This window comes from Streptomyces sp. NPDC007929 (assembly GCF_042959065.1).
Taxonomy (GTDB): domain Bacteria; phylum Actinomycetota; class Actinomycetes; order Streptomycetales; family Streptomycetaceae; genus Streptomyces.
Map to the genome: position 1 here is coordinate 345,232 of NZ_JBIBKD010000007.1, position 57,671 is coordinate 402,902.

At 71.0% G+C, this 57,671-nt stretch carries 44 protein-coding genes and 1 pseudogene (2 of these 45 only partly in view); 22 read left to right on the forward strand and 23 right to left on the reverse strand.

Going from position 1 to position 57,671, the window contains the following annotated elements; genetic code table 11:
* Positions 1 to 221 carry the beginning of an acyl-CoA dehydrogenase family protein gene (locus ACFZDE_RS24950; RefSeq protein ID WP_391203171.1) on the reverse strand. Its footprint begins 1,414 nt before the window's first position, so 221 of the gene's 1,635 nt are visible here — the first part of the coding sequence; it begins with the start codon at positions 219 to 221; its stop codon lies off the left edge, out of view.
* Positions 222 to 331: 110 nt separating this feature from the next.
* Here ACFZDE_RS24950 and ACFZDE_RS24955 point away from each other — a divergent pair, with 110 nt between their 5' ends.
* The gene (locus ACFZDE_RS24955; protein WP_390994063.1) at positions 332 to 1,513 is read left to right on the forward strand and encodes a YhjD/YihY/BrkB family envelope integrity protein; all 1,182 of its coding nucleotides are present in this window, start codon (positions 332 to 334) and stop codon (positions 1,511 to 1,513) included.
* A 471-nt stretch (positions 1,514 to 1,984) separates the two neighbouring features.
* Positions 1,985 to 2,674, forward strand: a complete 690-nt coding sequence (locus ACFZDE_RS24960; protein ID WP_391203173.1) for a DUF6597 domain-containing transcriptional factor — start codon at positions 1,985 to 1,987, stop codon at positions 2,672 to 2,674.
* Here the strand turns inward: ACFZDE_RS24960 and ACFZDE_RS24965 are convergent.
* The 8 genes from ACFZDE_RS24965 to ACFZDE_RS25000 form a co-directional block, all read right to left on the reverse strand.
* Positions 2,654 to 3,058, reverse strand: coding sequence for a VOC family protein (locus tag ACFZDE_RS24965; RefSeq protein ID WP_390994061.1), 405 nt, complete (start codon positions 3,056 to 3,058; stop codon positions 2,654 to 2,656). The two genes, ACFZDE_RS24960 and ACFZDE_RS24965, sit on opposite strands and share 21 nt — an antisense overlap.
* Positions 3,059 to 3,552: 494 nt before the next feature.
* Entirely contained in the window at positions 3,553 to 4,599 is a 1,047-nt protein-coding gene (locus ACFZDE_RS24970) for a substrate-binding domain-containing protein (RefSeq protein ID WP_391203176.1), read from the reverse strand.
* 189 nt (positions 4,600 to 4,788) lie between these two features.
* Positions 4,789 to 6,498 carry a family 43 glycosylhydrolase gene (locus ACFZDE_RS24975; protein ID WP_391203179.1) on the reverse strand — a complete coding sequence of 570 codons (1,710 nt, stop codon included), beginning with the start codon at positions 6,496 to 6,498 and terminating at the stop codon, positions 4,789 to 4,791.
* A 194-nt stretch (positions 6,499 to 6,692) separates the two neighbouring features.
* On the reverse strand, positions 6,693 to 7,607 hold the full coding sequence (locus tag ACFZDE_RS24980) for an ABC transporter permease subunit (RefSeq protein ID WP_390994058.1): 915 nt from the start codon (positions 7,605 to 7,607) through the stop codon (positions 6,693 to 6,695).
* Complete coding sequence (locus ACFZDE_RS24985; RefSeq protein ID WP_390994057.1) at positions 7,607 to 8,491, reverse strand: ABC transporter permease subunit; 885 nt, start codon at positions 8,489 to 8,491, stop codon at positions 7,607 to 7,609. The genes ACFZDE_RS24980 and ACFZDE_RS24985 overlap by 1 nt, the downstream gene beginning before the upstream one ends.
* Positions 8,492 to 8,499: 8 nt before the next feature.
* The gene (locus ACFZDE_RS24990; protein ID WP_391203182.1) at positions 8,500 to 9,837 is read right to left on the reverse strand and encodes an extracellular solute-binding protein; all 1,338 of its coding nucleotides are present in this window, start codon (positions 9,835 to 9,837) and stop codon (positions 8,500 to 8,502) included.
* Positions 9,838 to 10,522: 685 nt separating this feature from the next.
* On the reverse strand, positions 10,523 to 11,614 hold the full coding sequence (locus tag ACFZDE_RS24995) for a substrate-binding domain-containing protein (protein WP_391203185.1): 1,092 nt from the start codon (positions 11,612 to 11,614) through the stop codon (positions 10,523 to 10,525).
* A gap of 321 nt (positions 11,615 to 11,935) precedes the next feature.
* Entirely contained in the window at positions 11,936 to 12,949 is a 1,014-nt protein-coding gene (locus tag ACFZDE_RS25000) for an NAD(P)-dependent oxidoreductase (RefSeq protein WP_390994054.1), read from the reverse strand.
* 418 nt (positions 12,950 to 13,367) lie between these two features.
* Between ACFZDE_RS25000 and ACFZDE_RS25005 the strand changes: the two genes are divergently transcribed.
* The 7 genes from ACFZDE_RS25005 to ACFZDE_RS25035 all read left to right on the forward strand — a co-directional run bounded on the left by ACFZDE_RS25005 (position 13,368) and on the right by ACFZDE_RS25035 (position 24,515).
* Positions 13,368 to 14,738 (forward strand): extracellular solute-binding protein, encoded by a 1,371-nt coding sequence (locus ACFZDE_RS25005; protein WP_391203188.1) that lies wholly within the window; start codon positions 13,368 to 13,370, stop codon positions 14,736 to 14,738.
* The gene (locus tag ACFZDE_RS25010; protein WP_391203191.1) at positions 14,735 to 15,730 is read left to right on the forward strand and encodes an ABC transporter permease subunit; all 996 of its coding nucleotides are present in this window, start codon (positions 14,735 to 14,737) and stop codon (positions 15,728 to 15,730) included. The genes ACFZDE_RS25005 and ACFZDE_RS25010 overlap by 4 nt, the downstream gene beginning before the upstream one ends.
* Positions 15,727 to 16,590, forward strand: a complete 864-nt coding sequence (locus ACFZDE_RS25015; protein ID WP_391203194.1) for an ABC transporter permease subunit — start codon at positions 15,727 to 15,729, stop codon at positions 16,588 to 16,590. The genes ACFZDE_RS25010 and ACFZDE_RS25015 overlap by 4 nt, the downstream gene beginning before the upstream one ends.
* 33 nt (positions 16,591 to 16,623) lie before the next feature.
* On the forward strand, positions 16,624 to 18,147 hold the full coding sequence (locus ACFZDE_RS25020) for a glycosyl hydrolase family 28 protein (RefSeq protein WP_391203197.1): 1,524 nt from the start codon (positions 16,624 to 16,626) through the stop codon (positions 18,145 to 18,147).
* Complete coding sequence (locus tag ACFZDE_RS25025; RefSeq protein ID WP_391203200.1) at positions 18,144 to 21,494, forward strand: alginate lyase family protein; 3,351 nt, start codon at positions 18,144 to 18,146, stop codon at positions 21,492 to 21,494. Before ACFZDE_RS25020 ends, ACFZDE_RS25025 begins: the two co-directional genes overlap by 4 nt.
* Before the next feature lie 26 nt (positions 21,495 to 21,520).
* Complete coding sequence (locus tag ACFZDE_RS25030; protein WP_391203203.1) at positions 21,521 to 22,774, forward strand: alginate lyase family protein; 1,254 nt, start codon at positions 21,521 to 21,523, stop codon at positions 22,772 to 22,774.
* 127 nt (positions 22,775 to 22,901) lie between these two features.
* Positions 22,902 to 24,515 (forward strand): carboxylesterase family protein, encoded by a 1,614-nt coding sequence (locus tag ACFZDE_RS25035; protein ID WP_391203206.1) that lies wholly within the window; start codon positions 22,902 to 22,904, stop codon positions 24,513 to 24,515.
* A gap of 78 nt (positions 24,516 to 24,593) precedes the next feature.
* Here ACFZDE_RS25035 and ACFZDE_RS25040 read toward each other — a convergent pair whose 3' ends face one another.
* Together ACFZDE_RS25040 and mmuM are read right to left on the reverse strand one after the other, a co-directional pair.
* On the reverse strand, positions 24,594 to 25,658 hold the full coding sequence (locus ACFZDE_RS25040) for a substrate-binding domain-containing protein (RefSeq protein WP_391203209.1): 1,065 nt from the start codon (positions 25,656 to 25,658) through the stop codon (positions 24,594 to 24,596).
* A gap of 185 nt (positions 25,659 to 25,843) precedes the next feature.
* On the reverse strand, positions 25,844 to 26,755 hold the full coding sequence (gene mmuM / locus ACFZDE_RS25045; RefSeq protein WP_391203212.1) for a homocysteine S-methyltransferase: 912 nt from the start codon (positions 26,753 to 26,755) through the stop codon (positions 25,844 to 25,846).
* Positions 26,756 to 26,887: 132 nt separating this feature from the next.
* Between mmuM and ACFZDE_RS25050 the strand changes: the two genes are divergently transcribed.
* From ACFZDE_RS25050 to ACFZDE_RS25060, 3 genes are read left to right on the forward strand one after another with little or no spacing between them, the layout of a single operon-like run.
* Positions 26,888 to 28,375, forward strand: a complete 1,488-nt coding sequence (locus tag ACFZDE_RS25050) for an amino acid permease (RefSeq protein WP_391203215.1) — start codon at positions 26,888 to 26,890, stop codon at positions 28,373 to 28,375.
* A 9-nt stretch (positions 28,376 to 28,384) separates the two neighbouring features.
* Positions 28,385 to 29,503 (forward strand): aminoglycoside phosphotransferase, encoded by a 1,119-nt coding sequence (locus ACFZDE_RS25055; RefSeq protein WP_391203217.1) that lies wholly within the window; start codon positions 28,385 to 28,387, stop codon positions 29,501 to 29,503.
* A 46-nt stretch (positions 29,504 to 29,549) separates the two neighbouring features.
* A complete protein-coding gene (locus tag ACFZDE_RS25060; protein ID WP_391203220.1) occupies positions 29,550 to 30,383 on the forward strand; it encodes an MOSC N-terminal beta barrel domain-containing protein in 834 nt (277 codons plus the stop codon).
* A gap of 12 nt (positions 30,384 to 30,395) precedes the next feature.
* Here the strand turns inward: ACFZDE_RS25060 and ACFZDE_RS25065 are convergent, their stop codons facing one another.
* Positions 30,396 to 30,782 carry a hypothetical protein gene (locus ACFZDE_RS25065; protein WP_391203223.1) on the reverse strand — a complete coding sequence of 129 codons (387 nt, stop codon included), beginning with the start codon at positions 30,780 to 30,782 and terminating at the stop codon, positions 30,396 to 30,398.
* Positions 30,783 to 31,093: 311 nt separating this feature from the next.
* Here ACFZDE_RS25065 and ACFZDE_RS25070 point away from each other — a divergent pair, with 311 nt between their 5' ends.
* Together ACFZDE_RS25070 and ACFZDE_RS25075 are read left to right on the forward strand one after the other, a co-directional pair.
* Positions 31,094 to 32,233 carry a family 43 glycosylhydrolase gene (locus tag ACFZDE_RS25070; protein WP_391203225.1) on the forward strand — a complete coding sequence of 380 codons (1,140 nt, stop codon included), beginning with the start codon at positions 31,094 to 31,096 and terminating at the stop codon, positions 32,231 to 32,233.
* Position 32,234: 1 nt separating this feature from the next.
* Complete coding sequence (locus ACFZDE_RS25075) at positions 32,235 to 33,647, forward strand: RICIN domain-containing protein (protein WP_391203228.1); 1,413 nt, start codon at positions 32,235 to 32,237, stop codon at positions 33,645 to 33,647.
* A gap of 24 nt (positions 33,648 to 33,671) precedes the next feature.
* Here ACFZDE_RS25075 and ACFZDE_RS25080 read toward each other — a convergent pair whose 3' ends face one another.
* Positions 33,672 to 35,336 (reverse strand): rhamnogalacturonan lyase B N-terminal domain-containing protein, encoded by a 1,665-nt coding sequence (locus ACFZDE_RS25080; RefSeq protein WP_391203231.1) that lies wholly within the window; start codon positions 35,334 to 35,336, stop codon positions 33,672 to 33,674.
* A gap of 192 nt (positions 35,337 to 35,528) precedes the next feature.
* Here ACFZDE_RS25080 and ACFZDE_RS25085 point away from each other — a divergent pair, with 192 nt between their 5' ends.
* From ACFZDE_RS25085 to ACFZDE_RS25095, 3 genes are all read left to right on the forward strand, one after another.
* Complete coding sequence (locus ACFZDE_RS25085) at positions 35,529 to 36,572, forward strand: GDSL-type esterase/lipase family protein (protein ID WP_391203234.1); 1,044 nt, start codon at positions 35,529 to 35,531, stop codon at positions 36,570 to 36,572.
* A gap of 79 nt (positions 36,573 to 36,651) precedes the next feature.
* A complete protein-coding gene (locus tag ACFZDE_RS25090) occupies positions 36,652 to 38,334 on the forward strand; it encodes a DUF2264 domain-containing protein (RefSeq protein ID WP_391203237.1) in 1,683 nt (560 codons plus the stop codon).
* A 68-nt stretch (positions 38,335 to 38,402) separates the two neighbouring features.
* Positions 38,403 to 39,230 carry an isocitrate lyase/phosphoenolpyruvate mutase family protein gene (locus ACFZDE_RS25095; RefSeq protein WP_391203241.1) on the forward strand — a complete coding sequence of 276 codons (828 nt, stop codon included), beginning with the start codon at positions 38,403 to 38,405 and terminating at the stop codon, positions 39,228 to 39,230.
* A gap of 1 nt (position 39,231) precedes the next feature.
* On the opposite strand, the gene ACFZDE_RS25100 is transcribed toward ACFZDE_RS25095, so the two are convergent.
* The 3 genes and pseudogenes from ACFZDE_RS25100 to ACFZDE_RS25110 form a co-directional block, all read right to left on the reverse strand.
* Positions 39,232 to 39,801 (reverse strand): WHG domain-containing protein, encoded by a 570-nt coding sequence (locus ACFZDE_RS25100; RefSeq protein WP_390994034.1) that lies wholly within the window; start codon positions 39,799 to 39,801, stop codon positions 39,232 to 39,234.
* A 162-nt stretch (positions 39,802 to 39,963) separates the two neighbouring features.
* Positions 39,964 to 41,283, reverse strand: coding sequence for a jacalin-like lectin (locus tag ACFZDE_RS25105; protein WP_391203244.1), 1,320 nt, complete (start codon positions 41,281 to 41,283; stop codon positions 39,964 to 39,966).
* Positions 41,284 to 41,399: 116 nt separating this feature from the next.
* Positions 41,400 to 41,861, reverse strand: a pseudogene (locus ACFZDE_RS25110) (hypothetical protein).
* Between the two features lie 269 nt (positions 41,862 to 42,130).
* On the opposite strand from ACFZDE_RS25110, the gene ACFZDE_RS25115 reads away from it, so the two are divergent.
* A complete protein-coding gene (locus tag ACFZDE_RS25115; protein WP_391203247.1) occupies positions 42,131 to 43,480 on the forward strand; it encodes an MFS transporter in 1,350 nt (449 codons plus the stop codon).
* A gap of 201 nt (positions 43,481 to 43,681) precedes the next feature.
* Here ACFZDE_RS25115 and ACFZDE_RS25120 read toward each other — a convergent pair whose 3' ends face one another.
* The 6 genes from ACFZDE_RS25120 to ACFZDE_RS25145 form a co-directional block, all read right to left on the reverse strand.
* The gene (locus ACFZDE_RS25120) at positions 43,682 to 46,594 is read right to left on the reverse strand and encodes a glycoside hydrolase family 2 TIM barrel-domain containing protein (protein WP_391203250.1); all 2,913 of its coding nucleotides are present in this window, start codon (positions 46,592 to 46,594) and stop codon (positions 43,682 to 43,684) included.
* A 12-nt stretch (positions 46,595 to 46,606) separates the two neighbouring features.
* A complete protein-coding gene (locus tag ACFZDE_RS25125; protein WP_391203253.1) occupies positions 46,607 to 47,503 on the reverse strand; it encodes an ABC transporter permease subunit in 897 nt (298 codons plus the stop codon).
* Positions 47,500 to 48,465, reverse strand: a complete 966-nt coding sequence (locus ACFZDE_RS25130; RefSeq protein WP_391203256.1) for an ABC transporter permease subunit — start codon at positions 48,463 to 48,465, stop codon at positions 47,500 to 47,502. The genes ACFZDE_RS25125 and ACFZDE_RS25130 overlap by 4 nt, the downstream gene beginning before the upstream one ends.
* A 20-nt stretch (positions 48,466 to 48,485) precedes the next feature.
* Positions 48,486 to 49,751 carry an extracellular solute-binding protein gene (locus ACFZDE_RS25135; RefSeq protein WP_391203259.1) on the reverse strand — a complete coding sequence of 422 codons (1,266 nt, stop codon included), beginning with the start codon at positions 49,749 to 49,751 and terminating at the stop codon, positions 48,486 to 48,488.
* Positions 49,752 to 49,971: 220 nt separating this feature from the next.
* The gene (locus ACFZDE_RS25140; RefSeq protein WP_391203262.1) at positions 49,972 to 51,216 is read right to left on the reverse strand and encodes an ROK family protein; all 1,245 of its coding nucleotides are present in this window, start codon (positions 51,214 to 51,216) and stop codon (positions 49,972 to 49,974) included.
* A 185-nt stretch (positions 51,217 to 51,401) separates the two neighbouring features.
* A complete protein-coding gene (locus tag ACFZDE_RS25145) occupies positions 51,402 to 52,103 on the reverse strand; it encodes an ANTAR domain-containing protein (RefSeq protein ID WP_391203265.1) in 702 nt (233 codons plus the stop codon).
* Positions 52,104 to 52,332: 229 nt separating this feature from the next.
* Between ACFZDE_RS25145 and ACFZDE_RS25150 the strand changes: the two genes are divergently transcribed.
* Positions 52,333 to 52,683, forward strand: a complete 351-nt coding sequence (locus ACFZDE_RS25150; RefSeq protein ID WP_390994024.1) for a MarR family transcriptional regulator — start codon at positions 52,333 to 52,335, stop codon at positions 52,681 to 52,683.
* A gap of 105 nt (positions 52,684 to 52,788) precedes the next feature.
* On the opposite strand, the gene ACFZDE_RS25155 is transcribed toward ACFZDE_RS25150, so the two are convergent.
* Positions 52,789 to 54,051: a D-arabinono-1,4-lactone oxidase gene (locus tag ACFZDE_RS25155; protein ID WP_391203268.1), complete on the reverse strand. Its 1,263-nt coding sequence runs from the start codon at positions 54,049 to 54,051 to the stop codon at positions 52,789 to 52,791.
* A gap of 172 nt (positions 54,052 to 54,223) precedes the next feature.
* On the opposite strand from ACFZDE_RS25155, the gene ACFZDE_RS25160 reads away from it, so the two are divergent.
* The 3 genes from ACFZDE_RS25160 to ACFZDE_RS25170 all read left to right on the forward strand — a co-directional run.
* On the forward strand, positions 54,224 to 55,231 hold the full coding sequence (locus tag ACFZDE_RS25160) for an NAD(P)-dependent oxidoreductase (protein ID WP_391203271.1): 1,008 nt from the start codon (positions 54,224 to 54,226) through the stop codon (positions 55,229 to 55,231).
* Positions 55,232 to 55,419: 188 nt separating this feature from the next.
* Entirely contained in the window at positions 55,420 to 56,757 is a 1,338-nt protein-coding gene (locus tag ACFZDE_RS25165) for a radical SAM protein (protein WP_391203274.1), read from the forward strand.
* A 230-nt stretch (positions 56,758 to 56,987) separates the two neighbouring features.
* Positions 56,988 to 57,671, forward strand: the beginning of a protein-coding gene (locus ACFZDE_RS25170) for a cellulose binding domain-containing protein (RefSeq protein ID WP_390994020.1). 810 nt of this gene lie beyond the right edge of the window; the window shows 684 of its 1,494 coding nt (coding positions 1–684); its start codon is at positions 56,988 to 56,990; the stop codon falls past the right edge of the window.

The window sequence follows — 57,671 nt, forward strand, 5'->3', positions numbered from 1 at the left end:
AGCAGCCGCGGCGGGTTCTCGTTCGCCAGCCGCCCCCACTCCTGCACCTGCGCCGAGCCGGAGGTCCGGCCCAGGGCCGCCAGCTCGCCGAGGACCTCCTCGCGCAGGTCCGGTTCCAGATGACGCTCGACCGCGGCGGCCAGGGCCCGGTCGGCGGAGAAGACGTCGTACCCGACCAGCGGCGGGACCTGGTTCGTCACGGTGTGGGTGCTGCCTGCCATGGTGCGAACGTACCCCGGGGCAGCCCCCCGGCACCCGGTGAACCGGTGCCGGTCCGCGAAGACCCGGCCTGTGGGTGAGGGGGGCAGGGCACGACGGATACCGTTAGGGGGTGCAGCCAGCAAGTGAAACCCCCGACACGCCCTCCGGGCGCCTCCACCGGGCGCGGGCCCTCTACCGGAACGTCTCCAAACGCAGGACCGCCTGGCTGTTGGTCAAGGACACCGTCAACTCCTGCATCGAGTACCGCATCCTGGGCCTGGCGGCCGAGGCCGCGTTCTTCACACTGCTGTCGGTGCCGCCCCTGCTGCTGAGCATGATCGGACTGCTCGGCTACGTCGACGCCTGGACCGGCGCCGACACCATCGAGAGCCTCCAGACCAACCTCCTGGAGGCCTCCCGCACGATCCTGTCCGACCAGGGCGTCCGCGAGATCGCCCAGCCGATCCTGCACGACGTGATGAAGGGCGGCCGGCCCGACGTCATCTCCATCGGCTTCCTGTTCGCCCTGTGGTCGGGCTCCCGCGCGGTGAACGTCTTCATCGACACCATCACCGTGATGTACGGCCTCGACGGCGTCCGGGGCATCGTCAAGACCCGGCTGATGGCCTTCCTGCTGTTCATCGTGGCCCTGCTCATCGGCTCGGTCGCGCTGCCGCTGATGGTGGCAGGGCCGGACGCGGTGGTGCGGATCGTGCCGTGGTCGACGACGGTCGTCCAGGTCCTGTACTGGCCCACGGTGATCCTGCTGTCGATCGCCTTCCTGACCACGCTGTACCACGTGTCCGTCCCGGTGCGCTCCCCATGGATCGAGGACGTGCCCGGCGCGCTGGTCGCCCTCGGCATGTGGGTGCTCGGCAGCTTCCTGCTGCGGATCTACCTCACCAGCACGGTCGAGGGCCCCACGATCTACGGCTCCCTCGCCGCGCCCGTCGCCGTGCTGCTGTGGATCGGTGTGGCCGCGTTCGCCGTGCTCGTCGGGGCCGCGGTCAACGCCGCCATCGACCGGGTCTGGCCGGCCGCCGCCACGGCCGCGGCCCGCGAGGCCAACGAGCGGCTGCGGCAGGCGCAGGTCGCCGAGTACGTGGCCCGCGCCGGCGCCGCCGGCGAGGCCGACCCCGACATGCCCTCCGAGTTCCCGGAACGCTGGTCCCGCTTCCTGCCCCCCGAGGACGTCTCGGCCCGGCTGCGCACCCATGTGAAGAGCACGCACGTCAAGAACGCCCACGTCAAGAACCCCCCCACGCAGAGCACCCAGGTCAACGGGGAGGGGCAGCCGCCGGAGGAGAAGTGACGGAGGCTGCGGCATCCCTGCGGCATCCCTGCGGTGGATCACGCCGCCGGACCGGTACACCTGCGCCGCCCCCCGGTACGGCACCCCAGGCGGTGATCCTTCCGCAGAGCGGGAGTGCCGCTGCCTCGACGGACGGCCCTCAACGGCTCCATGGCCTCGGGTGCGCACCCGGCTGCTGGACGCCCTGCTGCCGCTGCTCACCCCTGTCGGCTGACGTATGGGACCGCCCGCTCACGTCTCGTCCGACCTGTGGGACCGCCCGCTCACGCCGTGGCCCTCGCCGCCGACCGCCTGCGCGACGCGGGTGTACGGGTGAGCCCGGTGGAGTACCGGGGGAGGGTGCCGTAGGGGTGGTGGCTTCGGGGCGGGGGGCGGGTGGCGTAGGGGCAGCGGCAGGGGGCTTCGGTGTCTTCGGTCCCGCCGCCTCGCCGGGCCGTGTCTGCCGCCTGCGCGCGGCGTAGCCTGGGCCACGTGTATGAGGAGCGGGCGTCACGGCTGCCCGGGGCGGTCGTGTGGACCAACACCCCGTCCCGGCCCGGGGTGGGGCGCGTCCTGCCCGACGGGTGCATGGATCTGCTCTGGCACGACGGGCGGCTGATGGTCGCCGGGCCGGACACCCGCGCGTACCTCCCGGGCGAGGGGAGCGGCCCCTGGGCCGGGGTCCGCTTCTACCCGGGCACGGCACCGGCGCTCCTCGGCGTACCGGCGCACGAACTGCGCGACCGGCGGGTCGAGCTCACGGACCTGTGGCCCGCCTCGCGGGTGCGGCACCTGGCCGACCGGGTCAACACGGCCCCCGACCCCGCGAGCGGCCTGGAAGAGCTGGCGCTGTGGCGCGCCGCCGGTGCCGAACCCCCCGACCCGCTGCTCCGGCAGGTCGTCACCGCCCTGGACGCGGGCCACCCCGTCGCCGCCACGGCCGATGAACTCGGCCTCGGCGCACGCCAGTTGCACCGCCGCTCGCTGACCGCCTTCGGCTACGGCCCCAAGACCCTGGCCCGCATCCTGCGGCTGCGGCGCGCCCTGGGGCTCGCCCGGGCCGGTGTGCCGTTCGCCCGGACGGCCGCCCGGGCCGGTTACGCCGACCAGGCCCATCTGGCGCGCGACGTCAGGGAGCTGGCCGGACTGCCACTGGGGGAACTACTCGGCCGCGGTGGCTAGCGGGGCGTACAGATCCACTCCGTTGCCGTCCGGGTCGTGGACGACGGCGTACCGCTGCCCCCAGAAGGCGTCCCACGGCTTGAGCTCGCCATGGCACCCCGAGCCGACCAGCTCCTCGTAGAGCGCGTCCACCTCCTCCGGTCCCTCGCAGCGCAGCGCCAGCGAGGTCCGGCCCCCGCCGGTGGGCGGCTGCCACTCGGGCACGAAGGAACGGACGGTCTCCTCGGTGTCGAACATCAGCCGCAGCCCGCCGGGCAGTTCGGCCTCGGCGTGCGGCTGGTCCTCGGCGCCGTCCGGGAAGGCGAACCCGAGCCGGCGGTAGAACGCGACGGAGGCGGCCATGTCGGAGACGACCAGGCCGATGGCATCGAATCGTGCAGTCATGGGGCCACCGTAGGCAGGCGCGCGACGCGCGGTCTTGAACGAATCGGACACCGAGGCGCACACCGGGGCTTCGACCGCGCGAGCCGACGCCCCCGTCCCGGCGGCCCCGTCTTAGCGTCCCCGTCTTAGCGGCCCCGTCTTAGCGTCCCCCGTCCTGGCGCCCCCGTCCCAGCGTCCCCCTTCCTGGCGCCCCCCTTCCCGGCGTCGGCCCGAAAGTTTCGGTCGTCGCCGCGGTCCGGGCGGCCCGTCTCTGGGACGACCCGTCCCCGGGTGATCCGTCCCCCGGGCGACCGGTTCCCGCGTGGGACCCCGCCGCCCCGCGGCTGAACCGTTTCTGGGCGGTCCAGGTCCGTGGGCAGGGCTCGCCGGGAGTGCCGTCGGCTGAGCATGCCCAGTCGGGCCGTGGCGATGCCGGCGACGGCCGTGCTGCCGGGCGCCGGGGGACCGCCGTCGCCCTGGCGCCCGCGGCGAGCGCCGCGCCCGCCTACCGGTTGCTATGCGGTCCGTGGCGGCGCCGTGCTCGCCCGCTCCACCAGCCGCGTCGACAGCTCCGTCCGCGTACTCTCCGGGCGATGGCCGTCCATCAAGCGCAGCAGCGACCGCAGGGCCGTCGCGGCCATCTCGGACAGCGGCTGGCGCACGGTCGTCAGCGCGGGGGAGGCCCAGCGCGCCTCGGGCAGATCGTCGAAGCCGACCACACTGAAATCGTCCGGGACCCTCAACCCCCGTTCGGTCAGGGCCTGGTAGACCCCCAGCGCCATCCGGTCCGAGCAGACGAACACGGCGGTCGGCGGCTCGGGCAGATCGAGGAGTTCCAGCGTGCGGCGGTGGGCCACGCCCTCGTCGAAACCGGCGTGCCGGACATACTCGGCGCGATGGCGGACCCCGGCCGACGCCAGCGCCGAACGGTACCCGGCGACCCGGGCGCTGCTGCACATCGTGCGCCGGTGCCCGGCGATGACGGCGACCCGCTCATGGCCCAGGGACAGCAGATGCTCCGTGGCCGTCAGCCCGCCCTGCCAGTTCGCCGCCCCCACCGACACGACGCCCTCCGGCGGTTCCTGCACCGGGTCGATCATCACGAACGGGATGCGGTGCTGCTCCAGCCACGCGTACTGCGAGTCGCTCAGCTCGGCCAGGTTGAACAGGACCCCGGAGGAACCCCGGGCGACCAGCTTGTCCAGCCAGCCGCGTTCCGGGCGGCCGACCCGGGAGCGGATCAGCGCCGCCGACACCACGACCTCCAGGCCCGCGTCGTGAGCCGCCTCCTCCACACCGTGCAGCACCGCTCCCGACCAGGAACTCTCCAAAGAGTGCACGACCAGGTCGACCAGTCTCGGTGCCTTCGCCGCGTCGAACCGGGGTCTGCGCACGTACCCGAGCCGGTCGAGCGCCTCGGTCACCCGGCGGCGGGTCTCGGGTGCCACGTCCTCACGGCCGTTGACCACCTTCGACGCGGTCGGCACCGACACGCCGGCCTCGCGCGCCACGACCGCCAGTGTCGGACCGGCCGCCACGCTCGCACTCGCCGTACGGACCATCGGGGAACCCACCTCTCCGGCCCGCCCGTGGGCCGTGGAAAGTTTCGACCAGCGCTGCCCGCGGCGGTCACCAGGGTCCGACCGGGCAGAAAGCGCTTCCTACTGTAGGTGCGGCGCAGGACGGCGGGAAGGGAAAGTGAATTCACCGCTTCACACCGGTCAAAACTTTCGAAACCCCGAACGGCGCCTTCAGCCGGGTGTGCGGCCGGGTGCGTGACCGGGCGTGCGGCCCTGCGTGTGGACGGATGTGCGGCCCTGCGTGAGGACGGATGCGCGGCCCTGCGTGTGGCCGGGTGTGCAGGTCAGCCGGAACCCGGTGAAGTCCGCCGTGAACGCCGCGTCCACCAGGTCCCTGGCGTGGATCGCCGCCATCGCCCCGGTGAACCGCAACCGGGAGCCGTGGTCGTCGGACAACCGGCTGAAGTCCAGAACCTGCCCGACCGCCGTACGCACCCCCTCACGCAGGTACCAGAACCGGGCGTCGGCCCCCTCGACCGTCACCCCCAGCGTCACCGGCCCGTCCACCGGCACGTCCACGACAGCGACCTGCCGGGCACCGGCCTCGTCCCGTTCGACGAGGCTGAGCACCGTACGCCCGCCCGCGCCGCCTCCCCACTGCTGTCCGCGCTGCGGCTCACCCTCCGGCTCCGCCCACGTCAGGTCGAGGGCGAGATACGCCTCCGGGTTGTACCAGAGCAGCAGCCCCGCCGCCTGGGTGAAGGTGACCGGCCGCGCCGCCACGGTGACTTCGGCCTCCGCGCGGTGCTCGGTGAGGCGCTGGGCCAGCAGCCCGGCCGCCCAGCGGGACTCCGGCCCGTGCCGCCCACGCAGCCGGATCCACCCGGGCCGGGCGGTCGTATCGACCCAGGACGGGTCGGGCGGCTCGCGCAGGGAGCTCCACGGCCAGGACAGATCCTCTGGCCGGGGGGTGGACGGCAGGGGGTGGGGGTGGAAACCCGTGTCCCGTGGCGTCGGTACGTCGACCTCCACCTCGGGATGCCACCCGCCCTGTCGCAGCCGGGGCCAGCCCTCCGCGTCCCAGACCACCGCCTGGATCGCGGTCTCCCGGCCCAGCGTGCAGCGCCGCCCGTGCGGCGTGTCCAGTGGACGGGCCGTGAGATGACTGAGCAGCCACTGCCCTTCGGGCGTCTCCACCAGCTCGCCGTGCCCGGCTTTCTGCAACGGCACCGCCGGATCGTCCCGGGTCGTCAGCAGCGGCCGCTCGTCGAGTTCGTACGGCCCTGTCAGCTCCTTGGCGCGAGCCACCCGCACCCCGTGCTCCCAGCCCGTGCCGCCCTCCGCGAGCACCAGGTAGTACCAGCCGTCGCGCCGCAACAGTTTCGGCCCCTCGATCAGCCGGTCGTGCCGGAGCAACAGATGCGTGTCGCCGACGCGTTCCAGCGTGTCCCGGTCCAGCTCCGTCATGACGATCCCCGCGAACCGCTCACCCCCGGGCCGGTGGTCGTTCTGCAGGTTCAGCAGCCACAGCCGGCCGTCCTCGTGGAAGAGCGCCGGGTCGAACCCGTGGCCGGCGACCCGGCGCGGCACGCTCCAGCCGCCCTCGACGGAGGCGGCCGTCGCGACGTACGTGTCCAGGTCGAAGTAGGGCGTGCCGACCGAGCGCACGACGGTGTACGTCACCCAGAACCGTTCCCCGTCCCAGCTCAGCGACGGAGCCCAGATGCCGCCCGAATCGGGCACCCCGGCCAGCGAGTTCCCGGGCGCCGCCCCCTGGACGTGACCCGCGTACTCCCAGTGGGCCAGGTCCCGGGAGCGGTGCAGCGGGATCGTCGGGAACCACTCGAAGGAACTGGTCGCCAGGTAGTACCAGTCTCCGACCCGGACCAGCGACGGGTCGGGCGCGAAGCCGCGGAGGACGGGGTTGTTCAGGACGGTCACGCGAGGGCTCCTGGAACATTGGTCACCTGGGAGCCGCGGGGAGGTCAGGTCACCCGCGGCCCCCAGGAGTCAGGGAGTACGGCGAAGGAGGGACACGAGGGCGCCGAACGCCGGCTGCGATGCGCCGAAAGCCGGAGGTGATGCGCCGAGCGTTGGACGAGGGGCGTCGGTCGCCGGATACGAGACGCCGAGCGTCACTTGAGGGCGCCGAGTGTCACGCCGGTCCGCCAGTAGCGGCGCATCGCGACCATCATGATCGCCATCGGGACGATGGACAGCAGGGCTCCGGTCAGTACCAGGCCCGTCAGGTCGATGCCGGACTCCAGCCGCGTGCCGGTCCAGTTGTAGAGGCCCAGGTTGAGCGTCCAGTTCTCCTTGCCGCGCAACACCGTCAGCGGCAGGAAGAAGGCGTTCCAGGTGTTCACGAAAGCCAGCAGAAACACCGTCGCACCCCCCGTCGTCATCATGCGCAGCACGATGCTGAAGAAGATCCGCAGCTCACCGGCGCCGTCGATGCGCGCCGCCTCCAGCAGCTCGTAGGGGACCGTCGCCTCGGTGTACACCTTGGCCAGGTACACGCTGAAGGGGTTGATCAGGCACGGGATCAGCATCGCCCATGGCGTGTCCACCATGCCGATCGCGGAGAACAGCAGATACAGCGGCAGCGTCAGCAACGCGATCGGAATCAGGAACGAGCCCACCACACAGGCGAAGATCGCGTTACGGCCGGGGAAGTCGAACCGGGCCAGTCCGTAACCGGTTGCGAGCGCGATCAGCGTCCCGCCGAGGGAGCCGACGCCGGCGTACAGGAACGAGTTGGCCGTCCACCGCAGGAAAATGCCGTCCTGGTACGTGAACACCTGATGCAGGTTGTCCCACAGGTGCCAGCCCGAGAACCACAGGCCGTTGCTCTGGTACAGCGCCGTACGGTCCTTCGTCGCCGCGACGATCAGCCACCACACCGGAAACAGGCTGTAGGCACTGGCCAGCACCAGCCCCACCAGGAGGAAACGCTGGCCGCCCCGCCCGCGAGAAGCCGCATCAGGTCGGGACAGGCGCCGGACGCCACGGACTTCGGGCCGCTCCGTGGCCCGCTCGGTCAGCGTCATCAGTCGGCCTCCTTCGAGGTGAGCCGGTAGAAGAGGAAGGAGGCGATGCCCAGGATCAGGGCGAGCAGCACCGAGAGGGCAGCCGCGTAGTTGTAGTTGCCCGCGTTGAACGCCTGGTTGTAAATGATCATGATCGGAGTGAAGCTGTCACTGACCGTCTGAGGCGTGATGTTCCGGAACAGCGCCGGCTCGTTGAAGATCTGCAGCATCTGGATGATCGACAGCAGCCCCGTCAGGACCAGCGCCCCGCGCACGAACGGGATCTTGATGCTGCGCGCGATCCGCAGCTCCGAGGCGCCGTCCAGCCGGGCCGCCTCGAACAGCTCCCGCGGAACGCCTTGCAGCGCCGAGTAGATGATCACCATGTTGTAGCCGATGCCGTGCCAGGTCAGCAGGTTGCCGATGGACGGCCACACCATCGACGGCGCGAAGAAGTTCCAGTCGAAGCCGAGGGCCTTGCCGATCGCGGTGAGCGGACCGACATCGGGGCTGTAGAGGTTGACCCACACGATCGCCGCGACCACGCCCGGGATCATGTACGGCACCAGCAGCACGATCCGGAACCGGCTCGCCACCCGGGACGTCAGCGCGTCCAGGAACAGTGCCATCAACAGGCTGATCAGCAGCATCAGCGGGATCTGGACACAGGCGAAGAGCACCACCCGCAGGATGGAGTTCATGAACGCCGCGTCCGTCAGCCCCTGGCCGTAGTTGTCGAGCCCGACGAACTCCGTCGTCGCACCGCCGAGCCCGAGCCCGGACCGCTTCTCCGTGAACAGCGACTCGTAGACCGCGTAGCCGATCGGGAGCAGGTAGAGAAACACGAAGCCGAGCTGGAAGGGCACCGTGAAGGCGGCGCCCTTCCAGCGCATGGAGCGAATCATCGAATGCCTCAGCCCTTGACGCTGATACCGCGGGACTTCAGGTCCTTGACCGTCCACTCCTGCATGTGCGCGAGCAGGTCGGTGACCTTCTCCTGCTTGTTGACGACCTTGGCCCAGCCCGCCTGGAGCTCCGTGAACATCGCGGTCCAGTTGGGCCCGAAGGTCCAGTCGGTGGTGACCGTGCCCAGGCTGTCCGTCACGACCTTCTGCGCCGGCTGGTAGTTCTTCCCGAGCAGCTTCTGCGAGATCGACTCACCGACGTAGGAACCGCTGTCCTCGAGCGCCGGCATCACGCCGTTGCCGGTCTCCGGGCTGGCCATCGTCTTGACCGCGTCCGGGTTCGTCGACATCCACAGCGCCGCCTGGGCCGCCTGCTTCTGGTCCTTGCACTGCTTGGTCACCAGCGTCACGCTGCCGGTCAGGTTCGTACCGGCCGGCGTCTTCGCCGCCTCGCCCGCGTACGTCGGCCAGGGGGCCAGCGCCCAGTCCCCGAAGGACTTGGTGAAGTTCTGCACCATGCCGGCCATCTGCCAGGTGGAGATCTGCCGGGTCGCGGTGGAACCGCTGTCGTAACTGCGCTGCACGGCGGCGTAGTCGGCGAAGGACAGCTTGGCATTCAGGTCGTTGTCGATGATCTCCTGGATCACCTTCGCGGCCTTCAGCGTGCCCTCGTCCTGGAAGTTCACCTTCCAGGCGTCGCCGTCGATGGCGTACCAGTGCGCCCCGGCCTGCATCGCGAGCACCTCAAGGGTGCTGGGGTCCTCACCGGCGTAGTTGGTGATCTTGATGTTGTGCTTCTTCAGCTCCTTGCCCGCCGCGATGAAGTCGTCCCACGTCGCCGGGGCCTTCAGGCCGTACTTCTCGAAGATGTCCGTGCGGTAGATCGTGAACTGGGGTGCCGAGCTGGTCGGCACGCCGTAGACCTTGCCCTGCACCTGTGCGCCGGCCCAGGCGCCGGTGTTGAACTTGCCCTTCTCGCCCTCGACGTACTGCGTGATGTCGGCGAGCGCGTCCTGCGACACCCAGCTCGTCACGTACTCGGCGGTGTTCTGCACCAGGCAGGGGGCGTTGCCCGCCTTCACCGCGTTCGTCAGCTGCTTCTGCATGGTCAGCTGGTCGGTGACCTTGGTGTACTTCAGCTGGACGTCCTTGTGCGAGGCGTTGAACGCCTTGACGACCGCCTCCTGGCCGTTGGCCCAGCCCCAGAACGGGAGCGTGACCGGGCCGGAGTCCGATGCGGCCTCGTCATCCGAGCCGGAACCGCCGCAGGCGGAGAGCAGACCTGTCAGTGCGATACCCGCGACAGCGGCGGAGGCGAACCTTCTCCGGGGGCTGGTGAAGTTCATCTGACCGTGATCCTTCGGAATAGGGCGTTCTCAGAACGACTCGTATGACTCGAGCGACGTGGCGCGAGAGGACGGGGGCGGCTCGGGGGCGTCGGCCAGGAACGGCGGCCGGGAAAACGTCGGCTCGCGGTGCGGGGGGTTCGGCCAAGCGGAAGGTGTAGTAAGCGGTTGCTGGGACGGTAGGCGGATGGGTCGGCTCATAGCAAGAGGTGTGCGGCAAATTGTTTCGACGAGCGGTCCGGCGGGTCGGCGCCGGGTACACGGGGTCCGGTGCGGCCGTGCTCGTTGATCGCCGCAGGTCAGGGAAGTTCTGGACGTGCCCCGGTCTCGGCTCGGCGGGCATGGCGGAGAGGGGCGGGGTGGGTCGTAAAGGCACTGGAAAACGGTTACGTAACGAACGCAGCGTGGAGGCTGACCGTGGGATGTGAGTGGCGTGTCGAGCGGCGTGTCGAGCAGCTCATGTTGCGCCGCACGGTCAGGCGGTACCCCGCCACTCCGGGCGTGGCGGGGTACCGGGTCTCTAAGGGGTCCTTTCACTATGCCCGTCCGGGTCGCGCGGCCTGGCACCGCACCTAGCCGCGTTGCCGAAAAGCCCTGGTAGCTCCGCTACGAGGGCTCTCCGGCGCCTTGCGATGCACGGCACCAGACCACGCGACCTGATCGGACGCTCATAGTGAAAGGCCCCCTAACCGCGCGGCGCCGGCGGCTGGACCGAGTTGCGGACCACGACATGGGTGCCCAGCACCAGATGGTCGCCGTCGGCGCTCTTGCGGCGCCCCGCCCCGTCCTCGCGCCGGTCGGCCACGGCCCGCAGCGCGACCCTGCCCATCTCCTCGTACGGCACGTGCACGGTGGTGAGTTGGGGTGTGAGCTGCGAGGCCAGCGGAATGTCGTCGTAGCCGACGATCGACACGTCCTCCGGCACCCGCAGGCCCGCCGCGCGCAGTGCCTGCATGGCGCCCGCGGCGACCACGTCCGTCCCGGCCAGCACCGCGGTGAAGTCCGGCGTCTCGTGCAGAGCCGCCTCGACGGCCTCGTAACCGTGCTCGTAGTCGTACCGTCCATGCCGCACCAGCCCCGGGTCGAACGGCACCCCGTACGCCTGGAAAGCCCGCTGGGCGCCCCGCAACCGGGCCTGGGCGGTGGTCAGTTCGGCATGCCCTGGCAGAACGAGGACGCGGCGGTGACCTGCCGAGAGCAGGTGGCTGGCCATCGCGTAGGCACCGCCCTCGTTGTCGTAGTCGACGGTCGTCGCCGGGACGTCGCCCTCCAGCGGGGGCCGGCCCACCAGCACCAGGTGCGAGCCCGCCGCGTCCAGGGAACGGGCGAAACGCGCCATGCGCAGCTGGTACTCGTCGTAGTCGTAGGCGCCGCCGAGCAGGATCACGGCGGCGACGCCCTGCTGGCGCATGAGGTTCACCAGCGCCAGTTCCCGCTCGGGGTCGTCGCCGGTGGTGCCGACCAGGGAGAGCCAGCCGCGCAGGGTGGCGGCGCCCTCGACGCCCTTGGCGACATGGGCGAAGGCGGCGCCGGTGATGTTGTTGATGAGGATCGCCACCGTCGGGGTGCCGCCGCCCGCCAGCGAACGGGCATGGGCGTTGGTCACATAGTCCAGCTCCCGGACCACCTTCATCACCCGGCGGCGCAGCTCCTCCGACACCGGGTAGTTGCCGGACAGCACCCTCGAGACGCTGGCCACGGAGACGCCCGCGCGCTCCGCGACATCACGGATGGTCGCCCGGCCGGCGTCACTGGTCGTCGCCTTGCGCTGACTCACCCTTGCGGCTCCTTCTGTAGTGGCCCGTTCCGCCGCGTAGCGCCGCGGTCGGCTGATGCGGCCCGGCCGCGGGGAGCGCCGGGGTGGTGTGGTGTCCGGGTGTCGGTGCGTGTTGCGGTCGGTCCGGTCCGACTTGGTGGAGGAGCCCGCAGGGCCCTTCGGGGGCCGTCGGGGCGGCCGGTGCGGAAAACCGTATCCCATCGTCAGGCCAGGCCGGAGAGCCTGTGGACAACGGTCCTGAGGGCCTGTGGACAACCGAACCAAGGGCCTGTGAACAGGGCCTTCGCGCCACGGGCACCCGGCCCGCCGCCACGCCCCGCGTCACGCCACCCGGGCCAGATCAGCGCGCCGCACCTCGTGGAGCGGAGGTGCGCCGGCCGCCAGACGCTCCAGTTCCTCGACGACGATGCGGCCGAGCCGCTCCAGTTCGTTGCCGAGGGAGCCGGCGATGTGCGGGGTGAGGAACACGTTGGGCAGGTGGTACAGCGGCGATCCGGCGGGCAGCGGCTCGGGGTCGGTGACGTCCAGCACCGCGTTCAGCCGGCCGGACACCAGCTCGTCGGTGAGTGCCGCGTGGTCGACCAGGGCGCCGCGGGCGGTGTTGACGAGCACGCCGCCGTCCCGGACCAGGGCGAGCCGGTCGCGGTCGAGCATGTGATGGGTCTCGGGGATGTCGGGGGCGTGCAGGCTCACGATGTCACTGTGTCTGAGCAGGTCCTCCAGCGACAGCGACTCGGCACCGAGGGCGGCTGCCTCGGCGGGACTCACGTACGGGTCGTGCAGCAGGACGGTGAGGTCGAACGGCCGCAACAGTTCGAGCAGTCGGCGGCCCACGCGCGAGGCGCCGATGACGCCGACGCGACGGCCGAGGTTCCCGGTCGCCGCTGTTTCGGCGGGGCCGGGGTAGCTGTGGGTGCGGCGGAAGCGCTCACGGTGGTCGAAGGTGTCCTTGCCCAGCAGCAGGATCATCGCGAGCGTGTACTCGGCGACCGGCAGGGCGTTGCCCGTCACCGCGCTGGAGACCTTGACCCCGCGTTCCCACAGGGCATCGCCCACCAGGGACCGGACGGAACCGGCGGCGTGCAGCACGGCGTCGAGCTTCGGGACGGCCGTGAGGACACCGGCATCCAGATGCGGGCAGCCCCAGCCGGTGATGAGTACGTCGGCGGAGGCCAGGGCGGCGGCGCCGGCCGGATCGGCGAAGTCCCGCACCACCAACCCGGGATCGATGTCGACCGTGCGCCTCAGCCGCTCCATCAGCGGCGGAGGGAAGAGCAGCGGGAGGTGCACCGGGTCCATCGCGAACACGGCCCGCGGCAGCTGAGGGCTGGGCATGACTCTCCTGGAGCAGGGGGGATGGAAACTGTTTCAGAAAGCGCCTTCTACCGTAGATCCGTCGAGAAGCGATGGTCAATCGCCCGGGTGGGGCGAGCCTTGGCGGCGCCGGGCTGCGGTGGACGCGGCGCCGTAGTGGCGTATCGAACCCGTTTCCGGAAATCGATTTCTACGGTTTCGGTGGCGGAGGGTCAGTCCCACGCGGGCTGTAAGTGGCGCTACGCAGGGACAAAGCCGCTCACGGCAACCGGTTCCCGACTCGCGTTCTTTTCGAAAATTCGCCCAGGCTCTTGACGTGCCATCCCGGCCGGAAGAAGCTCTGCCCCACGCACAGCAACCGGTTGCTACATGTTTCCCCGGTCGGCGTTCCGACCCGTGGCCGGTATCTCGAACAGCAAGAGCAGGAGGTGGTGCGTTCATGCATCCACGTGCTGGTACTTCCCTGAGCCGTGCTGGTGCTTCCGTGAGCCGCCGCCGATTCCTCGCCCTCTCGGCAGCCGGTGCCGCGACCGGCGCGGCGTCACTGAGCGGCTGCGCGATGCGCGTCTCCAGCGCCGTCAGCGGCGACGGCGAGACCGTCACCCTGATGGCCAAGCCCGACGACATCTCCCCGGAGCTGATCCGGCAGGCCCAGAAAAGCATCGGCGTCAAGATCGTCACGGTGCGCTACGACATCACCAAGCTCATCGGCATGATGACCAACGGCGCCCCGCCCGACCTGGTGCGCGGCATCGGCGCCACGGACGCGCCCTACTTCGCGGCCCGTGACGTGATGGAGAACCTGGACCCGTACTTCGCCCGCAGCACCGTCCTCAGGTCCGACGACCTCGACCCCGTCAACGACCTGTGGCGTTACGACGGCCGCACCCAGGGCAAGGGCCCCCGCTACGGCATGGCCAAGGACTTCTCCCAGGACTCGATGTTCTGGTACAACACCGCCCTCTTCGACCAGGCGGGCGTCGACCACCCGCCGGAGACCGAGCCGGTCACCTTCGAGGAGTGGCTGGACAACGCCGAGCGGCTCACACGGCGCAAGAGGGGCCAGACAACCGTCTTCGGCGGCAGTTACAACGGTGTGTCGACCCCCAACCTGCTGGCGAGCCTCACGGCGGCCGCCGGCGGCAACCTCTTCAGCGACGACTTCTCCCGTATCGACTTCACCACCCCCGAGGCCCGCAAGGCGCTGAACTGGTACATCGCGTACGGCCGTGCCCGGGTCGGTCCCAGCATCGTCCAGCCCGACCCCAACGCCTGGGACGGCCCGACGTACCAGGCGAGCCGGATGGCCATGTCCAACTCGGGCTACTGGCTCGGCGGGCTGATCAACACCGACAAGAAGCTCGCGCCCCTCTCGCGGCTCGCCCCGGCCCCGCTCTTCGCGGGCGGCCGGCGGGTCAGCCCCTGCCAGGCCGGAACCGGTTTCTGGATGCCGAAGAAGGCGAGGAACAAGGACGCCGCCTGGCGGGTCTTCGAGTGGTTCTTCGGCGAGGAGCCGGCCAGGGCCCGGGCCTCCGGCGGCTGGGGCATCCCCACCCTGAAGTCCCTGCGCCCGCTGATGCCGGCCCAGGAGGACTACCAGAAGCGGGTGCTGAAGGTGCAGAACGCCGAGCTGAAGCACTTCTCGGTGATCGCCTACACCCCCTACGCCACGGCGGACTCCCTCTACGCCCTGTTCAACCAGGAGGCGCCGGCCGCGATGAACGGTCACATGTCCGTCGACACCCTGGCGGGCCGTCTGAACTCCGTCATGAACGAACAGCTGAAGCGCGGTAAGGAGCAGGTGGGATGACGGTCGACCAGATACCCGTCACCGGGAGACCCGGCCCGGCCGCGCGCACCGCCCGCACCGCACCGGCCGCACCGCCCCGCGTTTCCATGACCGGCCGCAGGCATCGCGCTTTCTACCTGTTCACCGCGCCCTGGATCATCGGTTTCCTGCTGCTGACCGTCGTGCCGATGATGTACGCGCTCTGGCTGAGCTTCACCACGTACGACGGCATCTCACCGCACTGGCACTATGTCGGCCTCGGCAACTACAGCGAACTGTTCTCCGATCCGCAGACCTGGAAGTCCCTGGGCCGGACGGGCCTGTTCGCGATCACCTCGGTGCCGTTGTCGATCGTCGCGGGCCTCGGGCTGGCCGTCCTGGTCAACCGGCCGATCAAGGCGCGTGGGCTGTTCCGCACCCTGCTCTATCTGCCGGCCGTGGTGCCGCCGGTCGGCGCCGGCCTCACCTTCAAGGCGCTCTTCGACCAGAACTCCGGTGCCGCGAACGGCGCCCTCACCCTCTTCGGCTTCGACGCGCTCGGCTGGCTCGCCGACCCCTACGCCCGCTACGTGCTGCTGATGAGCGTGCTGTGGGCGGCCGGAAACGTCATGATCATCTCGCTGGCCGGGCTCCAGGACGTACCCCGCGAGCTGCACGAGGCCGCCCGGATCGACGGGGCGAGTGCCTGGCGGACCTTCCGCAGCATCACCGTGCCGCTGCTGTCGCCGGTGCTGCTCTTCCAGACCGTCACCGGTGTGATCGCGTCCGTGCAGACCATCATGCCGCTGCTGCTGACCCCGGACGGCACCACCGCCGGCGTCACCGCGCTGCCGCAGTCCAACTACCTCTACATGATGCACGTGTTCTCGCAGTACTTCGCGCTCGGCCGCTACGGCTACGCGTCCGCACTGCTGTGGGTGCTCTTCGTCCTGATCCTCATCGCCACCGGGCTCATCTTCAGATTCACGTCCGGCGTGGTGTTCTACAACGTCGACCCGGAGGCGAAGAAGTGACCGCCGCCAGTGTGACCCCCGATCCCGCGCCCAGGGTGCGGATACGCGTCAGCCGTCTGGTCCTCTACACGGTCCTCGTCGCAGTCACCGGCCTGTTCATCGGCCCCTTCGGCTGGCTGGTCCTCAGTGGCCTGAAGACCCCGGCGGAACTCGCCGCCTCCCCCGTGCACTGGCTGCCCACCCACGTCCAGTGGCACAACTTCGCGGACGCCTTCAACCTGATCGACTTCCTCGGTTACGCCCGCAACTCCCTGGTCATCGCTCTCATCTACGCCACCCTGGTCACCCTCAGCTCCGCCTGGGTCGGCTTCGGCTTCGCCCGGCTGGAGGCCCCGGGAAAGAAGGTGCTGTTCGGCATCCTCATCGGTTCGATGATGCTGCCGCAGATGATCACGCTGCTGCCGACCTATCTGATCTTCGCCAAGCTCGGCATGGTCGACACGTACTGGCCCTGGGTGCTGTGGGGTCTGGCCGCCGCTCCCTATCTCGTCTTCCTCTTCCGCCAGTTCTTCGCCGGACTGCCCCGGGAGCTGGAGGAGGCCGCGATCGTCGACGGATGCGGTTACGGCTCGATTTTCTGGCGAATTTTCCTGCCCCAGTCCTGGCCGGTGCTGTCCGCGAGTTTCGTGATCGCCTTCACCTGGTCCTGGGGCGACTACATCGCCCCACAGCTGCTGCTCTCCACCGAGCGGTCCACCCTCGCGGTGGCGGTCATGTCCACCTACGTCACCTCCGCGGGCACCCCCGTGGGCAATCTCCAGGCCGCCGCCTCCGTGATGTACGTCGTGCCGATCCTGCTGATCTTCCTGATCGCGCAGCGCGGCTTCGTCGCCGGCATGTCCACGACCGGACTGAAGTAACGCCTCTCATTGAACCTTTGCAAGGAGTCACCCATGAACACGCCTCTGTCACGCCGAACCACCCTCCAGGCCGCCGGTGTCATCGCTGCCGCCGGCCTGGCCGGCAGCATCGCGGGCACCGCACAGGCCGCCACAGCGGAGGAGAACGGCACCACCGGCGACAGCGTGGTCATCCACCCGCCCCTGCCGAAAGTGCCTGTCAACAACACCTTCACCGTCAAGGTCCGGCCGGTCGGAGGCACCTGGCAGAAGGTCGGCGTCTACCTCGCCAAGCTCGCGCTGATCGACGAGAACACCGGCGGCAACCGGGCCCAGAACTCCTCCTGGGCCGCCTTCGACTTCTCCGGCACCGTCGAGGTCGAGGTCACGTACAACCCGGGCGGCGGTGAGAAGGTCCGCATCCGCCCGGACTCGTACGGCATCAAGCCCGAGGTGCTGGGCAGCACCGCGCGCTTCACCCTGGACCGGCCCCGCAACCTCGTCGTCCAGATCGACGACAAGATCTTCGACTGCCTGCACCTGCTGGCTAACCCGATCGAGCGGGACGTGCCCGCCGAGGGCGACAAGAAGGTCATGTACTTCGGGCCCGGTCTGCACACCACCCCCGACGGGCTGCTGAAGGTGCCCAGCGCCACCACCGTCTACCTGGCCCCCGGCGCCGTCCTCACCTCCCAGGTGATTCTCGAGAACGTGGAGAACTCCCGGCTGATCGGCCGCGGCGTGCTCTACAACTCCGCCGGCGGCGCGCTCCTCATCCACAAGGCGGAGAACGTCACGGTCGACGGCATCACGATCCTCAACCCCCGTTACGAGAATGTGCGGGTCGCCGAGTGCCAGAACCTCAAAATCAAGAACCTGCGCGCCTTCAGCCACCAGGGCTGGGGTGACGGCATCCAGCTCTACTGCTCCGAGAACGTCACGATCGACGGCTGCTTCCTGCGCACCTCCGACGACTCCATCGCCCTCTACACCCACCGCTGGGACTTCGTCGGCGACACCCGGAACATCACCGTCAAGAACTGCTCCCTCTGGGCCGACGTCGCCCACCCGATCAACATCGGCGTGCACGGCAACTCCGACAAGCCCGAGATGCTGGAGAACCTGCGCTACGAGAACATCGACATCCTCGACCACCGCGAGCCGCAGGTGACCTACCAGGGCGCCATCGCCTTCATGGTCGGCGACAGCAACCTCGTCCGGGACGTGAGGTTCGACGACATCCGCGTGGAGGACTTCCGCTGGGGCCAGCTCATCCACATGCGGGTCGAGTTCAACCCGAAGTACAACACCTCGGCCGGCCGCGGCATCGAGAACGTTTACATCAAGGACCTCAGCTACAACGGCAAGAACGCCGACCTCTCGGTGCTCCTGGGTCTCTCCGAAGACCGTGCCATCAAGGACGTCACCTTCGAGAACCTCACCGTCAACGGCAGGGTGATTCGCGACAGCGGCGGCAAGCCCGGCTGGTACCTGGCCTCGGACGGCGTGCCCATGCTCGTCAACGAGCATGTGACAGGCCTCAAGTTCCTCACCACCGCCGAGGCGGCCGCGTCATGAGCACCAGCCCCCTGAGACCGATCGCTGCGAGCCGCCGGAGCTTCCTCGGCGGCACGGCGGCCCTGCTGCTGGTGGCGGGGGCGAGCGGACTGCTCGCGCCCGGCACCGCCCGGGCCGCCGGCCACCAGCCCGGTCGTCCTCGGTTCACACACCCCGGTCTGCTGCACAGCGCCGACGACCTGGCCCGGATGAAGGCCGCGGTCGCCGCGAAGGAATCCCCGGTCCACGACGGCTTCCTCGCCTTCGCCGCCCACGCGCGCTCCAAGGCGAACTACGCCGTCCAGAACACCGGCCAGATCACCTCCTGGGGCCGCGGCCCCACCAACTTCCAGAACCAGGCCGTCGCCGACTCGGCCGCCGCCTACCAGACCGCCCTGATGTGGTGCGTCACCGGCGAGCGCGCCTACGCCGACAAGTCCCGGGACATCCTCAACGCCTGGTCGGCGTCCCTCACCGCCATCACCGGAGCGGACGGGCCGCTCGGCGCCGGACTCCAGGCCTTCAAGTTCGTCAACGCGGCCGAGTTGCTCCAGTACACCGGTTACGACGGCTGGGCGAAGGAGGACATCGAGCGCTGTAAGGAATCGTTCCTGCGCGTCTGGTATCCCGCCATCTCCGGCTACATGCTCTACGCCAACGGCAACTGGGACCTGACCTCCGTCCAGTCGATCCTCGCGATCGGCGTGTTCTGCGAGGAGCCCACCCTCTTCGAGGACGCCCTGCGTTTCGCCGCCGCCGGGGCCGGCAACGGCAGCGTCGGGCACCGCATCGTCACCGGCGCCGGCCAGGGCCAGGAGTCCGGCCGCGACCAGGGCCACGAGCAGCTGGCCGTCGGCCTGCTCGCCGACGCCGCGCAGGTCGCCTGGAACCAGGGCGTCGACCTGTACGCCTTCGACGACAACCGGCTGCTGAAGAACGCCGAGTACGCCGCCCGTTACAACCTCGGCGGCGACGTGCCCTTCGTCACCGACCTCGACCGCACGGGCAAGTACGTCAAGACGACCGTGTCGGCCGTCGGGCGCGGCAATCTGCCGCCGATCTACGAGATGCTGTACGCGCACTACGCCGGAGTGCGGGGCCTGGACACCCCGTACACCAAGGCGGCCGTCTTCCGGGGCACGGGCGGCGCCCGCGTCATCGAGGGCAGCAACGACGACCTGCCCAGCTGGGGCACCCTCACGTTCGCCGGTACGAAGGCCCCGTCCCCGGCCGAGCCCACGGCTCCGGCCGGTGTCACGGCGGTCGGCGGCGACAAGTCAGTCACCGTGGGCTGGCTGCCCTCGGCGTGGGCCGAGTCGTACACGGTCCTGCGGGCGACCGGCCCCGACGGACCGTACGAGAAGATCGCGACCGGTCTCGCCGAACCGGCGTACACCGACCGCCACGCCCGCCCGGGCAGACCCTCCTACTACCGGGTCACAGCCACCAACGCCCAGGGCACCAGCGCCGAATCCCCCTGGACGGCGGCCGTCCCCAAGCTGCCCGACCCCTGGGAGACCCGGGACGTCGGGGACGTGAAGATCCCCGGCTCGGCGCTCTTCGACGGCGAGCGGTTCGTGCTGGAGGCCTCCGGCACCGCCGACACCCACCGGCTGGCCTACCTGCCCCTGCGCGGCGACGGCACGATCACCGCGCGGGTCGTGTTTCCGCTCAGCTCCCAGTACTCCAGGATCGGCGTCACCGTGACCGCCGGCCTGACCGCGGACGCGGCGCACGCCGCCATGCTGATCCAGGGCCTTCCGCTGCACACCTGGAGCGGCGTGTGGAGCGTACGGCCGAAGACGGGAGCCGCCGTCAAGGGCACCGGCAGCACACCCGTGCCGCCGTCCCAGCAGCAGACCATCACCACCGGCGCCGCCTTCCCCATCTCCTCGCTCGGCGCGCTGCCCGAGTCGGCGACCCCGCTCGAAGCCCCGTACGTCGAGGGGGCGGGCGACGGCTACCGGTTGCGCATGCCGTACTGGGTCCGGGTGACCCGCCGCGGCCGTCGCTGCACCGGCGCCATCTCACCCGACGGCATCCGCTGGACCGAAGTCGGCAGCAGCGACATCCGGCTGGGGAGCACGGCCTACGTCGGCCTCACCCTCAGCTCCTGCCTGGGCGTCGACCAGGACTACGCCGAGACCGGCACCGGCGCCTTCGACAACGTCCACGTGGTCTCCCGGACCGCCGGGGAGGTCTGGTCCGTGCCCCGCCCGGCCACGGCCGCCGGCGACCTGCGGGCCACAGCGGGCGCCGACGCGGTCGAGCTGACCTGGACCGACCCGGACCTGTCGGCCCGCTACCAGGTGCTGCGCGCCGCGACGGCCGACGGCCCGTTCGAGACCGTCGCCACCGGCATCGGCGCGGTCGGCTTCGGCACCCTCGTCCGGTACGCCGACGCCACCGGAACCCCGGGCACGACGTACCACTACGCCGTGGCCAAGACCAACCGCGCCGGACGCGGCCCCCTGTCGAAGACCGCGGCGGCGGCGATGCCGACACCGTCCAAGCCGCAACTCACCTCAGGCACCACGGCGTTCGCCACCAAGGGCGAGCCCTTCGAGCTCGTCCTGCGCGCCTCGCACGAACCGGTCCGGTTCACCGCGGACGGGCTGCCCGACGGCCTGCGCGTCGACCGGCGCACCGGCCTGATTACCGGAACACCCACGGAAACCGGTGAGTTCAAGGTCACCACCACCGCGGGCAACGCCACCGGAGCCGACACCGGCACGCTCACCCTCACGGTCGGCACCGCGCCGCCCGCGCCCTGGACCCATGGCGACCTGGGCGACGTCATCCTCGACGACCGCGCCTACGGCACCCTCGGCGTGGTCGCCGTCCGCACCCCCGGCAGCACCGCCCACGAGGACGGGACCTTCGTGGTGCGGGGCGCCGGGACCGACCTCACCGTCAACAACCAAGGAATGACAGGCCAGTTCGTACGACGGCCCGTCAGCGGCGACTGCGAGGTCACCGCGCGTCTGCTCTCCCGCGCCGGAGCCACCGGCGACCGGGTCGGCCTGCTCATGGCCAAGTCCCTGTCGCCGTTCGACCAGGCGGCCGGGGCGATCGTCACCGGCGGCACGAGCGCCCAGCTGATGCTGCGCCCGACCGTCGCCGGAAAGTCCACGTTCACGGGCGGCGCGGCCGTCACCGCGCCGTGCCTGCTGCGGCTGAAGCGCACCGGGACGCACTTCACCGCATCCGCCTCGACCGACGACGGCGCCACCTTCACCCCCCTCGCCGAGGGAGACATCCCCGGCTTTGGTGACGCCCCCTACTACGTGGGCCTCGTGGTCTGCTCCCGCGACCCCCAGGCCCGCTGCACCACCGAGTTCGACGAGGTGAGCATCACCCCCATGTAGTCCTCCAATGATGGGAGACCCCACCCATGAGCCGCACGTCCCCCCACATCCACCACGAGGGCGGCCAGGTGAGCCGCCGCGGTCTGCTCAAGGCCGGCGGCGGCCTCACCGCGGCCCTCGCCCTCGGCGCCACGGCCACGGCCACCGCCACCACCGCCGGTGCCGCACCGGCCACCTTCACCCACCCCGGCATGCTGCACAGCTGGGGTGACATCAACCGTGCCAAGGTCAGGGTCGCCGCGGGCGACGACCCCTGGCTGTCCGGCTGGAACCGACTGACCGCCAACTCACACGCACAGTCCACCTGGACACCCCGCCCCACCGCCACGATCATCCGCGGCGGCACCGGCCAGAACTACCCGCAGCTCTACAACGACATCCACGCCGCCTACCAGAACGCGCTGCGCTGGCACGTGGGCGGCACCGCCGCCCACGCCGACTGCGCCGTGCGCATCCTCAACGCCTGGTCGTCCACGCTCACCGAGGTCACCGGCAACGCCGACCGGTACCTGGCCGCCGGCCTCTACGGCTGGCAGTTCGCGAACGTCGCCGAGCTGATGCGCGGATACGCCGGGTTCGACCTGGGCCGGTTCAAGACGATGATGCTCAACGTCTTCTACCCGCTCAACGACCGGTTCCTGCGCGAGCACAACGACGCCTGCGTCACCAACTACTGGGCCAACTGGGACCTGTGCAACATGGCCTCGATCATGGCCATCGGGATCCTGTGCGACGACGGCGCCAAGTACGACCAGGCCGTCAACTACTTCAAGAACGGCGGCGGCAACGGCCAGATCCAGCGCGCCGTGCCGTTCCTGTACCCGGGCGTCGAGGGCTACGACCTCGGCCAGTGGCAGGAGTCCGGCCGCGACCAGGGCCACACCATCATGGGCATGGGCCAGATGGGCGCGCTCTGCGAGATGGCCTGGAACCAGGGCGACGACCTCTACTCGTACGACGGGCGGCGCTTCATGAAGGCCGCCCAGTACGTCGCCAAGTACAACCTGAACATGAACGTGCCGTTCACCACCTACACCTGGGGCAGCGGCCAGAACTGCTCCCAGCAGTCGCACACCGTGATCGACTCCGAGTCCCGCGGCCAAATGCGCCCGGTGTGGGCGATGCTCCACTACCACTACGGGCGCCGGCTGCTCCTCGACGACAAGTACATCTCCCAGATGTGCCTCTCCGTCGCCCCCGAGGGTGGAGGAGGTGACTACGGCACCACCAGCGGCGGATTCGACCAGCTCGGCTTCGGCACGCTGATGTACGCCAAGTAACCGCGTACGCAGTGTGACCGCTTCCCTCGAACAGCCCCCTCACCCGCTCGTGCGCCGGAATACCGGGCCACAATGAGTTGCTCTGATCTTCACGGTGCACGAGCGCGGTGAGGAGGCTGGTGAACGCATGACGGCAGACCGGGCAGACCAGGCAGACCCCGTGGTGAGCACGCCCCATGGCGCCCTCCGGGGCCGGTACGAGCGCGGAGTCGCGGTCTTCCGCGGCATCCCGTACGCCGCCCCGCCCTTCGGCCCCCGCCGGTTCCGTCCGCCCGTACCCCTGCCGCCCTGGGACGGTGTCCGCGACGCCGGCGCCTTCGGCCCGACCGCGCCGAAACCGCCGTACTCCGACGCCTTCGCCCACTACCTGTCCGACCCGGTCGTGCCCGGTGACGACTGCCTCAACCTCAACGTCTGGACCCCGCACCCCGGCCCCGGAGCCCGTCTGCCCGTCCTCGTCTGGCTCCACGGCGGCGCCCTGACGAGGGGATCCTCGGCCGTACCCGTGTACGACGGGCACGCCTTCGCCCGCGACGGCGTTGTCTGTGTATCGATCAACTACCGGCTGGGTGTCGAGGGCTACGGACTGTTCCCGGACACGCCCCCGAACCCCGGCCTGCGCGACCAGACAGCCGCTCTGACCTGGATCCACGAGTCGATCGAGGCCTTCGGCGGCGACCCCGGCCGCATCACCCTCTTCGGCCAGTCCGCCGGGGCGATCAGCGTCGGCGCCCTCATCGCCGCGCCGCAGACCCAGGGGCTGGTCCGCCGGGCCGTGCTGCAGAGCGGGCCGCCCGAGGTGTCCGAGCGGGCCAAGGTTCGGCGCATGGTCCGCCGGATGGCCTCCCGGCTGAAGATCCCCGCCACCGCCGAGGCCTTCGCCGCAGTCGACCGCGACCTGCTGCTGCGCACCCAGGCCGAGGTGGGCAAGCTGAGCAGCCCGGTGGTCGGCGGTCCCGCGTTCGGCCTGGTCACCGACGGCGACATTGTCCCCCGCGACCCGATGGAGGCCCTCACGGACGGCGGCGCGGCCCCCGGCGTCGAACTGCTGATGGGCTGGACCCGCGACGAGTACCGGCTCTGGCTGGTGCCGGGCGGGCTCCTGGAGCGCGTGGACCGCCTCGGAGCCGTCGCCCTCGCGGGCGCCATGGCCCGCTGCCACTGCGGCAGCGAGGTCCCGCGCGGCTACCGCGCACTGCACCCCGAGGCCGGCACCGCCGAGATCGTCGGACAGCTCGTCACCGACCACCTGCTGCGCATCCCCCTGCACCACCTGGCCGACGCCCGCACCGAACCGTCGTACGTCTACGAGTTCGCCTGGCCCTCGAACCTGCCCGGCCTCGGCTCCTGCCACGCGCTGGAACTGGGCTTCGTCTTCGACACCGGGGACGCCCCCGAGTCCCGGAAACTGGCGGGGGAGGGCGCGCCGCAGGAACTGGCGGACGCCCTGCACACGGCCTGGGTGCGGTTCGCCACGGACGGCGACCCGGGCTGGGAACGCTGGAACGACACCCACCCGGTACGGGTGTTCGGAGACCGCGCGCCGGACGCCGAGGACGGCATCGCCTACACCGCCCACGGCCCCCGGGACCGCGAACTCGCCCTCTGGAAGGCCGACGCCCTCACACCCGCCGAGCCCGCGCCCACCGTGATCCCGGCCGACGTCTCGCCCAACCGCAGCGCCGAACTGCGGTCGGCCGTACGGCGCCTGCGCCGCACCGGCGCCCTGCGACGCCACTGAGGGGATCACCTCCGGCGCACCAGCACGGCGCACCAGCACGGCGCACACCGCGCGCCTGCCGCCGCCCAGGCCGTACGGCTAGCGCGGCCCGGGCGGTGGCGGGCCCACCGAGTCCCGCACCACCACGTGCGTGCCCAGCAGCAGGTGTTCGCCCGGGGCGCCCGGGGTGCGCTCCAGGGCCGTGCGGACGGCGAGACGGCCCAGTTCCTCGTAGGGGACGTGGACGGTCGTCAGGGCGGGGTGCAGGTCGCGGGCGAACGGGATGTCGTCGTAGCCGGCGAGGGAGACGTCGCCGGGCACCGCCAGGCCCGCCTCGTGCAGCGCCGTGAGAGCGCCCGCCGCGACCATGTCCGTGGCCGCCACGACCGCGCTGAAATCCAGGCCGTCCTCGATCGCCCGCCGCATCAGCCGGTGCCCGGCGTCCCGGGTGAAGTCGCCGTGCAGGACGAGGGACGGGTCGGGGGTCAGGCCCCGGGCCCGGTGCGCGGCGAAGTAACCGCGTTCACGGCCCAGGGCCGTGGTGTGGTCCGCCCGGCCACCGAGGTACAGCACCCGGCGGTGGCCCTGCGCGAGCACGTGCGCGGCCAGGGTGTGGGCGCCGCCCTCGTTGTCGTACTCGATGACCGTCACCGGGGCGCCCGGGTCCAGCGGCGGCCGGCCGCACAGGACCAGGCGGGAACCGGCGGAGGCCAGCGAGTCGGCCATGCGGTGGGTGCGTTCGCGGTACTCGGGGGTGTCGGCCGTACCGCCGACCAGGATCACCGCGGCGGCCCGCTGCGCCCGCATCATCTCGACGAACTCCAGCTCGTGGCCGACGTCGCCCTCCGTGCTGCACACCAGGCAGAGATGGCCGAGCCGGGTCGCCTCGCGCTCCACCCCGTGGGCCATGAGCGCGAACGACGGTCCGGTGATGTCCTCCAGGACGAAGGCCAGGGTGGGCGTGCCGGCCCCGGCGATCGCCTTCGCCCGGGCGTCGGCCACGTAGTCCAGGTCGCGGACCGCCCGCAGCACGCTCCCGCGGGTCGCCGCGCTCACCGGATACACCCCGCCCAGCACCCTGGAGACCGTCGACGCGGAAACCCCCGCACGCGCCGCCACGTCCCGGATCGTGCTGCGGCCCCCGTCGCCGCTCTTCCTCGTCATGCCCGCCTCGTCTCTCCGGGCGCCGGTCCGCGCCCACCCCCACGGGAACAGCGGCAACACCGTAGAAACCGGTTCCCGTGACGGAGGCTAGCAGCGGAGAGGAGAGCGCAGGAGGGTCTCTACACCCACGGGCCGGAACCACGGGCGGGAACCACGAACGGGAACAGGGCGGCCCGCTCCCGGAGTCATGCCGCTCCCAGCGCCTTCGCGATGCCCGCGACACCGTCCGGTCCCACCCGGCAGCAGCCGCCGATCAGCCGGGCCCCCGCCTGCTGCCAGGCCGTGACCTGGTCCGTGGTGAAGGTGGAGCGGCCGGCCCAGGCGCGCGCCTCGGCGTCCCAGGTCTCGCCGCTGTTGGGGTAGACGACGACCGGCTTGCCGGTGACCCGCGCGGCCGTCGCCGTCGCGGCCTCCACGTCCTGCGGCGCACAGCAGTTGACCCCGACCGCGATCACCTCGTCCGCCTCCGCGGCCAGGGCGAAGGCCTCCTCCAGTGGCTGCCCGGCGCGGGTGCGGCCACCGGCGACGGAGTACGTCAGCCAGGCGGGCACGCCGAGCCCGCGCACCGCCCGCAGCAGGGCCGCGGCCTCGTCGGCGTCCGGGACCGTCTCCAGCGCCAGTACGTCGGGCCGGGCCGCGGCCAGCACCTCGAGGCGCGGCCGGTGGAAACGTTCCAGCTCGTCGACGCTCAGCCCGTAGCGCCCCCGGTACTCGGAGCCGTCCGCGAGCATCGCGCCGTACGGACCGGCCGACGCCGCCACCCACAACGGCCGCGGGACGCTGGCCCGCCGGGCCGCCTCCCGGGCCGACTGCACGCTCAGCGCCATGAGTTCGGCCGCCCGGTCACGGCTGATCCCGCGCTTGCCGAACCCCTCGAAGGTGGCCTGGTAGCTGGCGGTGATCGCCACGTCCGCCCCCGCCCGGAAGTAGGCCAGGTGCGCCTCGGTCACCGCCTCCGGCTGTTCGGCGAGCAACCGCGCCGACCACAGCTCGTCGCTCAGGTCGTGCCCGGCCGATTCGAGCTGGTTGGACATGCCGCCGTCGAGGACGACCGTCCCGGCGGCGAGGGCTTCGGCGAGGGTGAGGGTGCTGGTCATGCCGACGACGGTAGTCGAGAACCGGTGGCGGACCCCAGTCGAGTGTGTCCAGTGCATGAACAGATCGACCACCATGTGGGACAGCGGGTTACGATCACGGCCCTCCCCTCCGCCCGTACAGGAACACCGCCCATGACCGTCCCCCGCCCCGCCGGGCCCGCCGAACCCACCGGACCCGGACCCACCGGATCCGAACCCACCGGCCCCGACTCCTCCGAGCCGGCCCCGGCCCCCGCCACCGACGCGGCACCGGCCACCGACAAGGCCATCGCCCCCGCCACCGACAAGGCCGTCGCCCCGGCCCCCCGCCGCACCTTCGGGCTCGCCGCCGCCACGGCCCTCGTCATGGGCAACATCATCGGCGGCGGCATCTTCGCCCTGCCCGCCACCGTCGCCCCCTACGGCACGATCAGCCTGCTCGCCTTCCTCGTGCTCTCGGTCGGCGCCGTCCTGCTCGCGCTGCTCTTCGGCAGGCTCGCCCGGCGCAGCCCCGTCACCGGCGGTCTGTACGTCTATCCGAGGGACGCGTTCGGCGAGTTCGCCGGGTTCCTGTCGGCCTGGTCGTACTGGACGATGTGCTGGGTCAGCATCGCCGCCCTGGCCGTCGCGGTGGTCGGCTACGTCGACGTCCTGATACCCCTGCACGGCAACCACGTCCTTCAGGCCCTCGTCGCGATGGCCGCCCTCTGGCTGCCCGCCGCGGCGAACTTCGCGGGCACGCGCTGGGTCGGCGCGGTGCAGGTCGTCTCCACGATCCTGAAGTTCGTCCCGCTGCTCCTGCTCGCGACGATCGGCCTGTTCTTCGTCGACGCCGACAACTTCGGCCCGTTCAACGCCTCGGGCCAGAGCGTCTCCGGCGCGCTCGCCGCCTCCGCCGCGCTGCTGCTGTACAGCTTCCTCGGCGTCGAGTCGGCCGCGGTCAGCGCGGGCGAGGTCCGCGACCCCGAGCGCACGGTCGGCCGGGCGAGCGTCCTCGGCACCCTGGCCTCCGCGCTCGTCTACGTCCTCGGCACGATCGCCGTCTTCGGGCTGGTCCCGCACGACCGGCTCGTCGACTCGGGCGCCCCCTTCGCCGACGCCGTGAACGCGATCACCGGCGGCGGCTGGGGCGGCACCGCCATCGCCCTCGTCGCGGTCGCCTCGATCACCGGCTGCCTCAACGGCTGGATCCTCATGGCCGCCCAGATGCCGTACGCCGCCGCCCGCGACGGGCTCTTCCCCGCGCCCTTCGCCCGGCTCGGCAAGGGCGGCGTCCCCGGCTTCGGGGTGTGGGCCTGCGCGGTCCTCGGCAGTGTCCTCATCGCCCTCAACTACACGGCGGGGCCGGACACCACCTTCCGCGTCCTCGTCCTGATCACCACGTTCACCGGCTGTGTGCCGTACCTGCTGTCGGCGGCGGCCCAGCTGTACTGGCTGGCCCGCGGCACCCGCGCCCGGGTCCGTCCGGCGGGACTCGCCCGGGACCTGACGGTCGCGGTCCTCTCCTTCGCCTTCTCGTTCTGGCTGATCGCGGGCGCCGGGTACGCGGCCGTCTACCAGGGCGTGCTGTTCCTGTTCGCCGGAATCCCGGTCTACGTGTGGCTGCGGGGACGCAAGGACACGGCGGAGGCGGCGGCATAGCATCGGGGGATGCCCGACGTCGCCGCAGCACAAGCCGAAGTACGTGAAGTCCTGCGAGTCCCCGCGGACAGGGCGGTGTTCGAGCCGCTCACCCACAATCCGCTGAACGGCGTCACGGCCGGGGTGTGGCGGGTCACCGGCGGCGACCGCTCGGCCGTCCTGAAGGTCCTGACCCGGACCAAGGAGACCTTCGTCGGCTGGTCGGCGTCCAACGATCCGCGCCACTGGAACTTCTGGCGCCGCGAGGCCTACGTCTACCGGTCCGGCCTCGCCCAGGTCTGGCAGCGGCACGGCATCCGCGCACCCCGGCTGCTGGAGTGCGCCGAACGCCCCGACGGGGACGTCGCGTTGTGGCTGGAGGACGTGCCGGGCCCGCCGGCGACGTCCTGGCCCCTGGCCCGCCATGTCGACCACGCCCACCGCCTGGGCATGGCGCAGGGCGCCGTGGGCGCGGGGGAGGACACCCCGTGGCTCTCGCAGCGCTTCCTGCGGGACTACACGGCGGGGAAGACGACGGGCGAGGCCCTGCTCGACTCCGACGAGGCGTGGCGACACCCCCTGGTCCGGCGGCACTTCCCGCCCGGCCTGCGCGAGGACATGGTCCGTCTCCACCACGACCGCGAGTGGTTCCTCACGGTCATGGAATCGCTGCCCCGCGCCCTCTGCCACCTCGACCAGTGGCCGGCGAACCTCCGCGCGGACGGCCCCGGCGCCGGCGTCCTGCTCGACTGGGCGTTCACCGGCGACGGCGCCCTCGGCGAGGACCTCGGCAACTACGTCCCGGACTGCGTCTTCGACCTCTTCGTGCCCGCCGCCGACCTGCCGGGCCTGGCCAAGGCGGCCTACGACGCCTACGTGCAGGGCCTGCGCGTGAGCGGCTGGCGTGGCGACGAAGCCCTCGTACGACTGGGCGTGTGCGCCTCCGCGGTCAAGTACGACTGGCTCACGGCGCTGATGCTGGCCCGGGCGGACGAGGAGCCCTTGGCCTACGGCGGCGAGGGCACCGTCCCGGCCGAACCGCGCTACCGGGAAAGGGGCCTGGCCCTGGCATTCCTGGCCGAATGGGCGGCCGAGGCACGGCAGCTGGCGCCTCGGCTCGGCTTCCCCGAAGCCCCCTCCGGCCGCTGAACCGCGGGGCCCCCACCCCTGCACCGCCGTACGGAAACGGAAGGTCATGGCCCGAGCCCGAGTCGTCGAGTTGTCGTACTACCCGGTCAAGGGCTGCGCCGGTACGTCGGTGCGCGAGGCCCTGCTGACCCCGGCGGGACTGGCGCACGACCGCAGCTTCATGGTCGTCAGCGATCAGGGCGTGTACCGGACGCAGCGCCGGGATCCGCTGCTGGCCGTCATCCGCCCCCTCATCACCCCCGACGGCGAGCACCTCACGCTCACCGCGCCCGAGGCCGAGCCCCTCCACCTCAAGGTGGACACCTCCGCGGACCGGCAGAAGGTGGACCTGTTCGGAACCGCTTACCAGGGCATCGACCAGGGCGACGAGGCGGCGCACTGGCTCTCGGACCGGCTCGGGGTACCGAGCCGGCTGGTGCGCACCCCGCCGGAACACGACCGGGTGACCGACGGACTGACCCCCGGGACCTCCGGCTATGCCGACAGCTGCGCCCTGCACGTCCTCTCCCGTTCCACCCTCGACCTCCTCGACGCCAGGATGACGGCCCGGGGCGCACAGCCCCTTCCCGTCGACCGCTTCCGCCCCAACCTCGTCGTCGACGGCTGGGACGAGCCCCACACGGAGGACCGCGCGCACCGGCTGCGCATCGGCACCACGGAACTGGGCTACGCCAAGCTCGCCATCCGCTGCGCGGTCACCCTGGTCGACCAGCACGCCGGCACCCGGGCGGGCCCCGAGCCCCTGCGCACCCTCGCCGGCTACCGCCGCGCCACCCGGGGCGGCATCGCCTTCGGCACGAAGTACGCGGTGCTGCGGCCCGGCACGATGGCGGTGGGGGACGAGGTGGAGGTCACGGTCTGGGGCGAGTCGGAGCTGTGAGGACCGGCCGGGTCACCGCCGCGCACGGCCCGCGTGCCGCCCACCCCGCCGCTCACCTCGTGGCCCGCTTCGGCCCTCCCCGGTGGCCACCGGTACCGCGAGGCTGACGACCAGGGCGGAGCACAAGGCGTAGGGCCACCAGCCGAAGCCGGGTCGCCGCGCGGCGCCGGCGACGGTGCCGTCGCCGGTCCTGCGGGGGGTGGTGACGTCGCTGTCCCCGGTGCGGACGAGCGGCCCCTCGCCGCGTACCGCGAGCGTGCTGACGTCGCGGAACGCGCTCGCGGTGTACGCCGGAGTCCGGGGCGCCACGGTCGTCGTCACCGGGGGAGGGGCGACGAGCGACACGATCGCCGTGAGGAATCCCGCGGCCGCTGCTGTGGTGTGGGTCAGGCTGCGCACAGGACTGGAGACGGCTCATGTCCGGGTCGATAACGGAAACTTGGAGCGCCCGCTGTTTCCGTTTCCGAGACGAAGACGAGCGCATTCGCCGCCGAGCCCGGCCCCTTTGACCACCGAGACCGACGCGTTCGCCATCGAGACCGGCGCGTTCACCACCGAACCCAGCGGGTTCGTCCCGTCAGACCCGTTGACCTCCACGTGTCACCCCCTTACCTTTTCGGCGTTCGTAATGACAGATGGTGTTCGAGATATCAGACGCTGCATTCGATGATGACGCCGTGTGTCCCCCAGTGAGAGGCAGGCCCCACCGCATGAGCCGCGACCGCGACCACGCTCTGCCCGAACCCCCCAGCCGCAGAATGCTGATGAAGGGCGCCGCAGCCGCCGGCGCTTTCGCCGCCGTCCCCGGCGTCGCCGAGGCGGCACCCCGGGCAGAAACCGCTCCCGCAACAACCGCTGCCGGAACGCCCGCCGGAACGCCCGCCGGACGTCCGAAGGCGGCCCCCTTCGTGAACCCCCTGGTCCGCAACCGTGCCGACCCGCACATCAACCGGCACAAGGACGGTTTCTACTACTTCACCGCCACCGCCCCCGAGTACGACCGCATCATCCTGCGCCGCTCCCGCACCCTGCGCGGCCTCGGCGCTGCGGACGAGTCCGTCATCTGGCGCGCCCACGCCACCGGCCCCATGGGGGCCCACATCTGGGCGCCCGAACTGCACCGCATCGGCGGCAAGTGGTACATCTACTTCGCCTCCGCTCCCGCCGAGGACGTCTGGGCGATCCGCATATGGGTGCTGGAGAACGCCAACCCCAACCCCTTCAAGGGCACCTGGGTGGAGAAGGGCCAGGTCAAGACGGCGTGGGAAACCTTCTCCCTCGACGCCACCACCTTCACCCACCGGGGCAAGCGCTACCTCGCCTGGGCCCAGCACGAGCCCGGACTGGACAACAACACCGGCATCTTCCTCTCGGAGATGGCCGATCCGTGGACCCTCAAGGGCCCGCAGGTGCGGCTCTCCACCCCCGAGTACGACTGGGAGTGCATCGGCTTCAAGGTCAACGAGGGCCCGTACGTCCTCAAGCGCAACGGCCGCCTCTTCATGACGTACTCGGCCAGCGCCACCGACTTCAACTACTGCGTGGGTCTGCTGACCGCCGACGCCGACAGCCCTCTCCTGGATCCCCTGAGCTGGACCAAGTCGCCGACACCGGTGTTCACCAGCAACGACACGACCAAACAGTACGGTCCCGGCCACAACTGCTTCACCGTCTCCGAGGACGGCCGCACCGACGTCCTCGTCTACCACGCCCGGCAGTACAAGCACATCAACGGCGACCCGCTGAACGACCCCAACCGCCACACCCGCGTCCAGAAACTCGGCTGGAAGCCCGACGGCACCCCCGACTTCGGCATCCCCGTCGCCGACACGCAGGCGGCGGGTGAATGACATGAGACGTGTGCACGCCGTCCTTCTCGCCCTGTGCCTCGGACTGTTCGGCGCCCTCGCCACCGCAGGTCCCGCCCAGGCCGCACCCCAGAAGATCACCAACGGCACCCAGTTCACGGACACCTCCGGCAACCCCGTCCACGCGCACGGCGGTGGAGTCCTGAAGGTCGGCTCCTACTACTACTGGTTCGGCGAGCACCGCAACGCCGACAACACCTTCCGGTACGTCGACGCCTACCGCTCGACCGACCTGAAGAACTGGGAGTTCCGCAACCACGTCCTCACCGAGGCCAGTGACCCGGAGCTCGCGACCGCCAACATCGAGCGGCCCAAGGTCATGTACAACGCCGCCACCGGCACGTTCGTCATGTGGATGCACAAGGAGAACGGCACCGACTACAGCGAGGCCCGCGCCGCCGTCGCCGTCTCCGACACCGTCGACGGCGACTACACCTGGAAGGGCAGCTTCCGGCCGCTCGGCCAGCACATGTCCCGTGACATCACGGTCTTCACCGACACGGACGGCGCCGGCTACATGATCTCCGCCGCCCGCGAGAACTACGACCTCCAGATCTACCGCCTCACCGCCGACTACACCGGCATCGCGAGCCTGGTCGCCAACCCCTGGCCCGGCGGACACCGCGAGGCCCCGGCGCTGTTCAAGCGGAACGGCGTGTACTTCATGCTGACCTCCGGCGCCACCGGCTGGAACCCCAACCAGCAGCAGTACGCCACCGCCACCAGCCTCTCCGGCCCCTGGTCGGCCATGAAGAACATCGGCGACTCGACGACGTACGGCTCGCAGACCGCGTTCGTCCTGCCCGTGCAGGGCACCTCGGGCACGTCGTACCTCTACCTGGGCGACCGCTGGGGCAACTCCTTCGGCGGGACGGTCAACGACTCCCGGTACGTGTGGGCGCCGCTGACCTTCTCCAACGCGACCACCATGTCCATGTCCTGGTCACCCGAGGTCACGATCGACACGGCCGCCGGGACCGTCACCGGTACCGCCGCCACCTACAACACGCTGATCGCCCGCCACTCCGCCAAGTGCGCCGACGTCACGAGCCAGTCGCTCTGGGCGGGCGCCCAGATCAAGCAGTACGACTGCAACGGCGGCGGAAACCAGAAGTACTGGTTCAAGTCCGTCGGAAGCGGTTACTACCAGCTGATGGTCAGGAACAGCAGCCTGTGCGTGCAGGAGAACGCGAGCACGGTCACACAGGAGAACTGCGCCTCCTCCGCGACGAACCAGCAGTGGTCGCTGACCACCACCGGTTCGTACGTGAACGTCAGGTCCCGCGCGAGCGGCGAGTGCCTCGACGTGAACGGCGCGTCCACCGCCAACGGCGCCGCGCTCATCACGTACACCTGCAACGCGGGCACCAACCAGCAGTGGACGCGCGGAACATGACCGCCCGGCCGGTCCGCCGGACGCTCAGGCCAGCAGGTCGATCGCGTCGACGGCCGTCCCCGCGCTGAGGAACCCGCTCGCCCCCGACCCGCTCACCACGTCGATCCTGAGCACGTTGTACTGACTCGTGTCCGTCTTCCAGGCGGACGCGGGGACGTTGTACGTGAACGTGTGGTTGTTGCCCCGGTAGGAACCGTTGGTCAGCGACCGGGTGTTCGGCTGGGTGGGCGGGACGGGGACGGCCGAGGTCCAGGTGTCGTTGACGGTGATCTGAGGGCGGCCGTTGGCGTACGCCGTCGTCACCCCGATGCGCAGGGTGTGCGCGGCGGCCGCCTGGGCCGCCGTCAGCTTGAAGTACACCAGGATCCCGCTGTTGACGTCCTTCCAGAGGTAGCAGGGGAAGGCCGCCGTCTCGCCGTTGCCGACGACCACGTTCCCGGTCCAGGACGCGGCCCGTGTGTCGGACGGATGCGCGTACGTCATCAGGTCCGCGTTCTTGAATCCGGCCGGCGTGCCGTTCCAGTCGCCGATCCGCCAGATCGCGTTCGCCTGGGACGGGTCGTTGGAGGAGGGGATCGCGATCGTGTTCAGGGTCGTCGTGCCGCCCGCCGACGCGCTCACCGACGTGGTGTACACCGCGAGTTCGCCCTTGTACACGGTCAGCGTGTACGTCCCCGGCAGCACACCGGAAACGGAGAAGAAACCGTCCGAGGAACGCGCCCGAGCCCAGTACTGCGCCGACGCGTTGGCGAGCCCGACGGTGTACGGGTACGCCGTGTTCCGCCCGGAGATCCCGACACCCGCGACCTTGCCCCGCCCGCTCGCCGGCACGTACCCCGCGATGCCGAGCGAGTCTGCCCAGGGCGTCGTCAGTGTGCCCGGGGACAACGCCGAGGAGGGCGCCCCGCCGTCGGTGAAGGCGATCACGTACGGCCCCTGGAGACCGAAGCGCTGCGCCTCGGTCTGGTTCTGGCCGTAGTGCAGGATCTCGTACAGACCCCCGCCGTCCGCGCTCTGGTGGCGCAGCAGGGAGCGGTAGAAGGGGCCGCCGGCGGCCTTCTCGTGGTTGCTGCGCACCATCCACAGGCCGACACCGCCGGCGGACCAGCCGATGTGGTCGTAGTCCATGACGCGCAGCCGGGAGTAGTGCTTGGAGCGGGTCTGGCCGTCGGACTTCCGGAAGACGTCCGAGGCCTCGATGGCGGTGGGCGCGTAGGTGTAGGAGTCGGGCTCGTCGTTGAGGAAGGCGCCCTTCTTCACGCGCACGATGTACCGGCTCGCGGCGACGGAGGTGTCGGCCTTGTTCGTCCACAGGTAGATGTTGTTCTCGCCGCTGCGGGCCGCGTAGTAGTGCCTGAGGGTGCCGTGCGTGACGGAGATCAGGATCGTCGTGCCGGACTGCTTGATGCTCACGGTGGAGGAGCCGAGGCCGGACTCGATGTGCGAGTTCATGCCGCCGTAGCCCTGGTACTCGGTGCCCCGGTAGACCAGGGAGGTCAGGTCGCCGGTGGACTTGGAGACCTTGAGGACGAGTTGGGCGCCGGTGTCGACGACGTAGTTCGCGCCGTCGTCGCTCCAGCCGAAACCGGCGGCGTGCGCGGGGCGGGCGAGGGCCGCGCCGACGGCACCGGCCGTGGCGGCGAGGACGACGGTACGACGGCCGACCGGTCTGTTCGTGGCTCCGGGCATGGGGGTGCCTCCTGCGAGAGGTGGGGGGGGAGTGCGGTGGGAGCGAGAGTGACAGTTGAATCGATTTCGCGAAAGGGCTTTCACTCAAGCCGGTCCGTAGATCTGGTGAATGCTGCTCGAGGTCTAGAAAGCGCTTGTCCGGAGCGGTACGGTCCCCCTCCAGGTCTTGTCATGTGCCGGGAGGAGCCTGAAGTGAGACGTTTCAGCATCGCCGTCGCCGCAGCGGTGACCCTGGGGACGGCGTTGTCGTCCGTACCCGCCCACGCCGACGCCACGCACGGGGCCCGTGGCCTCGCCCACTGCGCCGCCGACGCCTGCCACTTCGACGTCCCGCCGGGGACGTACGACGTACGGGTCACACTCGGCGGGAAAACGGCTTCCAGCACGAGCGTCACCGGAGAGAGCCGCCGCTCCCTGCTCCAGGAGACGACCGCACCCGCCGGAAAACGCATCACCCGCAGTTTCACGGTGAACGTCCGCACCCCCGAGGGCGAGCCCACCGGCCCCGAGGGAACCCCCGGCCTCGACCTCAGGATCGGCGGGACCGCCCCGGCCCTCGCCGGGATCGAGGTCAAGCGGGCCCGGCACGCCCGCCAGATCTTCCTGGTCGGCGACTCCACCGTCTGCGACCAGCCCGGCGACCCGTACTCCGGCTGGGGCCAGCAACTGCCGCAGTTCCTCCGCGAGGGCGTGTCCGTCGCCAACTACGCCGATTCCGGGGAGAGTACGGTCAGCTATCTGGGGAACCCGCGGCTGTGGGCCACCGTACGGCCCCTGATCCGCCCCGGCGACGCGGTCCTCGTCCAGCTCGCGCACAACGACAAGACCACGGACGAGGCCACCTACTGGGCCAACCTGGAAGCCCTGGTCGCGGGCGTCCGGGAACGGGGCGGACAGCCGGTCCTTGTCACCCCCGTCGTGCGGCGCTGGTTCAACACCGACGGCACGCTCAACAACGGAACCGCCCTCCTGGTCAACGGCCTCGGCGTCGACCACCCGGCCGTCATCCGCTCGGTCGCCGCGGCGCGGGACGTCCCGCTGATCGACCTCACGGCGAAGACCAAGGCGCTGGTGGAGTCCCTCGGTGTGGAAGGCTCCAAGGCGCTGTACCTCACCGATGAGGCGCGGGACAACACGCACACGTCGGTGCGCGGTGCGACGGCCTTCGCGCGCCTCGTCCGCGACGAACTCGTCACCCTGCATCTGGTGCCCAGAGGCACGGTGCGGGTGGGATAGACCCCTGGGGCGCCCCGACCGGAACCGGGGCGCTCCAGGTCCGACCCGTTCCGGCCGGCCCGAGCATGAAAGACACGCGATGCAGCTGCCCCCCGACGACCGCACGACGTCCCCGTTCACCGGTTACACCCGCGCCCACTGGGAGGCGGCGGCCGACGCGCTGCTCGCCGCGGTCGAGCCGTACGCGACCGAGGACCGCGCGCTCTACCACCTGCCCGGCGACCGGTCCAGCTGGTCGGGCCGCCTCTCCGACGGCCTGGAGGGCTACGCCCGCACCCTGCTGCTCGCCGCGTTCCGCCGTGACGAGAAGGCCCTGGAACGCTATGCGACCGGCCTCGCCGCCGGTGTCTCGGGAGTCTGGCCCCGCATCGAGGACCGCAGCCAGCCCCTGGTGGAGGCGGCGTCCGTCGCCCTGGCCCTGCGCCTCACCCGGGACCTCCTCTGGGACCGCCTGGACGACGGCGTACGTCAGCGGGCGGCCGCGTGGCTGGCCGACTCCCTCACGGCCGAGCCCTGGCCGTGCAACTGGGAGCTGTTCCCGGTCACCGTGGGCGGCTTCCTCGCCGAAATCGGTTACGAGCAGGACGCTTCCCGCGCGGCGATCGACCGCGGCCTGGAACGCATCGAGCAGTGGTACGTCGGCGAGGGCTGGTACACCGACGGCGACGGCCGCAAGTACGACTACTACAACGGCTGGGCGATGCACCTCTACCCGGTGCTGCACGCGTGGCTGGAGCAGGACGAGCGCCTGCTGGAGCTGTACGGCGACCGCCTCGGCCGGCACCTCTCGGACTACGCCCGTCTCTTCGGCGGCGACGGCGCCCCCATGCGCCAGGGCCGCTCCCTGACCTACCGCTTCGCCACGACGGCCCCGCTCTGGCTGGGTGCGCTGATCGGCCGTACGCCCCTGCCGCCCGGCGAGACCCGGCGGCTGGCCTCGGGCGCGCTCAAGTACTTCCTGGACCGGGGCGCGGTGGACGACCGGGGTCTGCTCTCCCTCGGCTGGCACGGCCCCGACGAGTCCGTGCTGCAGGGCTACTCGGGCCCGGCCTCCCCGTACTGGGCGAGCAAGGGTTTCCTGGGCCTGCTCCTGCCCGCGGACCACGAGGTCTGGACGGTGCCGGAGGAGGCCGCCCCCGCCGAACGCGCGGACGGTGTCACCCCCGTCGGACCGCCCAACTGGCTGGTGCAGTCCACCCGTTCCGACGGCGTGGTCCGCCTCCACAACCACGGCAGCGAGGACGTCCGCTACGACCCGTACTACACGCGGCTGGCGTACTCCACGGTGACGACGCCCTCGGACGCGTACGACAACAGCGTCCTGGTCGCCGGCGACCCGAGCCGTACCGGCATCGAACCGCTGGGCGTGGGCGAGGGCTGGGCGGCGTCCCGGCACAGCGCCGGTGCGGGCGCGCGGGTGACGAGCGTGGTGCTGGCGCGGGGAGCGGTGGAGGTGCGGGCGCATCTGGTCGCGGGCGCGGCGCCGGGAACGGCGGTACGGGTGACCGGGTGGAGCGCACCGGAGGGTGCCCAGGCCGAACTGCTGCCCGCGGTGGGCCTCGACGACGACCTCACGGGTGTCACCACCGGCGATGCCACCCTGTTCGTCGCCCTGGCCCGGCTCACCGCCGAGACCGACCCCGGCCCACTGGCGGAAACCGTCGCCGTAACCGGTTCCGGGGAGGGCGAACTGACGATCCGCTGGACCGAGGGGCCCGAGGTGCGGGTCCGGCTCGACGAGGGTGGCGTACAGGTCGACTGAGGCGTGCCGCCGTCGGGCGCCGCCATGCTTCGGTCCCTGCCGAAGTGAGCGGGGCCTAGCGTGCGGGCATGACCGTGGATCCGCAGCCGAAGCCCTTCGATCCGGCGGGGGCCGCCACCGCCTTCGCCGGTCTGCACCGCGCCGGGGAGCCCCTGCTCCTGCCCAACGCCTGGGACCATGCGTCAGCCCGGGCCCTCGCGGGACAGGGGTTTTGTGCCGTCGGGACGACGAGCCTGGGCGTCGCCGCGGCGGCCGGCCTCCCCGACGGGGCGGCGGCGACCCGCGAGGAGGCGCTGCGGCTGGCCATGGCCCTGGGCTCCGAGCCCTTCCTGCTGTCCGTCGACGCGGAGGGTGGATTCAGCGACCACCCCGACGAAGTCGCCCGCTTGGCAAGGGAGTTGTACGCCGTCGGAGCCGTCGGCATCAACCTGGAGGACGGCCTCGGACCGGCCGCCCGTCACGCGGCGAAGATCGCGGCGGTCAAACGGGCCGCTCCCGGCCTGTTCGTCAACGCCCGCACCGACACCCACTGGCTGGGCGACGGCGACGGCACCCTGGCACGTCTCGATGCCTACCGGCAGGCGGGCGCGGACGGGGTGTTCGTGCCCGGCCTCACCGACCTGCGCGGCATCGAGGCCCTGGTGCGCCACCTGGACGTGCCCCTGAACGTCCTCTACTCACCCGCCGGCCCGCCGGTCGCCCGCCTCGCCGACGTCGGCGTGGGGCGCGTCAGCCTCGGCTCGCTGCTGTACCGGCGGGCGCTGGGGGCGGCCCTGGAGGCGGTGGCGGACCTCCGTGCGGGCCGGACACCGACGGGTCCGACGCCGTCGTACGACGAGGTGGCGGAGTTCGCAGCGCCGGATCCCGGGACCGGCCCGGCCCGGCCTCGGGAGTGATCTAGCGGGGCCAGTTCCGCAGCAGGACGTCCAGGGCGTCGATCGCCCTGTCCCAGGAGACCTGCACGTCACGGGGCGCGCCGAAGGCGCCGGTGGACTCCAGGGCGCAGTAGCCGTGGAAGGTGCTGCGCAACAGGCGCACGGCGTCGGTGAGGTCGGGTTCCTCCAGGCCGTAGGCGCGGAGCATGCCGTAGGTGACGTCGGCCGTGCGGCGCATCGCGGGGGAGTCGGAGACCAGCTCCGGGTCGATCCGGAGCTGTGTCGCCGCGTACCGGCCGGGGTGCTCCAGGGCGTAGGCCCGGTAGGCGGCGGCGAAGGCGGCCAGGGTGTCCCGGCCGGGCGCCTGTCCCTCGACCGCCTGCGCGATCCGGTCGATCATCTCGCCACCGGCGAGGAGGGCCATCCTGATCCGCAGGTCCCGCAGATTCCGGACGTGGGTGTACAGGCTCGCGTCCTTCACCCCGAAGCGACGGGCCAGGGCGGAGAGGGTGACGCCCTCGAACCCGGCCTCGTCGGCGAGGTCGGCCGCGGCCGCGACGAGGCGCTCGGGGGTGAGACCGGCTCTGGGCATGGGGGTTCGATATCACCTCTCGATGAGAGCCGGGCCGTCGGTGCGGCCCCATGGGAGCCGGGAGCGATCGTAGCCGCCGGTGTGGGGGCGCGGCCGCCGTACCCCACCGGTCGTGTCGCGCCGCGCGGGTCACGCTCCACGGCTCTCCGAGGGGCGAACGCCTCAGCGGATCGGCGCGTACACCACCCCCAGCTTGTCCAGCTCGTCGCCCGCGCGGCCGGTGAAGCCCACGATCTGCCGGCCGGAGGGTGCCGTGAAGGTCCTCGCCTCGGACGTCGCCGTGCCGGCGGACAGGGTGCGGCCGCGGTCCGTCGTGAACGACGCCGAGAACAGCCGTGTACGGCCGTTCTTCTGACCCTGCGTCAGTTCGACCGAGGTCAGGTGCTCACCCGCGGCCAGGGTCAGGGAGGCCGCGGTGCCGCCCGTACCACCGTGGGCGAGGGTCGTGCCGCCGTCGTGGGTGAGGGACACACCGTCCAGGCGAGCACCGCCGCGCAGGGTGAGGGTGCGCGGAGACGGGACGGCCGGCAGGTCGTCCGCGTCGTTGAACGCCGTGCCGTGCGGGCCGCCGAAGAAGTCGCTGGCGCGCAGCGACGGGTCGAGGGTGTAGGAGAAGTCGACCGCGTGCGGGAAGTGGTCGGAGAGGTTGCCGCCGGCCGGGTCCAGGAAGGACGCCCACGCGTTGCTGTAGCGGGTCGCGTTCAGGCTCAGCAGCCTGCTGCCGCGGTAGAGGACCTTGTCCACGACCTCGCAGTCGTCCGGCGGTGCCGTGGCAGGACAGACGAGCGCGGGACCACCCTGCGCCGGGGGCGTCCCGCCCTTCACGCGCTGCACCCACGCGTCGGTCAGGCCGTTCTCGCTCACGAGCGTGCGGATGTTGTCTCCGGAGCGGGTGTAGCGCGTGTTCGTGTCGCCCATGACGATGACCGCGTTGCCGGACGAGTTGGCGCGGATGAAGTCGGAGAGCTGCTGGACGTTGGCACGGCGGGCGGCGAGCGCGTCGTCGGTGTCGTCCGCGTTGGTGTGCACGTTGTAGAGGTCCAGGAAGGCACCCTCGGCGAGCCGGACCCGTGCCAGGGAGAACCCCTTCGGGGTGAGGCAGTTGGTGCCGGTGCACTTGTTCCACTTGACGCGCTGGAAGTCCTCGAAGGGAAGGTCCGAGAGCGTGTTCAGGCCGTCCCCGAACGGGACACCGCCACTGGTCGCGGTGCGGTGGGCGTGGTCGTCGCCCGCGTACAGGGCGGCGTGGTAGTTGAAGTCCTCCTGCACGTTGACGATGTCGTAGGTCCCGAGGCGCGGCGAGATCAGCGGCGTGTTCTTCGCCGGGTTGCCCGAGCTCAGGCCCTCGGGGAGCCCTGCGACGTTGTAGGTGAGGACGGAGAAGGAGCCGGAGTCCGCGGCCACGGCGGGTGTCGCGCTGGTGGTCGCCAGGCCCGTGACGGCCAGGGCGGCGGCCACGACGGTGCCGATCAGTCTCTTCATGGGGTGTCTCCGGTCGGAGAGGCGGGGGGTGGAAGAAGTTGAACGTTGCTCAGGTTCGAGGGCAACACCCTTGGTGCGCAAGGGGAACAGCACGAACAGTGGGAGACGTCTTCGCGTCATGAGGGACGCAGGAGGTCCAGGTCCGTGCCCCAGGCGTCGAGCACCGCGCCGTGCCCGGCGTCGCGCGCAGCCCTCTCGATCCCGGTGAAGAGCGCGCGCTGGGTGGACGGGTCGCCGTCGCCCAGGACGCGCCGCAGGACCGGCAGAAGACGGTCCGCACCCCACCGGGGATCGCTTAGCGGTTGCCGCTCCAGCTCCCAGCGCAGGTACTTGTTGTACGGCCGGACGCGGCGGTGCAGGGTGAACAGCACCTAGCGGAACCGGTCCAGCGCGGCGAGTTCGCAGGCGTGCCGGTCCCGGAGGATCACGTGCAGGTCGTGGTCGGAGTGGGCGGTGGGCATGCCCTCGTGGACCTGGGAGCCGCTGAGGACCAGCCCCACGACCGCGGGATCCTCGGCCGCCCGCGTGACGAAGGCCGCCAGTGTGTCGTCGGGGGTGCTGCCCATGACGATGTGCATGGTGATGTCTCCCTGCGAGAAACGCGCCGACGCTGGAAACGCGCCGACGCATGGGAACGCGATGGCGCGTGGAAACGTGATGGCGCTGGAAACGCGCCGACGCATGGGAACGCGATGGCGCGTGGAAACGTGATGGCGTCTGCGGTGTCCGGGACACCGCGGGAGAGATCAGCTCACGGCGCGGACGCTACCCCGCCCGCACCGTTGGCCGGTACCGCTTTCCGCCCACCGTCGTAGGGTTGCCCTGCATCGGCGACGGGGGAGGTTGCATGACGCACGAGGCGGCACGACGCGCGGACGAACCCGGGAGCAGTGCGTCCGGTGGTGAGCCCCACGCCGGCTTACCCGGCGCCCGGCGCCCGCTGTGGCGGCAGCGCGGCTTCAGCATCTTCTGGGCCGCGCAGACCCTCTCCGTCCTCGGCGACTCCTTCGCGCTGATCGCCCTGCCCCTGCTGGTCCTGGAGGCCACCGGCTCGGTCGCCCGGATGGGGCTGCTGACCGCGGTGGGCGGGGCCGCGTCCGTCGTGGCGGCGGTGTTCGCCGGGGCGGTCGTGGACCGGGTGGACCGCCGCCGGCTGCTCATCGCCTGCGACCTGGTGCGCATGGGGCTGTACGGGGTGATCCCGCTGGTGTGGCTGTTCGGCCCGCAGCTGTGGCTGCTGTACGCGGTGCTGCCGTTGTGCGAGGCCGTCGGCATGCTGTTCGCGGTCGGCTACGTCACGGCCGTGCGCGCGCTGGTCGGTACCGGGCAACTCACCGAGGCCAACGGGCGGTTGAACGCGACCGCAGCCTCGGCGGGTGTCCTCGGGCCGCTGTGCGCGGGGCTGGTCGCGGCGTGGTCCGGCCCGGCCGCGGCCGTCGGTGTGGACGCGGCCAGCTTCGGGGTGTCGGCGGTGTGCCTGTTCTTCGTCCGGTTCCCGACCCGCACCCGCACCAACGCCCCCACCGCCACCAACGCCCCCACCCCCACCAACGCCCCCACCTCCACTCCCGATGAACAGCCGGGCACCCGCACCGGGCTCTGGCAGGACCTCCGTACCGGCATCGTCTTCCTCTACGGCCACCCCGTGCTGCGCTCGCTCACCGTCCTGCTGTTCGTCTTCAGCTTCCTCACCCTCGGCCTCAACGACCTGGTCATCTATCACCTCAAGTACGACCTGGGGCATGACGACGGCACCGTCGGCACGGTCATGGCGGCCGGTGCGCTGGGAACCATCGCCGGTGCCCTGCTCGTGGCCAGGATCCGCCGCCGCCTCGGCTTCGGGGCGACGTGGACCTGCTCGGTCGCGGGGTGCGGGCTCGCGTTCGCCGGTCTCGGCTGGGCCAGTGACGTGCCGGTCGTCGCGGCCCTCAGCGCCGTCTTCCTCGCCTGTGCCGCCATGGGGGGCACCTGCTCGATGTCACTGCGCCAGGAGGTGACCCCGGAACACCTGCTGGGCCGGGTCACCTCCGCGTTCTGGACCCTTCACTACGCGGCGGCCCCCGTCGGCGCCGCCGTCCTCACCTGGGCCGCCGAGGAACAGGGCACGGCCCCGGTCGCCCTGGCGGCCGGAGCGATCTGCGTCCTGCTCGCGGTGACGGCCCTGCTCACCCCGATCCGCCGAGCGGGCCGCCCCTGACCCCGCCTCGGCCGCCCCCTCCGGTCAGCCGTTGTTCCCCGTGCACTGCCGCAGACGCCACTTCCGCGGCACCCGCGACCCCATGGACGCCGGCAGCCCCGCGACCATGTCGCCGAGGACGGCCGCGATCAGGTACCTGATCCGGCCCGCCGCCACCGTCAGGTCCCCGATGGCGGCGGCGGGAAGAAGAAAACGTCTTCTTCACCCGGTGGTCGAGAACACGAACGAGAACTCCGCCGGCTCCGCCCTCAGGAAGTACCGCGGCAGCGGACCCGGGCCGCAGGACTGCGAGCCGATGCCGTGCTGCCCGTGGTCGAGGTTGACCCACACCGTGTCGCCGGCCGTGAGGTCGGTGCGGTGCCGGGCCGCGTCCAGCTGCTCGGTCGTCCAGCGCCGCGCCGTGAACCAGAACTCCGGGTCGCCCTCGATCCGCAGCCCGCCGAGCTCCACCCAGCGGACATCCGCCCGGGCGCCGTTCTCCTGCGGCCGGACGTACGGCGTCTGCAGCCCGTCCACCGTCGAGCGCCAACGGCCCACCATGGACGCCTTGCCGGTGTCCGGGTAGGCCTCGCCGGGACCGCCGCCGAACCACTCCACCCGGTCCGCCTCCGCCAGCCCGAAGCGGACACCGAGCCGGGGCAGCGGCACCGTCCAGTCGCCCTGGGGCGTCACGGACACGGTCAGCCGCAGCCGCTCACCGTCGGACGTCCAGCGGTACACCGTGTCCAGACCCACCTCGCGGGCGGCCGGTGCCACCCGGGTCCGGACGGTGAGCGCGTCGTCGCCCGCCTCGACCGACACCAGGCGGTGCCGCATCCGGTGCAGGCCCAGCGTGCGCCACAGCGTCCCGTAGCGGGTGTCGCTCTGCCACTCGGCGCCGTCGTCGTTGTCGGTCGGCGCCCGCCACACGTCCAGCCGCGGCGTCGCACCGACCTCCACCCCGCCGATCGTGAGCAGCGCGCCGGTGCGGGCGTCGAACCCGGCCGGGCCGAGCGTGATCCGGTCGCCGTCGGGCACGGGCCGGTCGGTCGCCGGGAAGGTCGGCAGCGGCCGTGCCCCCACCGCGAACTGGCCCCAGGCCACCACATGCCCCTGCGCGGCCCAGGCGGTGTCGTCCGCGAGCAGCGCCCGCACCGTCCACTGCCGCTCGCCGCCCCGGCCGTCCGCGGGCGGCTCCGGCAGCTTCACCTCGGCGCTCTCGCCCGGCGCGAGTGCCGGCACCGCGAGCGGACCCGACTCGACGGTCTCGCCGTCCACCTGGCACGACCACTCGAAGGCCAGCGCCGACAGGTCCGCGAAGTCCTGCTTGTTGGTGACGCGCACGGTGCCGTTGGCGCCTCCCTCAAGCTCTCGGCTTCGCTCGAGCAGGGGGGACCCCCAGCCCTCGATCCGGACCGGCTCGATGACCTTCTTGTACTCGATCAGGCCCGGCGACGGCGTCCGGTCCGGGAAGACCAGCCCGTCGCACACGAAGTTGCCGTCGTGCAGCTCCTCGCCGAAGTCACCGCCGTAGGCGTAGCCCAGCTCGGCGTGGCGGACGCCGTGGTCGATCCACTCCCAGACGAAGGCGCCCTGGAGCCGCTCGTGCTTCTCGAACAGCTCCTGGTAGTCGGCGAGTCCGCCCGGGCCGTTGCCCATGGCGTGCGCGTACTCGCACTGGATGAAGGGCAGTTCGCGGCGCCGGAGCGGGCCGCCGTCGAGCCGCTGCCCGATCTTGTCGACCTCGTCGTGGAAGGCGTACATCCGCGAGTACACGTCCGTGTCGCGGCAGTTCCAGTCGCCCTCGTAGTGGACCAGCCGCTCGGGGTCGCGGGCGTGGATCCACTCGGCCATGGCGGTCAGCCCGCGGCCGGTGCCGGCCTCGTTGCCCAGCGACCAGAAGACGACCGACGGGTGGTTCTTGTCCCGCTCGACCATGCGCGCCGCGCGGTCCAGCAGGGCCGGGGTCCAGCGGTCGTCGTCGACCGGGTTGTCCCGCCAGTCCTGTTCGACGAAACCGTGGGTCTCCAGGTCGCACTCGTCGATGACCCACAGCCCGTACTCGTCGCACAGGTCCAGGAAGGCCGGGTGCGGCGGGTAGTGCGAGGTGCGCACGGCGTTGAGGTTGTGCCGCTTCATCAGCAGCACGTCCTCGCGCATGGTCTCCAGGTCGAGGGCGCGGCCGTGCTCGGGGTGCCACTCGTGCCGGTTGACGCCCTTGAAGAGGACGGCCGTTCCGTTGACCTTGATCAGCCCGTCCTCGAGGACGACCGTACGGAAACCGATGCGCAGCGGCACCCGCTCCCCGTCCGTGACCAGCACACCGTCGTACAGCCGCGGCGTCTCGGCGGTCCACGGCTCGACCCCGACGGTCACCGGCTCACCGGTGGCGACATCGATGTCCAGGGCCGCCACGAGCACCCGCCCGTCGACGTCGGAGTCGACGCGCAGGGTGCCCTCACCGGTGGTGTGGTCGTAGGAGGCGTGCACGAAGAAGTCGCCCGCACCGCCGGCCGGGCGGTGCAGCAGTGTCACGTCCCGGAAGATGCCCGGCAGCCACCACTGGTCCTGGTCCTCCAGGTACGACCCCGCCGACCACTGGTGCACGCGCACGGCGAGCACGTTGGGGCCCGGCTTCAGCAGCTCACCCACCGCGAACTCGTGCGCGAGCCGGGAGCCCTTGAACTCGCCGAGCTCCGTGCCGTTCAGCCAGACGCGGGCGCAGGACTCGACCCCGTCGAAGCGCAGCACCGCTCCGCCGTCCGACGGCCAGTCGTGCGGCAGGTCGAAGACGCGCAGATGGTCACCGGTGGGGTTCTCCGTCGGGACGTACGGCGGGTCCACCGGGAAGGGGTAGAGGTGGTTGGTGTAGATCGGGGAGCCGAACGCCCCGTCGCCCTGGAGGACCCAGTGCCCGGGGACCGTGACCTCGGCCCAGTTCCCGGCGTCGTAGCCCTCCTCGGCGAACGAGTCGTCCTCGGCTCCGGCGGTGGCCGAGAGCCGGAAACGCCAGCTGCCGTTCAGCGACAGGGACCGTGCGTCCGAGGCCGCGTACCAGGCGCGGGGCGGCAGGGCCTCGCTGCCCGGACGGACGTCCTCGACGTAGTCGACGGATGGGGTCGTACGGAAAGACATCGGTCTCCTAGCTCAGCCCTTGATGCCGGTCTGTGCGATCCCCTGCACCAGCCAGCGCTGGAGGAAGAGGAAGACGAACACCAGGGGCAGGATGGAAATGGCCGTGGCCATGAAGATCATGTGGAACACGACGGTCTGGTTGGTCATATAGCTGGAGAGCGCCACCTGGACGGTCCACGAACCGGGGTCCTGTCCGATGACCAGCGGCCACAGGAACGCGTTCCAGCCGGCGATGAACGTGATCGTGGCCATCGCCGCGAAGAAGTTCAGCGAGTTGGGCACGACGACACGCCAGTACGCACCCCAGTAGCCCAGCCCGTCCATGCGTGCCGCCTCCTCCAGTTCCTTGGGGAACCCCAGGAAGTACTGCCGGAAGAGGAAGCAGGTGAAACCACTGAACAGGCCCGGGACGATGAGGCCCTGGTAGGTGTCCACCCAGCCGAGCGAGGAGACCAGCACGAAGCTCGGCACGAAGGTGACCGCGGTGGGGACCATCAGGGTGCCCAGGACGGCGTAGAACACCTTGTTGGCGTGCTTGTACGGGATACGCGCCAGACCGTAGCCCGCCAGCGAGCACACCAGCAGGACGCCGACGGTGTGCAGGGTGGCCACGACCGCCGAGTTCCACAGGGACTGGGCGAAGGGGACGGTCTCGTCGCCGAACAGCTCGCCGATGTTGCCCCACTGGATGTCCGTGGGGAAGAACTTCCAGTTCTCGCCGGTGATCTCGGCGTCCGTGGACAGGGCGTTGCGGACGAGGATGTAGAACGGGATCAGGAAGAGGAAGGCGGCGACCCCGGTGGCGATGTAGAGGCCGGTGGAGCTCATCACGCCGCCGCCGCGCCTCACCCGGCTGGTGGTGTCCGACGTCGGCGCGGACTTGCGCACCTTGGGGATGGTGGAGGTCACTTGGACTCGTCCCCCCTTCCGAAGCCCATGAACTTGCCCTGGAGCAGGGTCACGGCGCAGATCAGCACGGTCAGGATGAGTGCGCCCGCGCTGCCGGCGCCGTAGTCCTGGCTCTCGCCCAGGGCCTTGTAGTACAGCTCCATGAGGGGCGGGCGGCCCCAGGTGGTCTTCGACAGCAGGTTGAAGAACTCGTCGAAGGCCTGGTAGGCGGCGACGAGCAGCAGCAGGATCACCGCCGTGGACGTGGCCCGCAGCTGGGGCAGGGTGATGTGCCAGAAAGTCTGCCAGCCCGACTTGGCGCCGTCGATGGCGGCGGCCTCGTACAGCTCCTCCGGGATGTTCTGCAGCGCGGCGATGAACAGGATCATGTAGAACCCGGACTGCAGCCACAGCCGGGCGCTCACGATGACCAGCCAGTACCAGGGCGGGTTGGGGTCGATCAGCCAAGCGATGTTCTCGACCCCGAACCAGCTGAGGACCGTGTTCATCAGGCCGAAGCGGACCCCGCTGAAGATGGACATCTTCCAGATGAGCGACGCGGCGACGTAACTGACCGCGGTCGGCAGGAAGAACACCGAGCGGAAGAACGCCCGCATGAAGCGCATCCGGTTCACCAGCAGCGCAAGGCCCAGCGACAGCGCCCAGGTGGTGGGCACGATGAACGCGGCGAAGACGGTGAAGGTACCGAGCGAGCCGACGAAGTCGTCGTTCGTCAGCATGTACGTGTAGTTGTCGAACCCGACGAACTTGTCGGGCGTGACGGTGAAGCGTGCCTCGAAGAAGCTCAGCCACAGGCTCCAGAGGATCGGCGCGTAGACGAAGATCGCCAGGCCGATCAGGAACGGGCCGGTGAACAGCCAGAAGGTGAAGGTGGGGCTGCCCCGCAGGCGCCGCCGCGGCGTGGCCGGGGAGGCCTTCGCCGGGGCGGAGCCCGCGAGGTCGAGCTTGGTGGTCGTCGACATCTCGTGATCCGTCCCGCGACCTAGCCGAACAGCTTCTTGAGCTCGCGGTTGACGGCCGTGTCACACCGGTCGAGGGCCTTCTCCGGGTCCATGTTCTTGCGGACGCTGTTGGCGAAGACGTCCTCGAAGGCGGTGCGCATGGCCTGGGTCCAGCCGATGTTGTCGAAGTGGCCGAACTCGTTGAAGAGCTTGACGCCCTCGGCGGCGTTGCCCGTCTTGAGCTTGTCGGCCGTCTTGGCGAGCGAGGTGCGCGGCGGGATGTGGAAGCCGTAGGAGGTGGCCCAGTCCTCCTGGTACTCCTTCTGGTCGATCCACAGCCACTTCACGTACTCCTTGGCCGCGTCGACGTCCTTGCCCTTGGCGTTGACGAACATCGACCAGCCGCCGTTGTAGACGGACGGCTTCCCGGAGTCCGTGACCTTCGGGAAGGGGAAGACGCCCCAGTCGTCGCCGAGCGCGTCCTGGATCGCCGGCATGGCCCACATGCCGCAGAACTGGATGGCGCACAGGCCCTGGTTGAAGGAGGAGGGGTCCCAGGACTCGGTCGGGGCGCCGAGGAGAAGGTCGCCGCTGGTGAACAGCGTGCGCATCTTCTTCAGGCCCTCGACGACGCCGTCGGTGTGGTAGGCGATCTGGTTCTTGTCGTCGAGGTGCTGGGCACCCGCGGACCAGATCAGGGTGTCGTTGACGCTGTGCAGGTCGTTGCCCATGTACAGGCCCTTGACCTTGCCGGTGGTGAGCTTGGCGGCGGCCTCCATCAGCTCGTCGAGCGTGGTCGGCACCTCGACCTTGGCCTTCTCCAGCATCGACTTGCGGTAGAAGAAGAACTGCGGGTCGTCGATCATGCGGACGCCGTATATCTTCCCGTCGACCGTGTGCGACTTGATGTCGGCCGGGTTGAAGTCGTCCTTGACCGGGTTGACGATGTCGCTCAGGTCCGCCACCTGGCCGCTCTTGATGAGCTGGATCTGCGGGTGGAACTCGAAGACGTCCGGCGCGTTCTTGGTGAGCAGGGCCGAGAACAGCTTGCTCTCGAAGTCGGCGCTGGTGATCCACTGCGTGGTCACGTTGGCTTCCTTGTACGCCTTCGCGTACCGCTTGATGGCCTGCTCGGTGCCCGCCTCACCGTACGCGTGGAACATCTGCGTGAGGGTGGTGCCCGAACCGGAGCCGCCGCCCCGGCCGTTGTTGCCGCCGCACGCGGCCAGCCCGCCCGCGGCGGCCAGGCCCATCGCGGCCCGCAGTACGTTTCGGCGGTCCCAGTTCATGTTGCTCGATGCCGACATGCTGACGTCCTTGTCTCGAGTGCGGCTGCGGCTCTGCGGCTCACTGCCTGATGGCTCACGGCCCGGGGGCTCGCGCCAGATGGCTCAAAGAGAGGTGCGGTGCGGGACGCTAGAGCTTCGACTAAGGCTTCGGCAAGGGGTTGGACGAAGTCTGTACGAAGCGTTGTGTCCGGTTCGTGATTTCGAACGTGTGGGGGGTGTGGAGGAGTTGGTTCCGCCGCTACGAAGGAGTGCTCGTACGGCTCCTCGCGGGGGTGGCGCGTTTGCCGTTCTTCTGCCCGACGGTCTGCAGGGCGCCTTCGAGCGCGAACGTGGCCGCGCCCAGGCACACCGGGTCGGTGGGGATCGGGGAGAGGACGACTTCGGTGGCGGCCAGCGGCCGCGGCAGCGCGTGCCGGGCCACGGCCTCGCGCACCTCGTGCAGCAGCGGCTCGCCCAGGGTGCGGGCGACCCAGCTGCTCAGCACGACGGTCTCGGGGTTGAACAGGTTGACCAGGTCCGCGACTCCGGCGCCCAGATAGCGCGCGGTCTCGTGCACGACCCGGCGTGCCACCGGGTCGTCCGCGGCGACCCCGCGGGCCAGGGCGTCGATGGTCGCCGTCTGGTCCTCGGCGTGCAGCAGGGGGCTGTCGGGGCTGAGTTCGCGCAGGTTCAGCATGATGCCGCGCGCACCGACGTACGCCTCCACGCAGCCGTGGTTGCCGCACCGGCACAGGCGTCCGTCCAGCACCATCGTGGTGTGGCCCCACTCGCCGGCGCTGTTGCTGACGCCGCGGTGCAGTCCGCCGCCCAGGACGAGACCGGCACCCACGCCGGTGCCGAGGTTGACCACCACGGCGTCCCCGTGCCCGCGCGCGGCCCCGAACCACAGTTCGGCGACCGCGCTGGCGCGCAGCGGGTTGTCCAGGTACAGCGGGTAGGCGATGTGCTCGGTGAGCAGTTCGAGCAGCGGTACGTCGTGCCAGTCCCAGTTGGGCGCGTACTCCGAGGTGCCGGTCGCGCGGTCCACCTGCCCCGGCACGCTCACCCCGACCCCGAGCACCCGGGCGCCCTCGATGCCGGCCTGGGTGACCACCGAGCCGACGGCGGTGGCCACGTGGCCCACCACCTGCTCGGGCCGGCTCTCGCTGGGCCGGACGTCCTCCTCGGCGCGGGCCAGCACGTTCAGCCCGAGGTCGAAAAGCTCGACGTGGACGTAGGTCTCGGCGATGTCGACGCCGATCAGCGCGCCGCCCGAGGTGTTGACCGCGACCAGGCCCCGGGGCCGGCCGCCCGCCGAGTCCTCGAAGCCGACCTCGGTGATCATGCGGAGGTCGAGCAGCTCGCCGACGAGGGTGGCGACCGTGGCGAGGCTGAGGCCGGTGGCGGCCGCCAGCTCCTGCCGGGACGTGGGTGACTCCGCGATGATCTGGCGCAGCACCTCATAGCGGTTCGCGGTGCGGATGTCACGTGAGGTGCGCTTCACCGGGGTGCCCCATTCCTTCCCAGACCGGCCGGGCCGGTTCGACGTCGGCACCGGCGCGGCGCAAGGCTATGGTCTGCCGGGGACTTTCGACAAGGGGTTTGGAAAGGGGCTTTATAAAGTGCTCGCCTGCTCTGGACCGGTGGTGGCCGGGTGTGGCCTGCCCATGATGCCTCAGTGTGGGTGCGTCAGTCCCCGGTGGTGCGGCTCCGGTTCTCGCCGGCGACCGCGGCGGCCAGCTGTTGCTGCACCCGCTCCGGCAGCGTCCGGCCGCGTACGGTGCCCACCAGGTCCTGGGCCAGGTTGTGCAGCTTGGTGTTGGTGTTCTGGGAGGTCCTGACCAGCACGCTCCAGGCCGCCTCGGGGCTCAGGCCGAAGGAGGCCATCAGGATGCCGCGGGCCAGGTCGATGGTGGGCCGGGTCTGCATGGCACGGCGCAGCTGGGTGACCTCGGCGCGCAGATCGTGGCTGTCTTCCTCCGGCGGGTGCGCGATGGGCCGGTCGTCCTCCTCCGGGGGGTCCACGGTGGGCCGGCCGCCCACCTCCCGCGGGTTCGCGCCGGGCGCGGCCGGGGCGCTCTCGGGCCTGCCCGAGTCCGCGAACAGCTCCCGCGTGTCCGTCATGTCGAGCAGGCGCTCGACCGCGACGCCGCACGACCGGACGGTGACCGTCTTGCCCTCGCCGGCCGCGCGGCTGTGCAGATCCAGCAGCGCGTTGAGCCCGGAGCAGTCGCAGAACCCGATGGCGTCCAGGCGCAGGTCGAGGCCGGTGCCGGACAGCGTGAGCATGTCGTACAGCTCGGGGAGCAGCCGCCTGCTGCCCAGGTCGAGTTCGCCCCAGATGGTCACGGTCATGCGGTCGCCGTCCGGAACGACGTCCATCGTCGCCATACAGGGCGGGATCGCACCGGGTGCGCTGTCGACCGCCGTGGGTGCGGTGACCGGGTGTGGCTGAGACCGCGCAGAGTACGCAGGCTCCGGCATGGCCCTGTTCTCCCTTGCTCCGTTCGCCTTGCCTCCGCTTTCCAGCGTTGCTTCTCTACCCCATGCACGTCAACCAATACATGAAACGAAGTACGTGTTTTTGGGTGCATGAATGTTCTGTCGCTAGAGTTGGGGCATGGATGGAGTGCCCGAGTCACACAGCGGATGGACGTTCTTCACCAACCACGCCCGCGTGCTGGCCGCCATTGCCGACAATCACAGCGCGCGGATCCGCGACATCGCGGCCCATTGCCGGCTCACCGAGCGGGCCGTGCAGAAGATCATCTCCGACCTGGAGCAGGACGGATATCTCTCCCACATCCGGGAGGGGCGCACCAACACGTACCGGATCGACCCGGGCAAGGTGCTGCGCCACCCCGCCGAGGCCGGTCTGACCGTGGCCTCGCTGATGTCCCTGCTGGTCAAGGACGAGGCCGCCCGCGCCGCGACCTCCGGGACCCGGGGCGCCCCCCGCGCGGCGACCTGACTGAAGCCGGGCGCCCCCCCGAGCGGCGACCCGACAGAAGCCGGGCGCCCCCCCCGCGCGCGGCGACCCGACGGACGCGGCGCCGCGCGCGGTACCGCCGCGCCGCTACGCCTCCACCCCCGTCAGCACCCCTCGTACGAAGGTGTTGGCGAACTTCCCCCGCGGGTCCAGCTCCCGCGTCAGCGCCCGGAAGTCGCCGAGTCGCGGATACAGCGCGCCCAGGGCGGTCGCGGGGACGGTGAACACCTTCCCCCAGTGCGGCCGCGCCCCGAACGGCAGCAGGGCCTCCTCGACCCGCCGGACCACCGGCAGCACCGCCTCCGTGTCCTCGACCCAGGTGAAGTGCGCCGCGACGGTGTCCCGGCCGTAGGAGGGGCTGAGCCACTGGTCGTCGCCGGCGACCGTGCGCACCTCGCAGGTCTGCAGGACGGGGGCGACGCTCTCCCGGATCGCGTCGAGCGCGTGCAGCATCTCCACCGCGTGCCCGCGCGGCAGCAGATACTCCGACTGCAGCTCCGCCCCGCTGCTCGGGACGAACTCCGCCCGGAAGTGCGGCAGCCGCTGGTGCCACGGCCCCGGCACCCCGAACTGCTCGGTGCAGTTGACCGCGGGCATGCCCGGCACCGGATGCATCTTCTCCGTAGCGGGAGTGGCCCAGGGGAAGGCGGGCAGCGGCTGGTCGGTGCGCCGCTTGAGCCACACCTGCCGGAAGCCCGGCTCCCGCCAGTCGGTGAACAGGCTGACGCTGTACCCCGTGGCCATCACCGTCTCGAACGCCCCGGAGTCCAGCCCCTCCAGCGGCAGTTCGGTGAACACATGCTGCTCGACCTCGTAGGCCGGCTCCAGGTCCAGGGTGAGCGCGGTGACGACGCCCAGCGCGCCGAGCGACGTCACGGCACCGCCGAACCGCTCGTCTCCGCGGCCCAGGGTCAGCGCCGAGCCGTCCGCCGTGACCAGCTCCACCTCGCGCACAGACGCCGACAGCGGCCCGTTCAGCACCCCCGAGCCGTGCGTGCCGGTCGCCACCGAACCGGCCACCGAGATGTGCGGCAGGGACGCCATGTTGTGCAGCGCGAGCCCCTGCCCGTGCACCCGGCGGGCCAGCTCCGCGTAGCGGACACCGCCGCCGACCCGGACCGTGCGGGCCGCCGTGTCGACGTCCACCTCCGGGGGCAGGCCGGCCAGGGACAGCAGGACGCCCTCGGCGCCCGGTTCGGCGATCTCGTTGAACGAGTGCCCGCTGCCCAGAACCCGCACCCGCTCACCGTCCGCGACGAGCGCCCGCAGCGCGGCGAGCGACGCGGGCCGGTGCAGTTCCTTGGCCGCGTAGGTGATGTTGCCCGCCCAGTTGGTCACGGTCCCGTTCATCGCGTCGTCCTTCCCCGAGACAGCGGGGACCGGGAAGCCCCCGGCCGGAACCTACCCCGGCCCGCTGTCCGTTGCCGCCGCCGCCCGCCTGGGCCTACCGTGGAGAAGATGTAGAGAGCGGTTTCTGCGCTCTTCGCCTGCCCTTGTGCCGCCGAGCCGGAAGGTCACCTCCTTGAGCCAGCGCCCCCAGGCCTTGTTCGCCATGGCCGCCGAGAACGTGCCGCTGGTCTTCCCGCCCGAGGTGCTGGCACGGTTGCGCGCCTGCGTGGAGATCGATCCGGACCTCGTGGCCGAGGACTTCACCGACCCGCGCGTCCTCGACGCGCTGGCCCGGACCGAGATCCTGGTGACCGGCTGGGGCTGCCCCCGGCTCGACGAGACGGTCCTCGCCGCCGCGCCCCGGCTGCGGGCGGTGCTGCACTCGGCCGGGTCCGTGAAGTCCTTCGCCACCCCCGGCATCCGCGAGCGCGGCATCGCCGTCTCCTCGGCGGCCGTCGCCAACGCGCTGCCGGTCGCCGAGTACACCCTCGCCATGATCCTGCTCGCCGGAAAGGACGCCCTCGCCGCCCGCGAACGGATGCGCACGGCCCGCACATCCAACGGCTGGGGCGTCATCCCCGGCATCGGCAACCACGGCCGCCGCGTCGGCGTCATCGGCGCCTCCCGCATCGGCCGCCGCGTCCTCGAACTGCTGCGCCCCTTCGACCTGCGGCCGGTCCTGACCGACCCGTACGTCGGCGAACGGCAGGCCGCGGCGCTCGGCGTCCCCCTGCTGCCCCTGGACGAGCTGCTGCGCAGCTGCGACATCGTCACCGTCCACGCGCCCGAGACGCCCGAGACGCACCGCATGATCGGACGCCGCGAGCTGGCCCTGATGCCCGACGGCGCCGTACTGATCAACACCGCGCGCGGCGCGCTCGTCGACCATGACGCCCTGGTGGCGGAAGTGAGCTCCGGGCGCCTGACCGCGATCCTCGACGTCACCGACCCCGAGCCGCTGCCCGCCGACTCCCCGCTCTACGACCTGCCCGGCGCGTTCGTCACCCCGCACCTCGCGGGCTCCCAGGGCAACGAGCTGGCGCGGCTCGGCCTCGCCGTCGCCGAGGAGGCGGAGCGGCTGCTGGCGGGGGAGGAGCCGGCGCACCCGGTCGACTGGGCGGCACTGGCCCGCGAAGCCTGACGCACCCGGGCGGGAAGCCTGACCGCACCCGGGGGAAGCCTGACCGAACCCGGGGGAAGCCTGACCGCACCTCGGGCAATGCGTCACGAACGGGGCATTCTCCCGGCTCGGGGGGACCCGGTCCCCGCCCCGCGTACCGATGGGCATACCGTGAGGAGTCGTACGTCCGAACCGGGAGGAGAGACGGGATGGGCAGCCGAACCGCGCTGGTCGAGGATCTGATGGAGCGGTTCCCGCACGTGCCGCGGGAAGCCGTCTTCAAGGAGGACCTGCTCCGCGGCGGCGTCGCCTTCGACCCGTCCGCGCTCAGCGACAACGAGGGCGGCGAGGTCAAGCCGAAGTCGTACTTCATCTTCTCCTTCGACCACGGCACCCTGCCCGAGCTGGGCGAGGCGGCGCTGCGCCGGCCGCCCGAGGAGATCATCCTCACCGGCGGCCCCTACGACCTGCGCCGCACCGTCGTCTCGGTCCGGGTGAACCCGTCCTCGCCGTACCGCGTTGCCGCCAACGACGACGGCGTGCTCGGCCTGTACCTGGACGGCAAGCGGATCTCCGACGTCGGAGTGCCGCCGATGCCGGAGTACTACCGGCACAAGCTGGCCAACGGGAAGTCGGTGATGGAGGTCGCCCCGACCATCCAGTGGGGCTACCTGATCTACCTGACCGTCTTCCGGGTCTGCCAGTACTTCGGCGCCAAGGAGGAGTGCCAGTACTGCGACATCAACCACAACTGGCGCCAGCACAAGGCCGCCGGCCGGCCCTACACGGGCGTCAAGGACGTCGAGGAGGTGCTGGAGGCCCTGGAGATCATCGACCGCTACGACACGGCGAAGGCCTCCACCGCGTACACCCTCACCGGCGGCGCCATCACCAAGACGGTCTCCGGCCGTGACGAGGCCGACTTCTACGGCCACTACGCCAAGGCCATCGAGGAGCGCTTCCCCGGCCGCTGGATCGGCAAGGTCGTCGCCCAGGCCCTGCCCCGCGACGACGTCCAGCGGTTCAAGGACTACGGCGTGCAGATCTACCACCCCAACTACGAGGTGTGGGACGAGTACCTCTTCAAGATGTTCTGCCCGGGCAAGGAGCGGTACGTCGGCCGCGACGAGTGGCACAAGCGCATTCTGGACTCCGCCGAGATCTTCGGAGCGCGCAACGTGATCCCGAACTTCGTCGCGGGCGTCGAGATGGCCGAGCCGTTCGGCTTCAAGACGGTCGACGAGGCGATCGCGTCGACCACCGAGGGCCTGAGGTTCTTCATGTCGCAGGGCATCACGCCCCGCTTCACCACCTGGTGCCCGGAGCCCACGACGCCGCTCGGCAAGGCCAACCCGCAGGGCGCGCCGCTGGAGTACCACATCCGCCTGCTCCAGGCCTACCGGCAGACGATGGAGGACTTCGGCCTCTCCTCGCCCCCCGGCTACGGCCCGCCCGGCGCCGGCAACGCGGTCTTCTCGGTCAGCTCCTTCATGGACAGCCTCCCGGCCGACGCGCCCACCACCGACGAACCCACCGCCGTTCGATAACAGTTGGATGACGCCGCGCCTTTTCCGGCACGGCATCGAGTCGCCGGGCGGCCGCACCCGTATGACACTCCGAGCTCGGAGTCGAGGGGTGCGGCCGCCCTGCGTGATATCTGAACAGGGCGCTTGTCAGTTGTGTGAGAGGCGTGAAAAGCTCTCCCCCTGCCGCGAGGGTCCCCCCAACTCCATTACCGATGTGGTGAGTTGACCTCGCTTGTGGATGCAGGAGACCCATGCCCGACCTGCCGACCCCTCAGGACGCCACCGAGGCCGCGCTGTTCTCCGAGTGCTGGGACGCCGTCCTCGCCTACGCGGACCTGTGCACCTCCGGTTCCACGGCCGCCGCACAACTCGGCCGCGAGGCGTTCGCACACGGCATACGCGAGGCCCGCGCCGCCGACGCCGGCCCGGTCCGCGGCACCGCCCGCCGCCCGGCCCGGCTGCCCCGCATCCCCCTGCTGCTGACCTCCGTACGCACCACGGCAGCGGCCTGGGAGGAGCAGGGACAGGGCCACAAACTCGACCCCGACCTGCGCCTGTGGCTCAACTCCGACAACGCCGCCCGCTACACCGGGCCGCCCCTGCAACGCCCGCTCGCGCTGCGCGGTCTGCGCGATCTGCAACAGGCGGACGCGGAACTGCTGTGGTTCACCGAGGTCGAGGCGCTGCCACTGCCCCTGGTCGCCCGCCGTCTCGGCCTCGACCCGGCCGCCGCCACCGAGGAACTCCAGCAGGTGCGCACCCTGTTCCGGGACCGCTGCCACCGCAACCACCTCGACACACCGATGGACGCACAGTGCCGCAGCTACGCCCGGCTGCTGGACGCCGTCACCCGCTCCTCCGCCGCCGAGACCCCCGGCGACCTCTCCCGGCACCTCGCCACCTGCGTGCAGTGCGCCGAGGCCGCCGCCTGCCTG

Coding starts and splice junctions, on each gene's coding strand:
- ACFZDE_RS24965 (WP_390994061.1), bottom strand. CDS start 3,058: ATGACTGCACGATTCGATGCCATCGGCCTGGTCGTCTCCGACATGGCC.
- ACFZDE_RS24970 (WP_391203176.1), bottom strand. CDS start 4,599: ATGGTCCGTACGGCGAGTGCGAGCGTGGCGGCCGGTCCGACACTGGCG.
- ACFZDE_RS24980 (WP_390994058.1), bottom strand. CDS start 7,607: ATGACGCTGACCGAGCGGGCCACGGAGCGGCCCGAAGTCCGTGGCGTC.
- ACFZDE_RS24985 (WP_390994057.1), bottom strand. CDS start 8,491: ATGATTCGCTCCATGCGCTGGAAGGGCGCCGCCTTCACGGTGCCCTTC.
- ACFZDE_RS24990 (WP_391203182.1), bottom strand. CDS start 9,837: ATGAACTTCACCAGCCCCCGGAGAAGGTTCGCCTCCGCCGCTGTCGCG.
- ACFZDE_RS25000 (WP_390994054.1), bottom strand. CDS start 12,949: ATGCCCAGCCCTCAGCTGCCGCGGGCCGTGTTCGCGATGGACCCGGTG.
- ACFZDE_RS25005 (WP_391203188.1), top strand. CDS start 13,368: ATGCATCCACGTGCTGGTACTTCCCTGAGCCGTGCTGGTGCTTCCGTG.
- ACFZDE_RS25010 (WP_391203191.1), top strand. CDS start 14,735: ATGACGGTCGACCAGATACCCGTCACCGGGAGACCCGGCCCGGCCGCG.
- ACFZDE_RS25020 (WP_391203197.1), top strand. CDS start 16,624: ATGAACACGCCTCTGTCACGCCGAACCACCCTCCAGGCCGCCGGTGTC.
- ACFZDE_RS25025 (WP_391203200.1), top strand. CDS start 18,144: ATGAGCACCAGCCCCCTGAGACCGATCGCTGCGAGCCGCCGGAGCTTC.
- ACFZDE_RS25030 (WP_391203203.1), top strand. CDS start 21,521: ATGAGCCGCACGTCCCCCCACATCCACCACGAGGGCGGCCAGGTGAGC.
- ACFZDE_RS25035 (WP_391203206.1), top strand. CDS start 22,902: ATGACGGCAGACCGGGCAGACCAGGCAGACCCCGTGGTGAGCACGCCC.
- ACFZDE_RS25040 (WP_391203209.1), bottom strand. CDS start 25,658: ATGACGAGGAAGAGCGGCGACGGGGGCCGCAGCACGATCCGGGACGTG.
- mmuM (WP_391203212.1), bottom strand. CDS start 26,755: ATGACCAGCACCCTCACCCTCGCCGAAGCCCTCGCCGCCGGGACGGTC.
- ACFZDE_RS25050 (WP_391203215.1), top strand. CDS start 26,888: ATGACCGTCCCCCGCCCCGCCGGGCCCGCCGAACCCACCGGACCCGGA.
- ACFZDE_RS25055 (WP_391203217.1), top strand. CDS start 28,385: ATGCCCGACGTCGCCGCAGCACAAGCCGAAGTACGTGAAGTCCTGCGA.
- ACFZDE_RS25060 (WP_391203220.1), top strand. CDS start 29,550: ATGGCCCGAGCCCGAGTCGTCGAGTTGTCGTACTACCCGGTCAAGGGC.
- ACFZDE_RS25070 (WP_391203225.1), top strand. CDS start 31,094: ATGAGCCGCGACCGCGACCACGCTCTGCCCGAACCCCCCAGCCGCAGA.
- ACFZDE_RS25075 (WP_391203228.1), top strand. CDS start 32,235: ATGAGACGTGTGCACGCCGTCCTTCTCGCCCTGTGCCTCGGACTGTTC.
- ACFZDE_RS25080 (WP_391203231.1), bottom strand. CDS start 35,336: ATGCCCGGAGCCACGAACAGACCGGTCGGCCGTCGTACCGTCGTCCTC.
- ACFZDE_RS25090 (WP_391203237.1), top strand. CDS start 36,652: ATGCAGCTGCCCCCCGACGACCGCACGACGTCCCCGTTCACCGGTTAC.
- ACFZDE_RS25095 (WP_391203241.1), top strand. CDS start 38,403: ATGACCGTGGATCCGCAGCCGAAGCCCTTCGATCCGGCGGGGGCCGCC.
- ACFZDE_RS25100 (WP_390994034.1), bottom strand. CDS start 39,801: ATGCCCAGAGCCGGTCTCACCCCCGAGCGCCTCGTCGCGGCCGCGGCC.
- ACFZDE_RS25105 (WP_391203244.1), bottom strand. CDS start 41,283: ATGAAGAGACTGATCGGCACCGTCGTGGCCGCCGCCCTGGCCGTCACG.
- ACFZDE_RS25115 (WP_391203247.1), top strand. CDS start 42,131: ATGACGCACGAGGCGGCACGACGCGCGGACGAACCCGGGAGCAGTGCG.
- ACFZDE_RS25120 (WP_391203250.1), bottom strand. CDS start 46,594: ATGTCTTTCCGTACGACCCCATCCGTCGACTACGTCGAGGACGTCCGT.
- ACFZDE_RS25130 (WP_391203256.1), bottom strand. CDS start 48,465: ATGTCGACGACCACCAAGCTCGACCTCGCGGGCTCCGCCCCGGCGAAG.
- ACFZDE_RS25135 (WP_391203259.1), bottom strand. CDS start 49,751: ATGTCGGCATCGAGCAACATGAACTGGGACCGCCGAAACGTACTGCGG.
- ACFZDE_RS25145 (WP_391203265.1), bottom strand. CDS start 52,103: ATGGCGACGATGGACGTCGTTCCGGACGGCGACCGCATGACCGTGACC.
- ACFZDE_RS25150 (WP_390994024.1), top strand. CDS start 52,333: ATGGATGGAGTGCCCGAGTCACACAGCGGATGGACGTTCTTCACCAAC.
- ACFZDE_RS25155 (WP_391203268.1), bottom strand. CDS start 54,051: ATGAACGGGACCGTGACCAACTGGGCGGGCAACATCACCTACGCGGCC.
- ACFZDE_RS25165 (WP_391203274.1), top strand. CDS start 55,420: ATGGGCAGCCGAACCGCGCTGGTCGAGGATCTGATGGAGCGGTTCCCG.